The sequence below is a fragment of the Streptomyces sp. NPDC058576 genome, from assembly GCF_042718715.1.
Classification (GTDB): domain Bacteria; phylum Actinomycetota; class Actinomycetes; order Streptomycetales; family Streptomycetaceae; genus Streptomyces.
On record NZ_JBHXPF010000055.1, the window covers coordinates 1 to 47,958 of the forward strand.

General features: G+C 73.1%; 43 protein-coding genes. 9 read left to right on the forward strand and 34 right to left on the reverse strand.

Translation table 11 applies throughout. From position 1 onward, the window contains the following. Window positions 1-97 precede the first annotated feature (97 nt). The 4 genes from ACFWRV_RS28990 to ACFWRV_RS29005 all read right to left on the reverse strand — a co-directional run bounded on the left by ACFWRV_RS28990 (window position 98) and on the right by ACFWRV_RS29005 (window position 2,588). Complete coding sequence (locus ACFWRV_RS28990; protein ID WP_384338687.1) at window positions 98-1,183, reverse strand: prephenate dehydrogenase; 1,086 nt, start codon at window positions 1,181-1,183, stop codon at window positions 98-100. Further along, window positions 1,180-1,542 carry a chorismate mutase gene (gene aroH / locus ACFWRV_RS28995; RefSeq protein ID WP_384338688.1) on the reverse strand — a complete coding sequence of 121 codons (363 nt, stop codon included), beginning with the start codon at window positions 1,540-1,542 and terminating at the stop codon, window positions 1,180-1,182. Before aroH ends, ACFWRV_RS28990 begins: the two co-directional genes overlap by 4 nt. A 68-nt stretch (window positions 1,543-1,610) precedes the next feature. Next, the gene (locus tag ACFWRV_RS29000; protein WP_384338689.1) at window positions 1,611-2,213 is read right to left on the reverse strand and encodes a TetR/AcrR family transcriptional regulator; all 603 of its coding nucleotides are present in this window, start codon (window positions 2,211-2,213) and stop codon (window positions 1,611-1,613) included. 12 nt (window positions 2,214-2,225) lie between these two features. Further along, window positions 2,226-2,588, reverse strand: coding sequence for a DUF1304 domain-containing protein (locus ACFWRV_RS29005; protein WP_384338690.1), 363 nt, complete (start codon window positions 2,586-2,588; stop codon window positions 2,226-2,228). 145 nt (window positions 2,589-2,733) lie between these two features. Here ACFWRV_RS29005 and ACFWRV_RS29010 point away from each other — a divergent pair, with 145 nt between their 5' ends. Then, entirely contained in the window at window positions 2,734-3,192 is a 459-nt protein-coding gene (locus tag ACFWRV_RS29010; RefSeq protein WP_384338691.1) for a Rieske (2Fe-2S) protein, read from the forward strand. Window positions 3,193-3,248: 56 nt separating this feature from the next. Then, on the forward strand, window positions 3,249-3,959 hold the full coding sequence (locus ACFWRV_RS29015) for a DNA polymerase beta superfamily protein (protein ID WP_384338692.1): 711 nt from the start codon (window positions 3,249-3,251) through the stop codon (window positions 3,957-3,959). A gap of 118 nt (window positions 3,960-4,077) precedes the next feature. On the opposite strand, the gene ACFWRV_RS29020 is transcribed toward ACFWRV_RS29015, so the two are convergent. From ACFWRV_RS29020 to ACFWRV_RS29080, 13 genes are all read right to left on the reverse strand, one after another. Next, a complete protein-coding gene (locus ACFWRV_RS29020) occupies window positions 4,078-5,103 on the reverse strand; it encodes an ADP-ribosylglycohydrolase family protein (protein WP_384338693.1) in 1,026 nt (341 codons plus the stop codon). Next, complete coding sequence (locus ACFWRV_RS29025; protein ID WP_384338694.1) at window positions 5,100-5,864, reverse strand: NUDIX domain-containing protein; 765 nt, start codon at window positions 5,862-5,864, stop codon at window positions 5,100-5,102. Before ACFWRV_RS29025 ends, ACFWRV_RS29020 begins: the two co-directional genes overlap by 4 nt. Further along, window positions 5,861-6,940 carry an AAA family ATPase gene (locus ACFWRV_RS29030; protein ID WP_384338695.1) on the reverse strand — a complete coding sequence of 360 codons (1,080 nt, stop codon included), beginning with the start codon at window positions 6,938-6,940 and terminating at the stop codon, window positions 5,861-5,863. The genes ACFWRV_RS29025 and ACFWRV_RS29030 overlap by 4 nt, the downstream gene beginning before the upstream one ends. Next, window positions 6,937-7,593 (reverse strand): nicotinamide riboside transporter PnuC, encoded by a 657-nt coding sequence (gene pnuC, locus ACFWRV_RS29035; protein WP_384338696.1) that lies wholly within the window; start codon window positions 7,591-7,593, stop codon window positions 6,937-6,939. Before pnuC ends, ACFWRV_RS29030 begins: the two co-directional genes overlap by 4 nt. Before the next feature lie 122 nt (window positions 7,594-7,715). Continuing rightward, entirely contained in the window at window positions 7,716-9,050 is a 1,335-nt protein-coding gene (locus tag ACFWRV_RS29040) for a pseudouridine synthase (RefSeq protein ID WP_384338697.1), read from the reverse strand. Next, window positions 9,050-9,706, reverse strand: coding sequence for an SMC-Scp complex subunit ScpB (scpB, locus tag ACFWRV_RS29045; RefSeq protein WP_384338698.1), 657 nt, complete (start codon window positions 9,704-9,706; stop codon window positions 9,050-9,052). Before scpB ends, ACFWRV_RS29040 begins: the two co-directional genes overlap by 1 nt. Then, the gene (locus ACFWRV_RS29050) at window positions 9,703-10,773 is read right to left on the reverse strand and encodes a segregation and condensation protein A (protein ID WP_384338699.1); all 1,071 of its coding nucleotides are present in this window, start codon (window positions 10,771-10,773) and stop codon (window positions 9,703-9,705) included. Before ACFWRV_RS29050 ends, scpB begins: the two co-directional genes overlap by 4 nt. Before the next feature lie 128 nt (window positions 10,774-10,901). After that, window positions 10,902-11,468, reverse strand: coding sequence for a hypothetical protein (locus ACFWRV_RS29055; protein ID WP_384338733.1), 567 nt, complete (start codon window positions 11,466-11,468; stop codon window positions 10,902-10,904). After that, window positions 11,465-12,583, reverse strand: a complete 1,119-nt coding sequence (locus tag ACFWRV_RS29060) for a ParA family protein (protein ID WP_003970030.1) — start codon at window positions 12,581-12,583, stop codon at window positions 11,465-11,467. Before ACFWRV_RS29060 ends, ACFWRV_RS29055 begins: the two co-directional genes overlap by 4 nt. A gap of 368 nt (window positions 12,584-12,951) precedes the next feature. Continuing rightward, entirely contained in the window at window positions 12,952-14,067 is a 1,116-nt protein-coding gene (gene ald, locus ACFWRV_RS29065; protein ID WP_384338734.1) for an alanine dehydrogenase, read from the reverse strand. Window positions 14,068-14,211: 144 nt separating this feature from the next. Then, window positions 14,212-16,344 carry a tetratricopeptide repeat protein gene (locus ACFWRV_RS29070; RefSeq protein ID WP_384338700.1) on the reverse strand — a complete coding sequence of 711 codons (2,133 nt, stop codon included), beginning with the start codon at window positions 16,342-16,344 and terminating at the stop codon, window positions 14,212-14,214. Between the two features lie 212 nt (window positions 16,345-16,556). Further along, window positions 16,557-17,183 (reverse strand): NUDIX domain-containing protein, encoded by a 627-nt coding sequence (locus tag ACFWRV_RS29075; RefSeq protein WP_384338701.1) that lies wholly within the window; start codon window positions 17,181-17,183, stop codon window positions 16,557-16,559. 86 nt (window positions 17,184-17,269) lie between these two features. After that, window positions 17,270-18,937: a CTP synthase gene (locus ACFWRV_RS29080; RefSeq protein ID WP_384338702.1), complete on the reverse strand. Its 1,668-nt coding sequence runs from the start codon at window positions 18,935-18,937 to the stop codon at window positions 17,270-17,272. A 443-nt stretch (window positions 18,938-19,380) separates the two neighbouring features. On the opposite strand from ACFWRV_RS29080, the gene ACFWRV_RS29085 reads away from it, so the two are divergent. Next, a complete protein-coding gene (locus ACFWRV_RS29085) occupies window positions 19,381-21,183 on the forward strand; it encodes a glycoside hydrolase family 15 protein (RefSeq protein ID WP_384338736.1) in 1,803 nt (600 codons plus the stop codon). A 92-nt stretch (window positions 21,184-21,275) separates the two neighbouring features. Further along, on the forward strand, window positions 21,276-21,851 hold the full coding sequence (locus ACFWRV_RS29090) for a GNAT family N-acetyltransferase (RefSeq protein ID WP_384338703.1): 576 nt from the start codon (window positions 21,276-21,278) through the stop codon (window positions 21,849-21,851). 24 nt (window positions 21,852-21,875) lie between these two features. On the opposite strand, the gene ACFWRV_RS29095 is transcribed toward ACFWRV_RS29090, so the two are convergent. Next, a complete protein-coding gene (locus ACFWRV_RS29095) occupies window positions 21,876-22,682 on the reverse strand; it encodes an aminotransferase class IV family protein (protein WP_384338704.1) in 807 nt (268 codons plus the stop codon). Between the two features lie 60 nt (window positions 22,683-22,742). Between ACFWRV_RS29095 and ACFWRV_RS29100 the strand changes: the two genes are divergently transcribed. Continuing rightward, window positions 22,743-23,087, forward strand: a complete 345-nt coding sequence (locus ACFWRV_RS29100; protein ID WP_384338705.1) for a MerR family transcriptional regulator — start codon at window positions 22,743-22,745, stop codon at window positions 23,085-23,087. An 81-nt stretch (window positions 23,088-23,168) separates the two neighbouring features. Here the strand turns inward: ACFWRV_RS29100 and ACFWRV_RS29105 are convergent, their stop codons facing one another. From ACFWRV_RS29105 to ACFWRV_RS29145, 9 genes are all read right to left on the reverse strand, one after another. Further along, a complete protein-coding gene (locus ACFWRV_RS29105) occupies window positions 23,169-25,487 on the reverse strand; it encodes an arylsulfatase (RefSeq protein WP_384338706.1) in 2,319 nt (772 codons plus the stop codon). Then, entirely contained in the window at window positions 25,484-27,310 is a 1,827-nt protein-coding gene (locus ACFWRV_RS29110; RefSeq protein ID WP_384338707.1) for a sulfatase, read from the reverse strand. The genes ACFWRV_RS29105 and ACFWRV_RS29110 overlap by 4 nt, the downstream gene beginning before the upstream one ends. Next, complete coding sequence (locus ACFWRV_RS29115; RefSeq protein WP_384338737.1) at window positions 27,307-28,128, reverse strand: formylglycine-generating enzyme family protein; 822 nt, start codon at window positions 28,126-28,128, stop codon at window positions 27,307-27,309. The genes ACFWRV_RS29110 and ACFWRV_RS29115 overlap by 4 nt, the downstream gene beginning before the upstream one ends. Before the next feature lie 104 nt (window positions 28,129-28,232). Then, the gene (locus ACFWRV_RS29120) at window positions 28,233-30,122 is read right to left on the reverse strand and encodes a dipeptide ABC transporter ATP-binding protein (RefSeq protein ID WP_384338708.1); all 1,890 of its coding nucleotides are present in this window, start codon (window positions 30,120-30,122) and stop codon (window positions 28,233-28,235) included. Further along, a complete protein-coding gene (locus ACFWRV_RS29125; RefSeq protein ID WP_384338709.1) occupies window positions 30,119-31,060 on the reverse strand; it encodes an ABC transporter permease in 942 nt (313 codons plus the stop codon). Before ACFWRV_RS29125 ends, ACFWRV_RS29120 begins: the two co-directional genes overlap by 4 nt. Beyond that, on the reverse strand, window positions 31,057-32,001 hold the full coding sequence (locus tag ACFWRV_RS29130; protein WP_384338710.1) for an ABC transporter permease: 945 nt from the start codon (window positions 31,999-32,001) through the stop codon (window positions 31,057-31,059). The genes ACFWRV_RS29125 and ACFWRV_RS29130 overlap by 4 nt, the downstream gene beginning before the upstream one ends. A 1-nt stretch (window position 32,002) precedes the next feature. Then, the gene (locus ACFWRV_RS29135; RefSeq protein WP_384338712.1) at window positions 32,003-33,619 is read right to left on the reverse strand and encodes an ABC transporter substrate-binding protein; all 1,617 of its coding nucleotides are present in this window, start codon (window positions 33,617-33,619) and stop codon (window positions 32,003-32,005) included. Between the two features lie 291 nt (window positions 33,620-33,910). Next, a complete protein-coding gene (locus tag ACFWRV_RS29140) occupies window positions 33,911-33,982 on the reverse strand; it encodes a putative leader peptide (RefSeq protein ID WP_351768172.1) in 72 nt (23 codons plus the stop codon). A 101-nt stretch (window positions 33,983-34,083) separates the two neighbouring features. Further along, window positions 34,084-35,289: an ROK family protein gene (locus tag ACFWRV_RS29145; RefSeq protein ID WP_384338714.1), complete on the reverse strand. Its 1,206-nt coding sequence runs from the start codon at window positions 35,287-35,289 to the stop codon at window positions 34,084-34,086. A 526-nt stretch (window positions 35,290-35,815) separates the two neighbouring features. Between ACFWRV_RS29145 and ACFWRV_RS29150 the strand changes: the two genes are divergently transcribed. Continuing rightward, window positions 35,816-36,763 (forward strand): TauD/TfdA dioxygenase family protein, encoded by a 948-nt coding sequence (locus ACFWRV_RS29150; RefSeq protein WP_384338715.1) that lies wholly within the window; start codon window positions 35,816-35,818, stop codon window positions 36,761-36,763. A gap of 136 nt (window positions 36,764-36,899) precedes the next feature. After that, window positions 36,900-38,525: a PucR family transcriptional regulator gene (locus ACFWRV_RS29155; RefSeq protein WP_384338717.1), complete on the forward strand. Its 1,626-nt coding sequence runs from the start codon at window positions 36,900-36,902 to the stop codon at window positions 38,523-38,525. Window positions 38,526-38,589: 64 nt separating this feature from the next. On the opposite strand, the gene ACFWRV_RS29160 is transcribed toward ACFWRV_RS29155, so the two are convergent. The 5 genes from ACFWRV_RS29160 to ACFWRV_RS29180 form a co-directional block, all read right to left on the reverse strand. Next, window positions 38,590-39,687, reverse strand: coding sequence for a glycosyltransferase family 4 protein (locus ACFWRV_RS29160; RefSeq protein WP_384338719.1), 1,098 nt, complete (start codon window positions 39,685-39,687; stop codon window positions 38,590-38,592). Window positions 39,688-39,972: 285 nt separating this feature from the next. Continuing rightward, window positions 39,973-41,718 (reverse strand): DNA repair protein RecN, encoded by a 1,746-nt coding sequence (recN, locus tag ACFWRV_RS29165; RefSeq protein ID WP_384338721.1) that lies wholly within the window; start codon window positions 41,716-41,718, stop codon window positions 39,973-39,975. A gap of 106 nt (window positions 41,719-41,824) precedes the next feature. Beyond that, entirely contained in the window at window positions 41,825-42,730 is a 906-nt protein-coding gene (locus tag ACFWRV_RS29170; protein ID WP_384338739.1) for an NAD kinase, read from the reverse strand. Window positions 42,731-42,738: 8 nt separating this feature from the next. Continuing rightward, window positions 42,739-43,554, reverse strand: coding sequence for a TlyA family RNA methyltransferase (locus tag ACFWRV_RS29175; RefSeq protein WP_384338722.1), 816 nt, complete (start codon window positions 43,552-43,554; stop codon window positions 42,739-42,741). Between the two features lie 7 nt (window positions 43,555-43,561). Further along, a complete protein-coding gene (locus ACFWRV_RS29180; RefSeq protein ID WP_384338724.1) occupies window positions 43,562-43,918 on the reverse strand; it encodes a hypothetical protein in 357 nt (118 codons plus the stop codon). 42 nt (window positions 43,919-43,960) lie between these two features. Here ACFWRV_RS29180 and ACFWRV_RS29185 point away from each other — a divergent pair, with 42 nt between their 5' ends. Further along, window positions 43,961-44,308, forward strand: a complete 348-nt coding sequence (locus ACFWRV_RS29185) for an SCP2 sterol-binding domain-containing protein (RefSeq protein WP_384338725.1) — start codon at window positions 43,961-43,963, stop codon at window positions 44,306-44,308. A 162-nt stretch (window positions 44,309-44,470) separates the two neighbouring features. Here the strand turns inward: ACFWRV_RS29185 and ACFWRV_RS29190 are convergent, their stop codons facing one another. Then, window positions 44,471-45,271: an ABC transporter ATP-binding protein gene (locus tag ACFWRV_RS29190; RefSeq protein ID WP_384338741.1), complete on the reverse strand. Its 801-nt coding sequence runs from the start codon at window positions 45,269-45,271 to the stop codon at window positions 44,471-44,473. 176 nt (window positions 45,272-45,447) lie between these two features. Beyond that, window positions 45,448-46,479: an HAD-IIA family hydrolase gene (locus tag ACFWRV_RS29195; protein WP_384338727.1), complete on the reverse strand. Its 1,032-nt coding sequence runs from the start codon at window positions 46,477-46,479 to the stop codon at window positions 45,448-45,450. 72 nt (window positions 46,480-46,551) lie between these two features. Between ACFWRV_RS29195 and ACFWRV_RS29200 the strand changes: the two genes are divergently transcribed. Next, complete coding sequence (locus tag ACFWRV_RS29200; RefSeq protein WP_384338728.1) at window positions 46,552-47,832, forward strand: DUF1015 family protein; 1,281 nt, start codon at window positions 46,552-46,554, stop codon at window positions 47,830-47,832. Window positions 47,833-47,958: the final 126 nt, after the last annotated feature.

The window sequence follows — 47,958 nt, forward strand, 5'->3', positions numbered from 1 at the left end:
TGTTCCGCGGGGCCGGGCGGTCCCCCTCCCCCCGGCGGGGGGGGGCCCCCCGCCCCCCGGGGGGGGGGGGCGCCCCCCCCGCCCGGCGGCGTCGGGCTCAGCCGCGGATCGACCAGCCCCGTTCCTGGAGGGCCGCGCCGAGGGCCGGGGCGGCGCCGGGCTCGACCATGATCTGGACGAGGCCCGCCTGCTGGCCGGTGGCGTGCTCGATGCGGACGTCCTCGATGTTGACCCCGGCCCGGCCGGCGTCGGCGAAGATCGCGGCCAGCTCGCCCGGCTTGTCGCCGATGAGGACGGCCACGGTCTCGTAGGCGGTGGGGGCCGCGCCGTGCTTGCCGGGGACCCGCACGCGGCCCGCGTTGCCGCGGCGCAGGACGTCCTCGATGGCGTGGGTGCCCGCGCTCCGCTTGTCCGCGTCGGCGGAGCTGAGCCCGCGCAGCGCGGTCACGGTCTCCTCCAGGTCGGCGGCGACCCCGGCGAGGACGTCGGCGACCGGGCCGGGGTTGGCGGAGAGGATCTCCACCCACATCCGGGGGTCGGAGGCGGCGATCCGGGTGACGTCGCGGATGCCCTGGCCGCACAGCCGTACGGCGGTCTCGTCGGCCTCTTCCAGCCGGGCGGCGACCATCGAGGAGATCAGCTGCGGGGTGTGCGAGACGAGGGCGACGGCCCGGTCGTGGGCGTCGGCGTCCATGACGACGGGGACGGCCCGGCACAGGGCGACCAGCTCCAGCGCGAGGTTGAGCACCTCGGTGTCGGTGTCCCGGGTCGGGGTGAGGACCCAGGGGCGGCCCTCGAAGAGGTCGGCGGTCGCGGCGAGCGGACCGGAGCGCTCCTTGCCCGCCATCGGATGCGTACCGATGTACGGGGTGAGGTCGATGCCGAGCGCCTCCAGCTCGCGACGCGGCCCGCCCTTGACGCTGGCGACGTCCAGGTAGCCGCGGGCCACCCCGTCGCGCATGGCCCGGGCGAGGACGGCGGCGGTGTGCGCGGGCGGTACGGCGACGACGGCGAGGTCGACGGGACCGGCGGGCGGCTCGTCGGTCCCGGCGCCGAGCGCGGCGGCGGTGCGGGCCGACTCGGGGTCGTGGTCGACGAGATGCACGTGGATGCCGCGGCCGGCCAGCGCGAGGGCGGCGGAGGTGCCGACGAGCCCGGTTCCGATGACGAGGGCGGTTCTCACTGGGCGATGTCCTTGCGCAGGGCGGCGGTGGCGCCGAGGTAGACGTGGCTGATCTCGGCGCGCGAGAGGTAGGTCTCGACATGCACGAGGATACGGACGACCCGGGGCATCGCCCCGTCGATGGCCAGCTCCTGGGCGCAGATCAGAGGGACGTCGACGATCCCGAGGCCGCGCGCGGCGGCGGCCGGGAAGTCGCTGTGCAGGTCCGGGGTGGCGGTGAACCAGATGCTGATCAGGTCGTCGGCGACGAGCTCGTTGCGTTCCAGGACGGCGGTCAGCAGCTCACCGACCCGCTCGTCCATGTGCCCGGCCTCGTCGCTGTCCAGCTGGACGGCGCCCCGGACGGCTCGTACCGCCACGTCGTGCTCCTTGTTCGTTCACTTCCGCACTGCTCCCGATCACCCTAGAGGGGAGGCGCCGGGCCCGGTCACCGCGCTCTCTCCGTGAGACGGGCGGTGGCGTGGACCGCGAGGAGCATGCGCCAGATCCGGCCGGCGAGCTGGTCGGGGTCAGCGGTGACCCGCCCGTGCACCCAGTCGGCGAGGATCCCGGTGAAGATCCCGGCGACGGCGCTCGCGGTGAGGTCGTGTCCGGTGTCCGCCGGGCGGCGGGCGCGCAGCTCGTCGAGGCTGCGCCGGCGCAGCTCCCGGTGGAGCAGCTCACCGAGCGGCCCGCCGCCGCCCTCGCGCAGCAGGCTGCGGTAGACGGGGACCCGGGTGTGGACGGACGCGAGGAGGGCGGCGAGCGGGGCCGGGGGCGCGTCCGGGCCGGGCGGCGCGCCGTCCCAGGCGTGCAGGGCGTCGACCGCTTCGGTGACGACCTCGGCGCAGGCGTCCACCGCCAGGGCGTGCAGGTCGTCGTAGTGGAGGTAGAAGGTGGCACGCCCGACGCCGGCCCCGCGGACCACCTGCGCCACGCTGACCTGTTCGAGCGGCCGGTGCTCGCAGGCGGCGAGCAGGGCGGCCCGGAGCTTGGCCCGGGTGCGTGCGGTGCGCGGATCGGCGCTGCCGGCCGTGACTGCGGGTGTCATCGGCCCAGGATCTCAGCCCGCGAGCAGGACGGCTCCGAGGGCGAGTGCGGACGGCACCGCCTGGACGTAGAGGATCTTCCGGCTCACGGTGGCGGCCCCGTAGACCCCGGCGACGGTCAGGCAGCTCAGGAAGAAGACCTGCGCCTGGAAGGCGACGGGGTCGCCCGCGAGGAGGCCCCAGACCAGCCCGGCGGCCATGAACCCGTTGTAGAGGCCCTGGTTGGCGGCGAGGGTGGCGCTCTCGCGGGAGAAGGCGGGAGTCGTGCCGAAGGCCGCGCGGCCGCGGCCGGTGTCCCAGAGGAACATCTCCAGGACCAGGAAGTAGACGTGGATCAGCGCGACGAGCGCGACCAGGACCTGAGCTGCGATGTGCATGGTTGGCGGCCTCCCGGGAGCGATTTCCTGGACGACTGTACAGGAAATGCCTCACGGCCCGCCCGGTTGCTTCACCTGCGCGCTCCCCGGCACCACCATGGCCAGCACGGATCACCCCTCTCACGCCTCGACAACTGGAGAGCCCATGAACGCACGGCGAAGGACGGTTCTGACCGCGGGCGCGGCGGGCGCCGCCGCCCTGGTGACCGGCTGCGGATCGTCCGGCGACGAGAGCGGCGGAGAGGACGCGAGCGGTACGCCGACGGCGTCGGACCCGGCATCGCCCGGGACCTCCCCCGACGCCTCGCCCGGCGGCGGCGAGGAGCTCGCCGCGACCGGCGACATCCCGGTGGGCGGGGGCACGATCTTCAAGGAGCGGAAGGTGGTGGTGACCCAGCCGGAGGAGGGCGAGTTCAAGGCGTTCTCCGCCGTCTGCACCCATGCGAGCTGCCTCGTGTCGACGGTCAGCGACGGCACCATCAACTGCCCGTGCCACGGCAGCAAGTTCTCCATCACGGACGCGGCGGTCGAGGCCGGCCCGGCGACCCGCCCGCTGCCGGCCGAGCAGATCACCGTCTCGGGCGGGGCGATCCGGCTGGGCTGAGGGCGGGCCCGCATATGCGGGGCGCGGCGGTCCGCTTCCCCCGTACGCTCGCGGCCATGATCACTCCTGCCGAGGAAGCTCTCGTACGCGACCACACGGTCTACGCCTGTGTGATGGGCTCGCGCGCGTTCGGCCTGGCCACGGAGGACAGCGACACGGACCGGCGCGGGGTGTTCCTCGCGCCCACCCCGCTGTTCTGGCGCTTCGAGAAGCCGCCGACGCATGTCGAGGGCCCCGCGCCGGAGCAGTTCTCCTGGGAGCTGGAGCGCTTCTGCGAGCTGGCGCTGCGGGCCAACCCGAACGTGCTGGAGTGCCTGCACTCCCCGCTGGTGGAGTCCGTGGACGAGACCGGCCGCGAGCTGCTGGCGCTGCGCGGGGCGTTCCTGTCGCAGCTCGCGCACGGCACGTTCGTCCGGTACGCGCTGGGCCAGCGCAGAAAGCTGGAGGCGGACGTACGGGTGCACGGCGCGCCGCGCTGGAAGCACGCGATGCATCTGCTGCGGCTGCTGGCGAGCAGCCGGGACCTGCTGCGTACGGGCGAGCTGCGCATCGACGTCGGCGAGGCCCGCGAGGAGCTGCTGGCGGTGAAGCGGGGCGAGGTGCCCTGGCCGGAGGTGGAGGGCCGGATGAACCGCCTCGGCGAGGAGAACGACGAGGCGGCGACCCGCTCCCCGCTGCCGCCGGAGCCGGACCGGGCGGCCGTGGAGGACTTCCTCGTCCGGACCCGGCGGGCCTCGGCGGCGCGGGAGACGCCCCGGCCGCACTGACCGGTCAGCCCGGGAGTCCGGCCCGTACGGCGAGGTCGCCCGGGGCGAGCGCGGCCGGCTCCGTGTGGAGCGGGCTCGTGAGCACCACCAGCGGGTCGTCGGTGGTGGCTGTCCTGGCTCAAGCGTCCCAGAGCGCCGCGAGGGACAGCAGGTCGCTGCGGTACTCGATGCGCTCGGACCACTCCTTGGGCCAGGCCGCCGCGCCCAGGTGCGCCCCGGCCAGCGCTCCGGCCAGGCAGGCGATCGAGTCGGAGTCGCCCCGGGTGCAGGCGGCCCGGCGCAGGGCGGTGACGGGCTCCTCGGGGAAGAGCAGGAAGCAGTGCAGGGCGGTGGCGAGGGCTTCCTCGGCGATCCAGCCGTCGCCGGTGCGCTCGCACGGGTCGGTCTCCGGTGACGGGTCGCGCAGGGCGTCCTGGACGGTTCCCAGGGCCGCCAGGCACTCGTCCCAGCCGCGCTGGATGTACGCCCCCGGTGTGGCGTCGCCCGCGTACCGCCAGAGGTCACCGAGCCAGCGGGTGTGGTAGCGGCCCCGGTTCTCCACGGCGTAGCTGCGCAACTGCCCGATCAGGCCGAGGGGTTCGGCGCCCTGCGCGAGCAGGAACACCGCGCGGGCCAGCAGGTCGGAGGCGGCCAGGGCGGTGGGGTGGCCGTGGGTCAGGGCGGCCTGGAGCTGGGCGGCGCCGGCGCGCTGTTCCGCGCTGAGGCCGGGGACCAGGCCGACGGGGGCGACCCGCATGTTGGCGCCGCAGCCCTTGGAGTGCGTCTGGCTGGCCTCCTGCCAGACCCGGGTGTGTTCGAGGAGGCGGCAGGCGGTGAGGCAGGTGTTGCCGGGGGCGCGGTTGTTGTCCGGCGAGTGGTACCAGGCGACGAACTCGGCGCCGACCGGGCCCACCATCCGTTCGGGGGTGAGCAGTCCGCTGTCCATGGCGGTACGGATGCCCCGGCCCAGCGCGATCGTCATCTGGGTGTCGTCGGAGACGATCGCGGGCCGCAGGAGGGGCATGTGCCGCCAGGGGCCGAACTTGGCGAGGATGGCGGGCACGTCGTTGAACTCGGTCGGGAACCCGAGCGCGTCACCGAGCGCGAGCCCGGTCAGCACGCCGGTGGCGGCCTGCTTGGTGAGGGGCGGGGTGGCGAGGGTCATCGGTCTCGTCCTTCCGGTGCGGAGGGGGAAGCGTCGGCGCGCTGGGGGCGCAGGAGCGGCGGGTGCAGGGCGGTGGCGTCGCCCGCCCGGTAGAGGGCGGCCGGTTTGCCCCGGCCGCCGGTGCGGCGCGGCGGGCCGCCGACCGGCTGGACGAAGCCCGGCGCGCTCAGGACCTTCCGCCGGAAGTTGGGGCGGTCCAGCTCGACGCCCCAGACGGTCTCGTAGACCTGCTGGAGCTCGCCGAGGGTGAACTCCGCGGGGCAGAACGCGGTGGCCAGGCAGCTGTATTCGAGCTTGGCGCCGATCCGGTCGCGGGCGTCGGCGAGGATGCGGTCGTGGTCGAAGGCCAGCGATCCGACCGCGTCCGCGTCCCACCACCGGGCGTTCGCCGCGTCGCCGCCGCCGCGCGGTTCGGGCAGGTCCGGCAGGAGTGCGGCGTACGCGACGGAGACGACCCGCATCCTCGGGTCGCGGTCCGGGTCGGTGTAGGTGCGCAGCTGTTCGAGGTGGAGCGCGCCGACCGTGTCCTGGCCGAGGCCGGTCTCCTCGGCCAGTTCGCGGCGGGCGGCATCCCCGGCGGACTCGCGTGGCAAGAGGAAGCCGCCGGGCAGCGCCCACCGGCCCCGGTAGGGCTCCTGGCCGCGTTCGACGAGCAGCACGTGCAGCCGGGCCTCGCGGACGGTGAAGACCGCGAGGTCGACGGTGACCGCGAACGGGGCGTAGGCGTGCGGGTCGTAGCCCTCGGGGGCGGGGGTGCTCATCGTTTCTCCGGGAGGGGTGCGGCGAAGTCCCAGCCGGTGGCGAGGAGTCCGTCGACGGCGGCGACCGCGGCGGCGAGCCGCGCCTCGGGCGGTCCGGTCATCTCGATGAACCGCCGCCCGGTGCGGGTGAGTTCGGCGCGGAAGCGGTCGGTCATCCAGGGGCGCAGCTCCTCGCCGTCGCGCAGTCCGTCGTCCTCGAAGGCGACGCCCTCGTGGTCGGTGAGCAGCCACAGGTGGTGGCCGGTCCGGTCGGCGATCCGCTCGACGAGGGGGTTGCGGCCGCCGACGTACCGCTCGTGCCAGACGGTGGTGGCGAAGGAGTCGGTGTCGCAGAAGAGGACCGGTGATCCGGCGCGGGCGGCGGCCTCCTCGCGGTCGTTCTGGGCCTGGGCGACGACGGGGAAGTCGTCGGTGGTGAAGGTGACGTCCTCCCAGGCGGCCCCGGGCCACCGCCCGCGCAGGGATGCGAGCTTCTCCTCGCTGTACTCGCGCCCGTACTCGGCGACGTACCCCGTGCGCGCCCACACCCCGCCGCGTGCCCGGTAGTGGGCGGCGAGGGCCCGGGCGAGGGTGGTGGTGCCGGTGGACTCCGCGCCGAGGACGACGACCCTGCGGGCGAGGGCGGCCCGCACGGGCGGCTGGAGGAAGTCCCAGCAGCCGGCCGGGTCCTTGCGCACGGCGGTGCCGGAGACCGGGAAGAGGGTGCGGTCGGGGTCGACGAGCACGGAGTCCGCGCCGAAGCGACGGCCCAGCTCCTCCCCGTACGCCTCCGAGGTGAAGACCGCGTCGACCCGCTCGGGCACGGCCGCGGTGAAGACGGCCATGTGGGCGTCCCAGACGGCCGGGTCGGCCACGTCCATGTGCGTGTCGTCGACCGCGCCGACCACCGTGACGTCCGGATGCACCTCGCGCATCCAGGCGACCCGGTCCGCGAGCGGCACGGACTCCACGGAGGCGGCGCAGACCAGCACGGTCAGCCGTTCGCAGCGGTCCTGCGCGGTCCGCACGAGGTGGTGGTGGCCGGCGTGCGGCGGGTAGAACTTGCCGAGGACCAGGCCGTGTTCGTAAGCCTTCATGCCGTGGCCACCTCCACCGTACGGGCCTCGCGCGCGGTCAGGTCGCGGTGCCAGTTGCGCAGGCCGACCAGGCAGAGCGCGAGGAATCCGGCGTACAGCAGCGAGGTCAGGTAGAGCCCCTTGTGCGCGTACAGCGGGATGTAGACCACGTCGGCGGCGATCCACAGCCACCAGGACTCCAGGCGCTTGCGGCACTGCCCGTACGTCGCCATCAGCGACAGGGACGTCGTGGCCGCGTCCCAGAACGGGACGGTGGAGTCGGTGGCCCGGGACAGCAGCAGCGTGATCCCTGCGGTCCCCACCACCCCCGCCGCGAGCAGCCAGGCCCACTCGGTGCGGGTCGTCCTGCGCACCGGCAGGACCGAGAAGCCTGGTCCACCCCCGTGGGTCCAGGTCCACCAGCCGTACGCGGCGAGGGTGATGAAGACGATCTGGAGGCCGGCGTCGGCGTACAGACCGGCCTGGGTGAACAGCAGGATGAAGAAGAGGTTGTTGGCGATGCCGATCGGCCAGTTGGCGAGGTGCTGGCGGGCCACGAGCCAGACGCACAGCGCGCCGCTTCCGAAGCCGAGCACCTCGGTCCAGCTGACCGGGGTGTCCAGGATCGTCACGAGGGGCTGTTGCAGGGGATCGAGCAGGTCCGCGAGACTCACGCCCGCCTCCTTCTTTATGGTCACTCTGACTATAAAAGGTGGGCGGGGGTAGCGAAAGGCCCGCGGCCGGTTCTGTTCGAACTTTCCGAACAGAACCGGCCGCGGGCCCTGGGAGCGTGCTGCTAGAGACCGACCTCGCGCATCAGCATGCCGACCTCGGTATTGGTCAGGCGGCGCAGCCAGCCGGACTTCTGGTCGCCGAGCGGGATCGGCCCGAAGGACGTCCGCACGAGCCGCTCGACCGGGAAGCCGGCCTCGGCCAGCATCCGGCGCACGATGTGCTTGCGGCCCTCGTGGAGGGTCACCTCGACCAGGTAGTTCTTGCCGGTGTTCTCGACGACGCGGAAGTGGTCGGCGCGGGCGTAGCCGTCCTCCAGCTGGATGCCGTCCTTGAGCCGCTTGCCGAGGTCGCGCGGGAGCGGGCCCTGGATGGCGGCCAGGTAGGTCTTCTTCACGCCGTACTTGGGGTGCGTGAGGCGGTGGGCCAGCTCACCGTGGTTGGTGAGCATGATGATGCCCTCCGTCTCGGTGTCGAGCCGGCCGACGTGGAACAGCCGCGTCTCGCGGTTGGTCACGTAGTCGCCGAGGCACTGACGGCCGTCCGGGTCCTCCATCGAGGAGACGACTCCGGCGGGCTTGTTCAGAGCGAAGAAGAGGTAGGACTGCGCGGCGACGGTCAGACCGTCGACCTTGATCTCGTCCTGGTGCACGTCGACGCGCATGCCCTGCTCGACGACGATCTCGCCGTTGACCTCGACACGGGACTGCTCGATCAGCTCCTCGCACGCGCGGCGCGAGCCCATGCCGGCCCGGGCGAGGACCTTCTGCAGCCGCTCGCCCTCCTGCTCGGCGCCCGGGTGGGTCTTGGGGAGGCTGATCTCGGGCTTGTTCGCGTACCGGTCGCGGTTGCGCTGCTCGATCTTGGCGTCCAGCTCGCGCGGCCGGGACGGGGCCGCGCGACGGAAGCCGCCGCTGCGGCTGCCGCCCTGTGCGGGCTTCGGGCCGCCCTTGGCGCCGCCGCGGGCCGCCGAGCCGCGGCCCTTGCGGGGGCCGTCCTGCTCGGACCGGGCGCCGGGGGCGTCGTTGCCGACGTCGTAGCGGCGCTCCTCCGGGCGGGGACGGCGGGGGCGCTGCTCCTGCTCGTCGCGTCCGCCCTGGAAGCTCTTGCGCCCGTCCTGAGAGCCGGGACGGCCACCCTGGCCGCCGGGACGCCCGCCCGGGGCTCCGGGCCGCCCGCCCTGGCTGCCGCCGCGTCCGCCGCCGCCCTGGCCGCTGCCGCCGGAGCGTCCGCTCGGACCGCCGCCCTGGCCCTGGCGGAAGGACCCGCCGCCGCTGCGGCCGCCCTGGCCGCGTCCGCCGCCCTGACCTCCGGGGCGACCGCCCTGGCCGCCGCCCTGGCCACCGTTCCGGCCGCTGCCGCTGCCGCCGCTTCCGCTGTTCCTGCCACTGCTTCGCATCAAAATTCCGTCTTGTCGTCTGCGTGAGTATCCGGGGTGTCCGGTGCGTCCGGATCGAACGACGGCACACCCTCTAGCGTCTCAGCCTCGATCGCGTCCGCCTCCGGGAGGAAGGGCGCGAGCTCCGGGAGCTCGTCCAGGCCGCGCAGGCCCATTCGCTCCAGAAAGTAGTTCGTCGTCCTGTACAGGATCGCACCTGTTTCGGGTTCCGCGCCCGCCTCGGCCACCAGGCCCCTCTGGAGGAGGGTCCGCATGACCCCGTCGCAGTTCACTCCGCGTACCGCCGAGACCCTTGAGCGGCTCACCGGCTGCCGGTAGGCGACCACCGCCAGGGTCTCCAGCGCGGCCTGGGTGAGCCGGGCGTGCTGGCCGTCCAGGACGAAACCCTCCACGGCCGACGCGTACTCGGGGCGGGTATAGAAGCGCCAGCCGCCCGCGACGAGCCGCAGGTCGAAGCCCCGGCGCTGCACGGTGTACTCGTCGGCCAGCTCCCGCAGGGCGTCCGCCACGGCCCTGCGGGGCCGCTGGAGCACCTTGGCCAGGTGGTCGACGGTGGCGGGCTCGTCGACGACCATGAGGACCGCCTCCAGGGCGGGCTTCAGATCGAGCGAGGCGACCTCGCTCCCGTCGTTCTCCCGATCCGGCTGCTCGCTCATTCCCGTACGTCCTCCTCCTCGGGGGTCCCGTTCAGCTCCTGGTCGAACTCGTCCGTCACCACCGGCTCCGCGTCCTGGCCGCCGCACCAGGCCACCAGCAGGTCGCCCAGCGCCTCGTCCTGGTCGAGGGTGACGGCCTTCTCGCGGTACAGCTCCAGCAGGGCGAGGAACCGGGCGACCACGGTGAGGGTGTCCGGCGCGTCCTCGGTCAGCGTCGCGAAGCTCACCGCCGCCCCGGCCGCGCGCAGCCGCTCCACCACCAGGCCCGCCTGCTCCCGGACACTGGCCAGGGGGGCGTGGATGTGGTCCACGTAGACCTGGGGCTTCGGCTTCGGCTGCATCGCCTTCACGGCCAGCTTCGCGAACCCCTCGGGCCCGATGCTGATGACCACCTCGGGCAGCAGCGCGGCGTGGTGGTCCTCCAGGCCGACCGTACGGGGGTGGCGGCGGGCCTCCGACTCCAGGCGGCCCTGGAAGATCTCGGCGATCTGCTTGTACGCGCGGTACTGGAGCAGCCGCGCGAAGAGCAGGTCCCGCGCCTCCAGCAGCGCGAGGTCCGCCTCGTCCTCCACCTCGGCGGCGGGAAGCAGCCGGGCGGCCTTGAGGTCGAGCAGGGTGGCGGCGACGACGAGGAACTCGGTGGTCTGGTCGAGGTCCCAGTCGGGGCCCATGGCGCGGATGTACGCCATGAACTCGTCGGTGACCTTGGAGAGGGCCACCTCGGTCACGTCCAGCTTGTGCTTGGAGATCAGCTGGAGGAGGAGATCGAACGGGCCCTCGAAGTTCACCAGGCGGACGGTGAACCGCTTGTCGTCGCCCTCGGCCCGTTCCACGGGCTCCGGGTCGGCCGCTTCGGGCGCGGCTTCGGGCACCGACTCGGCCGCGGGCTCCCGTACGGCCTCCGGCCCGACCGCCGGTACGGGGACGGCTTCCGCCTCCGGGACGGGCTCCGGCTCCCGTGCGGGCTCCTGGAACGCCTCCCCCGCCTCCGCGGGCGGTGCCGCCAGGCCCGGGCCCCGCCCCAGGGCGCGGCGGCGCGGGGCGGTGGGGTCGTCGGGCGTGGGCATGGGGGTCCAGGGGTGGGGCGGCGGCGCGGACGGGGCCCCGCGGGTCGGCGGGACCAGGACCGGACGCCGCCCGGCAGGCGGGAAGGTGACGACAGGCCCTGCGAGGCAGGCTACCCGCGCCGTGCCGCTCAGCGGCCGCGCAGCCGCCGTACGAGGATGCTCGCGTCGCCCCGGGACTCCAGGTCGGCCAGGACCACCGCCACCGCCTCGCGGACGATCCGGCCGCGGTCCACGGCGAGGCCGTGTTCGCCGCGCAGGACGAGCCGGGCGTGTTCGAGGTCCATCAGCTCCTCGGCGGAGACGTAGACCGTGATCTTCTCGTCGTGGCGCTCCCGGCCGCTGGGGCGGCGGTTCGCGCCGCGTCCGCCGCCGCGCCTGCGCTGCTGCTGGACCGCCGGGGGCTGCTCGGCGGGGGCGGCGGAGGCGGCGGGACGCTCACCGGGGGCGGTCTTGGCGGACGCGGGACGTTCGCCCTCGCCGCCCCGGCCGCGCGCGTCGCCGCCGTCGGCGTCCGCCGCGGTGTGCTCCTCGCGTTCGGTGGACGGGGCCGGGCCGGAGGGGTCGCTCTCCCCGGCGGGCGCGGGCACCCGCGGCTCGCCGTTCGCCTTGCGCCGCCGCTCCGCGGGGGAGGACGGCTGGAGGCCCATCCCGCCTCCGGTGGTACGGAACAGTTCGTCGGCCCCCGGCAGACTCACTCGGCGTGACACCGGGCGAGCACCTCCCTGGCGAGCTGGCGATAGGCGGCTGCGCCGACCGAGTTGGAGGCGTAGGTGGTGATGGGCTCACCGGCGACCGTGGTCTCCGGGAAGCGGACCGTGCGCCCGATGACCGTGTGGTAGACGTGCTCGTCGAAGGCCTCGACGACGCGCGCGAGGACCTCGCGGCTGTGCACCGTGCGGGAGTCGTACATGGTGGCGAGGATGCCGTCGAGCTCCAGCTCCGGGTTGAGCCGCTCCTGGACCTTCTCGATGGTCTCGGTGAGCAGCGCCACCCCGCGCAGGGCGAAGAACTCGCACTCCAGCGGCACTATGACCTTGTGAGCGGCCGTCAGGGCGTTCACGGTGAGCAGGCCGAGGGAGGGCTGACAGTCGATCACGATGTAGTCGTAGTCGGCCATCAGCGGCTTCAGGGCGCGCTGGAGGGTGGACTCGCGGGCCACCTCGCTGACGAGCTGCACCTCGGCCGCGGAGAGGTCGATGTTGCTGGGCAGCAGGTCCATGTTCGGGACCGCCGTCTTGAGCAGGACGTCGTCGGCCGCCATGCCCCGCTCCATGAGCAGGTTGTAGACGGTGAGGTCCAGCTCCATCGGGTTGACCCCGAGGCCGACGGAGAGCGCGCCCTGCGGGTCGAAGTCGACGAGCAGGACCCGGCGTCCGTACTCCGCGAGCGCGGCGCCCAGGTTGATGGTCGACGTGGTCTTGCCGACGCCGCCCTTCTGGTTGCACATCGCGATGATCTTCGCGGGGCCGTGGTCGGTCAGGGGGCCCGGGATCGGGAAGTACGGCAGGGGCCGTCCGGTCGGGCCGATGCGCTCGCGGCGCTGGCGCGCGGCGTCGGGCGCGAGGGTGGCCGCGTACTCCGGATCGGGCTCGTACTCGGCGTCGGGGTCGTAGAAGTGCCCCTCGGGCACCTCGGCGAAGTCGGCGAAGCGGTCGGTGTCCCGGCTGCTCTCGTTGCCGGCCGTGGCGTTCACGTGTAGGCCGTCCATCATCTGGGGGGCTGTCGTCATGTGCTGTTGGGTGGCGAAGGTGCGGACCGCGACGGAGCCGACAGCTTCGAGCCCGATCGGGCTCAGACCCCGTGCAGGCATGCCTGGTTGACCACCCCCAGGAGTAATTGTCGACTCATTCACAAGTCGTCTTACCTCCTTGGATGTGACCAGGAAACTTATCGATAGGTCAGCGTGGCACCATGCCGACGATTGGCGACTCTATGGCGTGTCACCGGTCCGCAGCAACACAATCCGCCGGACCCGGCCCGATGTGTCGGCAATCGAACGCCTCGCTGTCAAGGGTGCACAGCGACCAAGCCGCACATTTCACCGCTGCACGAAACGGGTAAAGGGTTACGTTCGGCGCGAGTTGCGCAAGGGCCCCATGGGGCCCGATACACGTCCGGCCGGACCTTGCTCGGCAAGGTCCGGCCGGAGTCCCGATGTTGACGGAGGAGGTTGACCCGTCAGCCGAGGAGCGTGCTCAGCTCGACGTGCGGGAGACCGTGCGCCTCGGCCACCTCGCGGTAAACCACCTGGCCCTCATGGGTGTTGAGGCCCTTGGCGAGCGCGGCGTCGCGGCGCAGGGCGTCGGCCCAGCCGCGGTTGGCGAGCTCCACGATGTAGGGCATCGTCGCGTTGGTGAGCGCGTAGGTGGAGGTGTTCGGGACCGCGCCGGGCATGTTCGCGACGCAGTAGAAGACCGAGTTGTGGACCTGGAAGGTCGGCTCGGCGTGGGTCGTCGGACGCGAGTCCTCGAAGCAGCCACCCTGATCGATTGCAATGTCGACAAGTACACTTCCGGGCTTCATCTTGGCGACGAGCTCGTTGGTGACCAGCTTCGGGGCCTTGGCTCCGGGGATCAGCACGGCGCCCACGACGAGGTCGGCCTCGACGACGGCCTTCTCCAGTTCGAAGGCGTTGGAGACGACGGTCTGCACCTTGGTGCCGAAGATCCTGTCGGCCTCGCGGAGCTTGTTGATGTCGCGGTCGAGCAGCGTGACGTGGAAGCCGAGGCCCACGGCGATCTGGGTGGCGTTCCAGCCGGAGACGCCGCCGCCGATGACGACGGCCTTGCCGGCGTGGGTGCCGGGGACACCGCCGGGCAGCACGCCGCGGCCACCGACGGAGCGCATCAGGTGGTACGCGCCGACCTGCGGGGCGAGGCGGCCGGCGACCTCGGACATCGGGGCGAGCAGCGGGAGGGCGCGGTTCGCGGTCTCGACCGTCTCGTAGGCGATGGCGGTGGTGCCGGAGGCCAGCAGCGCGTCGGTGCACTCGCGGGAGGCGGCGAGGTGCAGGTAGGTGAAGAGCGTCTGGTCCTTGCGGAGGCGGTGGTACTCCTCGGCGACCGGCTCCTTGACCTTGAGCAGCAGGTCGGCCGCGGCCCAGACCTCGTCGGCGGTGGCCAGGATCTGCGCACCGGCGGCGACGTACTCCCCGTCCGGGATGGACGAGCCGACGCCGGCGTCGTGCTCGATGACGACCTGGTGGCCGTGGCGGACGAGCTCATGCACTCCGGCGGGGGTGATCGCCACCCGGAACTCGTTGTTCTTGACTTCGCGGGGGATGCCGACCTTCACGTCGATCACGGTCCTTGGCTCGGAGGGTTCATCCGGGCACAACGGTGCACACCCGGACATACACATCATAAATGGAGACGCCACGGAGGAACGCGGCAGAGCCAGTCTAATGAAGGACTTCGTGCTGTCTAGCCTTACAAAGCATTAACTTTCTGTCGAAGCACTACGGATTTCGTAGGCTGAGGCCTCCTCGCCCAGCAATCTATCGGCTGCGGCCCGGTGCAGCCTGGCCGCCGCGGGATCCCCGAGCCGGTCCAGCGTGTCCGCGAGCCGGAGCTCCAGCGCGGCCTGAAGCCGCACGTCACCGGCGCGCCGGGCCAGGTCGACCGCCTCCCGGCAGGTCTCCAACGAGTCGTGCGGCCGGCCCGCGTACTCCTGGACCCGGGCGCTCTCGCTGAGCGCCCGCGCCTGGGCCGGTACGTCGCCGAGCCTGCGGTGGCCCGCGGCGGCGGCGCGCCAGTTCCGCAGCGCCTCGCCGTAGCGTCCGGCGTACGTGTGGACCGCCGCGAGCCGCCCGTACAGCCGGGCCTCGTCCGCCCGCTCCCCCTGGGTCAGACGCTGGGCGAGCGCCCGGCCGTACCAGTCGGCGGCCCGGTGGTAGTCCCCCAGCTCCTCGTACGCGCCCCCGACGGATTCCATCGCGCGGCCGGTGGCGTACAGGTCCTTCGCGGCCTTTCCGGCGTCCAGCGCGGCCCGGTAGCGGTTCAGCGCCTCGCGGGTGCGGCCGGTGCGGGCGTCCAGGTCGGCGAGGTTCAGCAGGGCGGCCGCCTGTTCGCGGGGCAGCTGGCGGCGCAGCGCCACGTCCAGGACGAGGCCGTGCAGCGCGTACAGCTCGGGGGCCGCCATCTCCGTCCCCTGGTGCGCGGCCAGGGCCCGCACCAGGGCGGCCACCAGGCGCCGCGCCAGGGTGTCCAGCTCGCCGTCCGCCACGGCGAGCCGGGCCGAGGCGAGCAGCGCGGGCCGGCGGACCCGCAGCCACGCGCCCGCCTCCTCGGCGTTCGGGAAGCGCAGCGAGCGCGGCAGTCCGGCGAGCCTGCCGCGGGCGGCGGAGCCCTCCGGCTCGGTGGTCGCGCGGCAGGCCTGGAGCCTGCGGACGGTCCGCTCCAGCATCCGGGCGCGGGCGAGCTGGATCTCGGCCGGCCGGTCCCGGTCCTCCAGGAGGGCCCGCAGGAGCGGGGCGAGGCAGCCGGGCACCGCGTACTGGGGGTGGGCCGCGCCGTCCGTCCGCAGCAGCCCGAGCTTCACGAAGTCGTCGAGGGTGGAGCGGGCGGCGGAGACCGAGCAGCCGGCCAGCGCGGAGGCCGTGTGGGAGTCGGCGAGTCCGGCGGGGGCGAGGGCCAGCAGGCGCAGTATCCGGGCGGCGGTCTGCGGCAGGGAGTCGTGGACGAGCCGGAACGCGCGGGCCAGCGGGCGGGCGCCGGTGGGCTGCTGCTCGCCGGAGTCGGGCAGCTCGTGCAGTTGCCCCGCCACGTCGGCGACCGAGGCCATGGGGTGGGCGGCGAGCAGGCCGCCCACCAGGGCGAGCGCCGCGGGCTGTCCCCCGCACTCCTCGGCCAGCCGCTCCGCGGTGCGGGGGTCGACGGTGACGCGGACCTGCCCGATGGCGCGGGCGAGCTGCCGTACCGCCGCGCCCGCCTCCAGCCCGCCGAGCGTGCAGGGCCGCACGTCGGGGATGCCGGTCAGCGGCCCGGTCGCGGTGGCGAGGACCAGGCAGTCCGGGTTCTCCGGGAGCAGCGGGTCGACCTGTTCGGCGTCGGCCGCGTCGTCGAGGACGAGGACGAGGCGGCGTACCGCGAGGGCCTCGCGGACCAGCTCGGACAGCTCGTCCTGATCGGCGCCGGGCGGGACCGCCAGCCCGAGGAGGCCGAGGATCTCGCCGGCGGTGCGTTCGGTGGGGACCCGCTCGCCGCCGGGGTCGGTGAGGCCGACCCGGAGCACCCCGTCGGGGTAGTCGCCGGAGCCCGTACCGGCAACGGCCCACGGCAGGGCGCCCGTAGCGGTCGCGGCGGCCCCGGCGGCGTCGGTTCCGGTGAGCGCTCCGGCCAGCTCCTCGGCGAGCGCGCTGCGGCCGGAGCCGGGGCGGCCCGCGATGAGCAGGACCCGCGCGCGAGGCGCCTTGCGGCCGGCCAGGGTGTCCAGTCCCGCGCGCTCGATGTCCGCCCGCAGGTCCTTCAACTCCCTTTCGCGGCCGAAGAATCGGGGCGGGGCGGCGCCGGACGGCTCCTCGGTCCCCGGGGCCTTTGCCGGGCCGCTGGTGTCCACCGCCTGATCGGTCACGAGCCACGCTCCACTTCGCTGCACGCGGTGCCCGCCGGAACTCCGGTCGGGTGCGTTTCGAGCGTAGTTCAGCTGTGGGGACGATCACCGCGGAGCGAGGCGGAGGACGGGGGAACATCCCCCGATCGGATCAGCGTCTCTTCGTTTCTTCGTTTCTTCGTTTCTTCGTCTTTTGTGACCGATCGGGGGTCGGGCGGGGAACGGACCGGCCGTCAGGCCTCGAAGGGCCGGGCCGGCCAGGGCGCTTCGGCGGGGCGCAGCGAGTCGACGCCGTCGCCCGCGCGGACAGCGGTGAGCGCGAGCGCCCCGACGACCAGACAGTTGTTGTGCACGTCCCCCGCGATGGCCGAGCGGACCAGCTCGGCCAGCGGCACCCGGGCGTGTTCCATGTCGGCCTCCTCCTCGGAGACCGCGTACCGCTCGCCCTCCGCCTCGGAGAGATCACGGGCGAGGAAGATCCGCACGGCCTCGTCGCAGCCGCCGGGCGTGGGGTAGACGTCGGTCAGCACCCGCCAGTCCTCGGCCTTGACGTGCGCCTCCTCGTACAGCTCGCGCTGAGCGGCGTGCAGGGGGTTCTCGCCGGGGATGTCGAGCAGTCCGGCCGGGATCTCCCAGAGCCGGTGGCGTACCGGGTGGCGGTACTGGCGCAGCACGATGACGCGGTCCTCGTCGTCGATCGCGAGGACCGCGACGGAGCCCGGGTGGACCTGGTAGTCACGGCCGTGGACGGAGCCGTCGGGCATCACCACCTGGTCGGTGCGGACGCTGGTCTTGTTGCCGGTGAAGGGGGTCACCGTCGCGGTGACCTGCCACTCCTCGGGCGTGTCCTGGATACCCATGTGCCTACGTCCTCCCACGAACCAAAGGAAACCGGGGCACCGATCCGTACAGGATCCGTACCCCGGTCAACCGTAATGCCTCGGTGTTACGCGTCCGCGCCCTCCGCGGCGGCGACCTGGCGCGCGACGGCGGCCTTCACCAGACCCGCGAAGAGCGGGTGCGGGCGGGTCGGGCGCGAGCGCAGCTCCGGGTGCGCCTGGGTGGCGACCAGGTAGGGGTGGACCTCACGCGGGTACTCGACGTACTCGACGAGCTTGTTGTCCGGGGAGGTGCCGGAGAAGACCAGTCCGGCCTTCTTCTCCAGCTCGGACCGGTAGCCGTTGTTGACCTCGTAGCGGTGGCGGTGGCGCTCCTCCACGTACGGCTCACCGGCGTAGGCCTCGCGGACGAGGGAGCCCTCGGCGAGCTTGGCCGGGTAGAGACCGAGCCGCATGGTGCCGCCCAGGTCGCCCGCGCCCTCGACGAAGGCGAGCTGCTCCTCCATCGTCGAGATGACCGGGTGGGAGGTGGCGGCGTCGAACTCGGTGGAGTTGGCGTCGGGGATCTCGGCGAGCGAGCGGGCCGCCTCGATCACGATGCACTGGAGGCCGAGGCAGAGGCCCAGCAGCGGGACCTTGTTCTCACGGGCGTAGCGGATGGCGCCGACCTTGCCGTCGACACCGCGCTCGCCGAAGCCGCCCGGGATGCAGATCGCGTCCACGTCGCCGAGGTGCTCGGCGGCGCCGGCGGCGGTGCGGCAGTCGTCGGAGGTGACCCACTTGACCTTGACCCGGGCCTTGTTGGCGAAGCCGCCGGCACGGATCGCCTCGGTGACCGAGAGATAGGCGTCGGGCAGGTCGATGTACTTGCCCACCAGCGCGACGGTGACCTCGTGGTCGGGGTTGTGGACCCGGTCCAGCAGGTCGTCCCAGGTGGTCCAGTCGACGTCGCGGAACGGCAGGTCGAGCTTGCGCACGACGTAGGCGTCCAGGCCCTCGGTGTGCAGCACCTTGGGGATGTCGTAGATCGACTTGGCGTCGATCGCGGCCACCACGGCGGCCTCGTCGACGTCGCACATCAGCGAGATCTTGCGCTTGATGGCGGTGGGGACCTCGCGGTCGGCGCGCAGCACGATGGCGTCGGGCTGGATGCCGATGTTGCGCAGGGCGGCGACCGAGTGCTGGGTGGGCTTGGTCTTCAGCTCGCCGGAGGGGCCGATGTAGGGCAGCAGCGAGATGTGCACGACGAAGACGTTGTCCCGGCCGACCTCGTGGCGGACCTGGCGGACGGTCTCCAGGAACGGCAGCGACTCGATGTCGCCGACCGTGCCGCCGACCTCGGTGATGACGACGTCCACGTCGTCGGTGGCCATGCGGCGGATGCGGTGCTTGATCTCGTTGGTGATGTGCGGGATGACCTGGACGGTGTCGCCCAGGTACTCGCCGCGCCGCTCCTTGGCGATGACCTGGGAGTAGACCTGGCCGGTCGTCACGTTGGCGGAGCCGTCGAGGTCGACGTCGAGGAAGCGCTCGTAGTGGCCGATGTCCAGGTCGGTCTCGGCGCCGTCGTTGGTGACGAACACCTCACCGTGCTGGAAGGGGTTCATCGTGCCCGGATCGACGTTGAGGTAGGGGTCGAGCTTCTGCATGGTGACCCGCAGACCCCGCGCCTTGAGCAGGGCACCCAGGCTGGAGGCAGTCAGACCCTTGCCGAGGGAGGAGGCGACACCCCCGGTGACGAAGATGTGCTTGGTCGTCGTGGATGTGGGCTGCATAGCCAAAGGGGGCTCCCGTGGTCGCGAATCTGAGGTGCGTACCGGCCGCCGAACCGGAGATTCCGGGGGTGCCGTCGCTGCGGTTCGGGGGCCTCGTCCGCTGTCAGAGACGACCACCGGTCCACGGGCTACCAGGGTAACAGCGACGGCGGGAGGCTGCTTCCGGCCACACCCTGCACAGAGGCGTCACACCATCACCCCAGGCATTTCACGTCCCACCCGATCAGCTCAGAGATCTTGCGGGCACCGTCGCGCGGATCTTCGTGGTGCGTCGTATCCTGCTCAAACACTCGCTGCCGAGACGGCCGGGCGGCGGCACCACCCAGGCCGCCCACCGGTACAGGAACTCGTCGGATCTTCCCGGGTGAAAGACCCTACGACCCCCTTGACCCGCAGTAAGCGCCCTTTGACGGGGCGACATGGCCGTTCGACTGGAGACGCACGTGGCCGGGCGCATCGAGGATTACGCACTCATCGGAGACATGCAGACCGCTGCCCTGGTCTGCCGGGACGGCACAGCCGACTGGCTGTGCCTGCCCCGCTTCGACTCGCACGCCGTGTTCGCGGGGCTGCTGGGCACCGAGGAGCACGGCTTCTGGCGCCTGGGCCCCGCAAGAGCGGAAGGAACGGAACCAGCCTTCGCCGACCGGCGGCGTTATCGCGGCGACTCCCTCATCCTCGAATCGGAGTGGGACACGCCGCGCGGCACCGTACGGGTGACCGATTTCATGCCCCCGCGAGACGGCGCGCCGCAGCTCATCCGGATCGTGGAGGGCGTCAGCGGCCGGGTGCCGATGCGCTCGGAGCTGCGGATGCGTTTCAGCTACGGCCGGGTGACGCCGTGGGTGCACAAGGTCGACAACCGCACGGTCGCGGTCGCCGGGCCGGACTCCGTCTGGCTGGACACCGAGGCGGAGACCTACGGCCAGAATCTGACGACGTACTCCGACTTCACGGTGGCCCCCGGCGACCGGGTGGCGTTCACGATCAGCTGGCAGCCCTCGCACCACGAGCCGCCGGCCCTCCCGGAGCCGGAGAACTCGCTGGAGGCGACGGAGAACTTCTGGCGCGAATGGGTCGACCAGTGCACGTACCACGGGCCCTACCGGGAGGCGGTCGTCCGCTCCCTGATCACGCTCAAGGCCCTCACGTACGCGCCGACCGGCGGCATCGTCGCGGCCCCGACCACGTCGCTGCCCGAGGAGATCGGGGGCGTACGGAACTGGGACTACCGCTACACCTGGCTGCGGGACGCCGCGATCACCCTCTCCTCGCTGCTGCGCACCGGCTACCGGGAAGAGGCGCGTGCGTGGCGTGAGTGGCTGCTGCGGGCGGTGGCGGGCGACCCGGAGAACCTCCAGATCATGTACGGCATCGCCGGGGAGCGCGAGCTCGGCGAGGCGGAGCTGGACTGGCTGCCCGGGTACGAGAACTCCGGCCCGGTCCGCGTCGGCAACGGCGCCGCCAACCAGCTCCAGCTCGACGTCTACGGCGAGGTCACCGAGGCACTGCACCTGGCGCACATGACGGGTCTCACCCGCAACGACTACGCCATGGGCCTCCAGCTGAAGCTGATCGAGTATCTGGAGAAGCACTGGGAGGAGCCCGACGAGGGCATCTGGGAGGTGCGCGGGCCGCGCCGGCACTTCGTTCACTCGAAGGTGATGGCGTGGGTCGCGGTCGACCGGACGATCAAGCTGGTCGAGTCGGGGGACGTGGAGGGCCCTCTGGAGCGGTGGTACCAGCTGCGCGACGACATCCACCGGGACGTCCTGGAGCGCGGCTACGACAAGGAGCGCAACACCTTCACCCAGTCCTACGGGTCGAAGGAGCTGGACGCCTCCCTGCTGCTCATCCCGCAGATGGGCTTCCTGCCGCCGGACGACAAGCGGGTCATCGGCACGATCGAGGCGATCCAGCGGGAGCTGTCCACGGAGGACGGCTTCATCCTGCGCTATCCGACGGAGGGTGAGGACGCGGGCGTCGACGGTCTGGCGGGCGACGAGGGCGCGTTCCTGGCCTGCTCGTTCTGGATGGCGGACGATCTCGCGATGATCGGCCGGGTCGACGAGGCGCGGCAGCTGTTCGAGAAGCTGCTGTCGCTCCGCAACGACCTGGGGCTGCTGGCGGAGGAGTGGGACTCCAACCTCCAGCGCCAGGTGGGGAACTTCCCGCAGGCGTTCAGCCACGTTCCGCTGATCGACACGGCCCTGCGGCTGACGGCGAGCGGCGCGTACGTGGGCTGAGCTTTCACGGAGTCCCGGACCCCGCGTCCCCGTCCCTTCGGACAGGGCGCGGGGTCCGGTCGCGTTCGGGGCCGGCCGGTAGGCTGCCGCTCATGAATCCGGCCCCGACCAGCGGTGCGAGCACCGACCTCGTCGTCCTCGACGCCCGGCAGCCGGCCGCCGATCCGGAGTCGGCGGCCGCGTTCACGGCGTCGGCCCACCGGATCCTGGCGGATCTGGTCGCCGGCGGAGCCGCGCTGGGCTGGGTCGAGCCGCCTTCGCACGACGACGTGGCGGAACTCCTCGGCCGCGTCGTCTCCGAGGCGCGCGCCTCGGACGCCGCTCTGCGGGCCGCGTACCTCGGCCGCCGGCTGGTCGGACTCGGCTACTGGCGTCGCTACGCACGGCCGACGCACCGTCCGCACGCCGATCTGGAGAGGCTCGCGGTGGACGCCTCCGTCCAGGGCCGCGGCGTGGGCCGTGCGCTGGCCTCCGCGCTGATCGCCGACGCCGAGGAGGCCGGCATCGAGGTCCTCACCCTGGACGCCCGCGGCGACAACACCGGCGCGCTGGAGCTCTACCGGTCGCTCGGCTTCAGCGAATACGGCCGGCTGCCCGACTTCGTCGCCGTCGGCGAACGCCGCTACGACAAGGTGTTCCAGATGCTGGACCTGCGCCGGCCGGCCTGACCGCTGCCGGTTGCGGCCGACTGCTCAGAGCGCGGTGAGCGGCTCCGCCTCGTACGCCCGGTGGAGCGCCTGGAGGAGGCGGGGCGCGGCGGGCAGCGCGGCGGGGCCGATCCGGTGGACCGCCACGCCGGGCGTCCAGGAGTTCATGACGGCGGCTCCGGCGAGGGCGGGCAAGTCGTCCGGGGTGACGGCCGCGACCCGCTGTCGGATTCCGAGCGCGGTCAGCTGCCGGCGGACGATGCCCAGCGTCGTTCCGGTCAGGATCCGGGCCTCGGGCCACACCACTTCCTCGCCGTCCCAGAACACCAGGTTCCAGATGGTCGCCTCGCTGAAGCGGCCGTTCCGGTCCAGGAACGCGGCGTCGTCGAAGCCGTCGGCGACGGCCCGCCGGAGGAGGTGCGTCTTGGCGACCTCGCCGACGTGCTTGACGTGCGGCAGGAACCGCTCGTGCTCGACGGCGGCGAGGGCGAGCGGGCCGCCGGGGCCGGACGACGGCGGCCCGGTCCGCACGAGCAGCGCGAGGTCCCCGTCGGCCGCGGTGAACTCGCCGCTCGTCGCATAGACCGTGGCCGTCAGCGAGAGGTCGGCCGGTCCGTCGCGGAGTGCCGTACGCAGATGGGAGCGGACCAGGTCATCGGGCAGGGCCCGGCCGAACAGCTCGACCGACGCGGTCCGCAGCCGGGCCAGGTGGAGGTCGAGGCCCCGGACCCGGCCGCCGCGGATCTGCAGGGCGGTGAAGTGGGCGTGACCGGCGAAGGCGAGCGGTGCGAGGTCGTCGGTGGTCGCCGGCCGGCCGTCGAGGTGCGCGATGTGCGGGGAATCTTCGTTCATGGTCCGGACGTTAGGCCTTGACACCGGTGACAAGGTCAAGCCGGGAGGGGTGGGGGAAGCATGCTGATCGGGGAGCTGTCCCGGCGGACGGGCGTGAGCGCGCGGTCGTTGCGCTACTACGAGGCGCAGGGGCTGCTGGCGGCCCGGCGCGGGACGAACGGCTACCGCGCCTACGACGAGGACGCGATCCTGTCCGTGGCGAAGATCCGCGCGCTGCTGCGGGCCGGCCTGTCCACCGAGGTGATCCGTGAGGTGCTGCCGTGCGCCCGGGGCGAGCAGCCGGGGTTCGACTGGTGTGCGGAACTGCGGGAGATCCTGGACGGAGAACTGGCGGCGATGGACCAGCGGTTGGAGGAGCTGCGGGGCAGCCGGGGGGCGTTGGCGGGGTTGCTGGGCGAGCGGTGACGGGTGGGGGGCCGTCCGGCCCCGGGGGTCCCCGGGGCCCCTGGGTCCCGGGGCCCTGGATCCCGGGGCCGGACGGTCCGCTCACTCGAAGGCCGCCGCCGCCTCCTTGAGTACGGCGGCCACCGTTTCCGGCGCGTCGGGGCCCGGCTCGCCGGGCGTGTAGGTGACCGAGCGCAGGGCGCCCCCGTAGGGGAAGGTCCGGTGGCGCTCGAACAGGGGCCAGGAGACGGGGGACTTGCGGTCGATCCCGATGCTGATGCCCTGGAACGGCGCCATGCCGATGAGCTGGTGGACGCTGGGCGGGGTGGCCCTCACCTCTGAGTCCACGCTGACGGTGAACGACCAGCGCAGGCCCTTCTCCGCCTCGGCGGCGAGCACGACGACGTGGTCCCCCGGCGCGAGCGGGCCCGCGTCGGTCTCGTGCAGGACTCCGTACTCGTTGTACGCGAGGTGGAGCCGGCCGTCCTCCACGTACAGGCTGTAGCCGCCGCCCTGGTCGCCGTGGGAGACGAGCACCCCCTCCCCCGTCCCGTCGATGACGACGGTGATCTCGAAGGAGCGCAGCGACACCAGCCGGGAGGAGCGGTAGCGCTCCAGTTCCGGGGTGCCGGGCAGCAGGGTCAGCTGACGGGTCAGCCGTTGTTCGGCGGGGTTGCGGCGGGCGAGCGCGCCGCTGCCGTCGGGGAGCGGGAAGACCCCGTTGCGCCAGGCTGCCGCCTCCCAGGCCGCCGACAACTCGCTGACCACGTGCGGGCGTTCGGCGGCCAGGTCGTGGATCTCGGTGGGGTCGGTCCGGATGTCGTACAGCGCCCACTCGGAGTCGTCGTAGGGCGTGCCGGGTCGGTGGAGGGTGACGAGCTTGTGGCCGCCCCGGTAGTAGCTGCGGTTGCCGGTCATCTCGCAGTACTGCTCGGGGTGGGTGGAGGCGTGGTCCGGGTCGGCGAGTACGGGGGTGAAGCTGGTGCCGTCCGCTTCCTGGAGGGTGACGCCGCGGCGCTCGGCCGGGCGGTCGAGTCCGGCGAGCCGCAACAGGGTGGGGGCGATGTCGGTGACGTACTGGTACTGCGGGCGCACCCCGGGGGCCAGCTTCCCCTCGCGGGCGCCCTTCGGCCAGGACAGGACGAACGGGACGCGGACCCCGCCGGCGTACGTATGCCCCTTGTACAGCCGGAACGGGGTGTTGGAGGCCATGCCCCAGCCGCGCGGGTAGTGGACCAGGCTGCGCGGGCCGCCGATGAGTTCGGGGTCGCGGTCGACGTCGGGGGTCCAGTCGCCGGGCAGCGCGGGGTGGTGGACGAAGCGGCTGAAGTAGGAGCGGGTGCCTTCCGCGCCGCCTTCGCCGGTGCCGCCGTTGTCGGAGGTGAAGACGATGATGGTGTTGTCGAGTTCGCCGAGCGCTTCGAGGGTGTCGGTGAGCCGGGCCAGGTTCTGGTCGATGTTGTCGACGAGCGCCGCGTACACCTCCATGTAGCGGGCGTAGAGCCGCTGTTGCTCCGGGGTGAGGCTGTCCCAGGCCGGGACGTCGAGGCCGGCCTCGCTGTTGCGGTCGGGCAGTTCGGTGCCGGGCGGCAGAAGTCCGGCGGCGAGCTGGGCGGCGAAGCGGCGTGTGCGCAGGACGTCCCAGCCCTCGTCGTAGCGGCCCCGGTGGCGGGCGATGTCCTCGGGCTTGGCCTGGAGCGGGCCGTGGACGGCGTTGTGGGCCAGGTAGAGGAAGAACGGCTTGTCGGGGTCGTGGGCGCGCAGCGACTTGACCATGGAGATCGCCTGGTCGGTGATGTCGTCGGTGTAGTAGTAGTCGTCGGCGAAGTCGTCGATGTCCAGGGGGCTGTTGTCGCGGACGAGCTGGTGCGGGTGGAAGAGGCTGGTGAGGCCTTCGAGGACGCCGTAGTACCGGTCGAAGCCCTTGTTCAGCGGCCAGTTGTCCCGGTCGTCGGCGGCGTTGGAGGCGGAGTCGCGGACCAGGTGCCACTTGCCGACGGCGTACGTGGCGTAGCCGGTGTCGTGGAGCAGTTCGGCGAGGGTGGGGATGTCGTCGGCGATCTCCATGCCGTAACCGGGGAAGCCCGGGTCGGAGTTGGCGACCATGGCGTAGCCGACGCGGTGCGGGTTGAGGCCGGTGAGCAGGGCGGCGCGGGCCGGGGAGCAGAGCGGCATGGTGTGGTAGTTGGAGAGCCGTACGCCGTTCTCGGCGAGCCCGTCGAGCGTCGGCGTGGCGATCTCGGAGCCGAAGGGGCCGATGTCGCTGTAGCCCATGTCGTCGACGAGGACGACGACGATGTTGGGGGCTTTCGCGTCTGCGGTGGGGCGCGGCGGCCAGGAAGGCTCGGACTCGGCGAACGTGCGGCCGATCCGGCCGGGGAAGCCGTCGTAGGGGTCGCGTCGGGTGGGTTCGGTGGTCATCGGCGGGGCTCTCCGTCACGGCTCGGGTGGTGGTCGTCGGGCAGCGGGAAAAGTCGGGCCAGTTCCTCGGCCACGGCGGTGAGCTGGGCCCGTGCGGGGTGGCCGGTGAAGGCGGCGATCTGGAGGAGGGTGGAGCCGCCCCGGACGGTCAGCAGCTCGGTGTCGAGCAGCCCGGGCACGATCCGGCGGACGGCGTCGGCGGCGACGGGATCCGCGAGCAGTTCGGCCAGCGGGGTACGGAGGTTGACCGCGCCTTCGATGAACTCGTCCGAGCGGGCGGCGGTTTGGCGTCCGGCCTCGGCCCGGTCGCGCTGGGCGTCGACCAGCAGATGCGCCTCGGTGACCTCCTCGGGGGTGCGCGGGAGACCCAGGCGGGCGTACTGGTCGGCGGGGGCGTCGTTCTCCCGCAGCCCTTCCACCAGCAGCCGGAGCATGCGCAGTTCGACCGCGTCGTCGGTGATCGGCTGCTCCTGGTGCGGGTCGGCCGCCAGGTCGAAGAGGAGTGTGCCGAAGCGCTGCGGGCCCAGGAGCGGGGACGGGTGGGCCGGGATGCGCAGGGTGGGCACGCCCTTGGTGAAGGGGAACGGTTCGGCCAGGGTGAGGCCGGTCAGCTCCTCGGGGGTGAAGCGGCCGCGGATGCGGGTGGGCATCAGCGTGTGCTCGTACAGCGGCTGGTTGGTGCCGTCGTGGCAGGCCCGCATGTAGACGTACCGCCCGTCGGTGACGTTCACATGTCCGCCGAACATCCCGAACAGTGCCGCGCCCCTGCTCTGTTGGGCGTCGGCGGTCTCCCGAAGCGGGCGGCCCCGCATGTCCGGCGGGATCTCGGCCCCGAAGAAGTCCAGCAGGGTCGGCGCGAGGTCGACGGTCTGGACGAGAGCGCCGTCGCGGGTGCCGTCCCGGTCCGGGCGGCGCGGGTCGTGGACGAAGAGCGGGGTGTGGACCAGCTCGTTGTACCAAGGGGTGACGACCTTCGCCCACCAGCCCTTCTCGCCGAGCAGATACCCGTGGTCGGTGCAGACGATCAGCAGCGTGTCGTCCCACAGTCCGTGTCCGTCCATCGCGTCGAGGACCCGGCCGAGCGAGTGGTCGCACATCGAGAGCAGCGCCGCGTACTCGTAGCGGGCGTGGCTCTCCTGCTCCTCGGTCTCGGTGACCCGGTTGTAGTCGGGCCAGTCGAAGTGCGGGCCGTCGTAGTCGTGCGGGTAGAGGTCCTTGTAGTGGTCCTGTGTGAAGAAGGGTTCGTGGGGGTCGAAGGTCTCGATCTGGACGAACCAGTCGTCCTCGGTGTGGTTGGTGCGCAGGAACTCCAGTCCGGCGTCGAAGGTGAGGGTCTGCGGCTGCTTGGCCTCGGTGTCCAGGTGTTGCCGGTTGACCCAGTCCTGCCGCCAGAGGTCGCTCCGGGCGGCGCGCAGGTTCGCCGGGATCTCCGGGTCGGCGACCTGGCCCTTCCAGGGGTCGCCCTCCTGGCCCCGGAAGAACTCCCAGGAGTTGTACCGGCCGTGGTAGGTGGCCCCGCCGTCCTCCCAGTAGTGCTGGTGGTCGCTGACGAGGTGGGTGTAGACGCCGCGCCGCTTCAGGATCTCAGGCATCGAGTCGTCGAACGGCTCCAGCGGTCCCCAGCCCCGGTGCAGGAAGTTGTGGCGCCCGGTGTGCAGTTCGCGGCGGGCCGGCATGCACGGCATGGAGCCCGCGTGGCACTGGTCGTAGGTGACCGTACGGTCCGCCAGGCGGGCGAAGTTGGGGGCGTGGATCCAGTCGGCCCCGTACGGCGGGAGCAGGTGCCGGTTGAGGCTGTCGAACATCACCATGACGGCCTTCACGGGGTGTTCCGTCCCTTCGGGGCCAGGTCTCGGGCGCGGCGGAAGCCGCCGTGTCCGGTCGAGGAGTCGGGGGTGTTGTGCGATCGGGCCGCGACCCGGTAGCGGTTGCAGTACGAGGCGTGGCACAGGTACGAGCCGCCCCGGATGACGCGTGTCCCGGGTCCGAAGGCGTCCGCGCACCACTCCCAGACGTTGCCGGAAGTGTTGTGGAGCCCGTGGCCGTTGGGTTCGTACGCGGTGACGGGCACGGTGCCGGTGCGGCCCCCGGGGCGCTCCGAGCGGTGCGGGAAACGGCCGCGCCAGATGTTGCACATCTCCCGGCCGTCGGGGGTGAGGTCGTCGCCCCACGGATAGCGCGCCCCGTCCAGGCCGCCGCGTGCCGCGTACTCCCACTCGGCCTCGGTGGGCAGCCGGGTCCCGGTCCAGTCGCAGTAGGCCAGGGCGTCGTCGTACGAGACGTGGACGACCGGGTGGTCGGCCCGGTCGGCGAGGCCGGAGCCCGGTCCTTCCGGGGCGTCCCAGGTCGCGCCCGCGACCCCGAACCACCAGGGCGCGCCGGGCACCCGCCCCAGGAGGTGGCGCTCGGCGGCCTTCGGGTGGACCAGCAGGTGGAAGACGTAGCTGCTGCCGTGGCGTTCGGCGTCGGTGCGGTAGCCGGTGGCGGCCGCGAAGGCCGCCCAGTCGGCGTTGGTGACGGCGGTCGTGTCGATGGCGAAGGGGGCCACGGTGACGTCCCGTACGGGCCCCTCCCGGTCGGCGAGGTACCCCTCGCCGAAGGCGTCGCCCATCCGGAAGGTCCCGCCGGGCAGTTCGGCCATCTCGCCGGGCGCGGCGGCGGCCGACCGGCGTACCGCCGGGAGGGGCAGGACGGCCGTCGCGCGCGCCGATCCCGTACCGGCGCGTCCCGGAGCGCAGCAGGCGTTCACGCGAGCACCTCGGTCTTCCCGATCGCGGGCTGTACGGGTACGGGCTCGGGTGCTGCCGCCAACAGGGCCCGGGTGTACGGGTCCTGGGGGTGTTCGCAGATCTCGTCGGCGCTGCCGGTCTCCACGATCCGGCCCCGGTGCATGACCGCGATGCGGTGACTGACCTGGCGGACGACGGCGAGGTCGTGGGCGATGAAGACCAGGGCCAGGCCCAGGTCCCGCTGGAGGTCGGTGAGCAGGCCGACGATCTGGGCCTGCACGGACACGTCGAGCGCGGAGACGGGTTCGTCGCAGATGAGGACGGACGGGTCGGGGGCGAGCGCCCGGGCGATGCCGATGCGCTGACGCTGGCCGCCGGAGAACGAGCGCGGGTGCCGGTCGGCGACGGCCGGGTCGAGTCCGGCGAGGGTGAGCAGCTCGGCCACCCGGGCCGCCCGCTCGTCCCGGTCGCCGAGGCCGAAGGCGATGAGCGGCTCGGCCACGATCTGCCCCACGGTCATACGGGGGTTGAGGGAGGCGTAGGGGTCCTGGAACACCATCTGGACCTGCCGGCGCACCGTGTGCAGCTCGCGCCGCGAGGGCCGGGTGACGTCCTCGCCGCGCAGTCGCAGCGTGCCCCCGTCCGAGGGGTGGGCGTGCGCGAGGACCCGGGCCAGGGTCGACTTCCCCGAGCCGGACTCCCCCACGATCCCCAGGGTCTCCCCCTCGGCCAGGGTCAGCGACACCCCGTCCAGCGCGGTGAACCCCCTCCCCCGGACCCCGCGCCGCCGGTAGGTCTTGACCAGCCCGTCCGCCGCCAGCACCACGGGCCCGGGCGCGGGCCGGTCGATGCGGGCGGGCGGCGCGGGCGCGGGCAGCGGATCGGTGCGCCCGGCGGCGGGCAGGCAGGCGGCCCGTACGCCGCCGGGCAGCTCGACGAGCGGCGGCGTCCCCGTACGGCAGCGGTCCTCGACGAGCGTGCACCGCTCCGCGAAGGCGCAGCCGTCGCCGAGCAGCGCGAGGTCGGGCGGGGTGCCGGGGATGCCGGTGAGCCGGGTGCCGGAGGGCGAGGAGAGCCGGGGCACGGCGGCGAGGAGGCCCGCGGTGTACGGGTGGCGGGGGCGGGCGAGCACCTCGGCGGTGGGCCCGTCCTCCACGGCGGTGCCGCCGTACATGACGAGGACACGTGCGCAGGAGCGGGCGACGACGCCCATGTTGTGGGTGATGAGGACGAGCGCGGTGCCGGTGTCCCGGTTGAGGTCGGCGAGGAGGCTGAGGATCTGCTCCTGGACGGTGGCGTCCAGCGCGGTGGTCGGTTCGTCGGCCAGCAGGATGTCCGGTTCGCCGGCCAGGGCCATCGCGATGAGGATGCGCTGGCGCTGCCCGCCGGAGAACTGGTGCGGGTGGTCGTCGATACGCCGGTGGGGTTCGGGGATGCCGACCCGGTCCAGCAGGTCGACCGCGCGGGCCCGGCGGGCGGCGCGGGCACCCTTGCCCCTCTGTCGGCCGCCGTGGGCTCGCAGCACCTCGTCCAGGTGGCGGCCGACGCTCAGCACCGGGTTCAGGGCCGTCATCGGGTCCTGGAAGATCATGCCGATGCGCGCGCCGCGCACCGCCCGCAGCTCCTCGTCGGTGGCGGCGGCGAGGTCCTGGCCGTCCAGGAGGACGGAGCCGGTGGCGATGCGGCCGGTGCCGGGGAGCATCCGGGTCAGGGCGAGCGCGGTGGTGGACTTGCCCGAGCCGGACTCGCCGACGACGGCGAGGGTCTCGCCCCGGCGGAGGGTGAAGGAGAGGCCGCGCACGGCGTGCAGGGGCGAGCCGTCGGGGCCGGTGAAGTCGACGCCGAGGTCGCGGACTTCGAGCAGGTGGCGGGGCGGCCGCGAGGAGGCGGAGTCCGGTGCGGTCATCGGCGTGTCTCCCGGTTGAGCGCCTCGGCGATGAGCGAGAGTCCGAGGACGAGCGCGGTCACGGTGATCAGCGGCCCGGCGGCGAAGTGCGGGGCCTGGTCGAGGTAGGGCATCGACTGGCTCAGGACGGAGCCGAGCGTCGGCTCCGGCGGCCGGACGCCCACGCCGAGGAAGCTCATCGCGCCCTCGATGAAGACGGCGACGGTCAGCGACACGGCGATCTGGACGATCAGCGGGTCGGCGGCGTTGGGCAGGATGTGCCGGACGAGCACCCGGGGGCCCGAACTGCCCCCGACCCGGGCTGCGGTGACGTACTCCCGCTCCCGCTGGACGAGGATCCCGCCGCGCAGCAGCCGCCCGAACGCGGGGATCTCGGCGAGCGCGATGACCAGGACGACGGGCAGCCGGCCCGGCCCGAGGATCGCGGTGACGGCGAGCGCGAGGATCAGGCCGGGGAAGGCCAGGATGAGGTCGAAGACCCGCTGGACGAGCGTGTCGGCGACCGGGTGGGCCGCCGCGGCCAGGGCGGACAGGCAGCCGAGCACCGCGCCGACGGGGACGGCGATCGCGATGATCCCGAGGTCGGCGCGGATGCCGTACAGCACCCGGCTGAGCAGGTCGCGCCCGAGGTCGTCGGTGCCGAGTGGATGCCCGGGGGTGCCGAGGGCGGCGAGGCTCTGGCCGCTCTGGTCGGTGGGCCCGTGCCCGGCCAGCAGCGGGGCGAGCAGACCGGCGAGGACGACCACGCCGACGAGGACCAGGCCCGTCCGGGCGCGGGCGGTGGCGAGGGCGGCGCGGTAGGGGTGGCGGGGGCGGCGGGCGGCCGTGGGCCGGGCCGGTTTCCGCGGGCCGTCGGGCAGCGCCTCCTTCCGCGGGCTGTCGGGCAGGGCCTCCGGGGAGGCCGGGGCGAGGTCGGGGGTCGAGGTCATGGCGGTCACTCCCACCTGATCCGGGGGTCGAGCCAGGCGTAGACGAGGTCGGTGAGCAGTTGGACGACGACGAAGACGGCGACCAGGAGGAGCAGCAGGTCCTGGACGACGGGGTAGTCGCGGCGCTGGAGGCCCTGTTCGGCGAGCTGGCCGAGGCCCGGCCAGGCGAAGATCGCCTCGACCAGAACGGCTCCGCCGAGCAGGTGTCCGGTCTGCATGCCGAGGAGGGTGACGACGGGCGGGAGGGCGTTCGGCAGCGCGTGCCGCCACAGCAGCCGGCGCGGGGCGACTCCGGCGGCGGTGGCGGTGCGGATGTAGTCCTCGGCCAGCGCCCGCTCGATCCCGTCCTTGAGGTAGCGGCCGAGGACGGCGGCGCTGGGCAGCGCGAGGCAGAGCGCGGGCAGCAGCAGGTACTGGGCGGCGAGGTCGGGGGCGTCGAGGAAGGCCACCCGGCCACCCGGCGGCAGCACGCCGAGGACCACGGCGAACAGCACGACGAGGAGCACTCCGCTGACGAACGGCGGCACGGCGAGCGCGGCGGTCGTGGTGACGCGGATCGCGCTGCGGATCCAGCGGCTGCGGGAGGTGGCCCCGAGGATGCCGAAGGCAGCACCGAGCACGATGACGAACAGCAGCGCGGCCACGGTCAGTTCGGCGGTCGCGCCGAGCCCGTCGCCGATCAGGTCGGAGACCTGGCCGCCGATCGCGTACGAGGGCCCGAGGTCGCCGGTGAGCAGGGAGCCGATCCAGTGCGCGTACTGGGTCATCAGGGGCGCGTCGAGGCCGAGCCGGTCGCGGATCGCGGCGACGGTGGCCGGGGAGGCGTCCGGCCCGGCGAGGGAGGTCGCGGGGTCGCCGGGGACGAGCCGCAGGATGGTGAAGACGAGGAAGGAGGCGGCGAACAGGACGAGGAGGGCGGAGGGCAGCCGCCTCAGCAGGTAGCTGCGCATGTCACACCAGGTAGGCGTCGTCGAGGTTGAGATAGGAGAACTTGTTCTGGGTGACGCCGCGCAGCCGGTCGGCGCTGACCTCGACCTGGCCGCGTACGACGAGGTCGATGATGAACGCCTCCTCCAGCAGGATGCCGGAGATCTTCTCGTGCAGGGCGTTGGCCGCCGCCGCGCTCGGCTCCGGCTTCGTCCAGGCCTCCCGGACGACCTTCGTGTACGCCGCCGAGCGGTACTTGGAGGTGTTCTTGGCCTCGTTGAACGGATACGCGCTCACCGCGAGCGTGGACGGCTGGACCTGGGCGAACCCGTGGCCCATGGACCACAGCGCGGGCATCTGCTGCGAGATCAGCTTCTTCTGCGCGTTGGCCCCGTCGGTCGGCTCCAGCGTGACGTGCACGCCGATCTGCTCGAGGTCGTACTGGATGGACTCGGCGATGGCCGTCTCGCCGGGCAACGCGATGTGCAGCAGCGGGAGTTCGAGCCTGCGGTGACCGGCGGACCGCAGCAGCTCGCGCGCCTTGCCGGGGCTGTGGGTGTAGTGGGTGCGGTGGGACTCACCGAAGGCGGGCGAGGACTTGGGCCACGGGGCGGCCGAGGCGATTCCGTAGCCGCCGAGCGTCTGGGCGAGGAGCCGCTCGCGGTCGACGGCCCAGGCGAGGGCCTGGCGGACCGTCCGGTCGTTCAGCGGGGCGACGGTGGTGTTGACGCCGAGGTAGACCGCGCCCGCTCCGGTGTCGTAGTCGACGATCTTCAGCCGGGGGTCGCTCTTGACGACGCCCAGGCTCTTGCCGGGCACGTGGAAGGAGAGCTGGGACTGGCCGGAGCGCAGGGACGAGATCAGCGCGTCGGCCTGGGGTATGACGCGCAGTTCGACACCGTCGAGGTAGGGACGGTCCGGCTGCCAGTACCGGTCGTTGCGGGTCAGGGTCAGGCCGGAGCCGGGGCTCCACTTCTTCAGCCGGAACGGCCCGGTTCCGATGAGCTTCTTTCCGCTGACGGCGTCCTCGACGGTCTTCTCATCCGTGATGATCATGAATTCGAAGAGGTCGAAGAGGTTGTTCACCGGGTGGGCGAGCTTCAGGACCAGCTCGTGGTCACCGCGCTTCTCGAAACCGGTGATCGCGGCGGCCGTGCTGCGCAACTGGGCCGCCCGGACCGGGTTCTGGAGGTTCTTCACGGCGAAGATCACGTCGTCGGCGGTGAAGGCCCGGCCGTCGTGGAAGGTCACGTCGTCGCGGAGTCGCAGCGTGATGCCGCGCCCGTCCTTCGCGTACGTCCAGGAGGTGGCGAGCTCCGGCCGGGGGGTGAGGTCGTCGTCGTAGCGGGTCAGGGTGTTGTAGATCAGCCGCTGCTGGAGGGACTGGCCGCTCTGGGCGAAGAGCAGGGCGGGGGTGAAGTCGGCGTTGACGGCGACGCTGAGGATGCCGCCGCGCCGGGGTGCGCCGCCGGACTCCTTCGGGTCGGACGAGGCCTCGGAGACCGCCGAGCGGCAGCCCGCCAGACCCAGTCCGAGCAGCAGGGAGCCGCCGCCCGCGGCGCGCAGGGCGGTGCGCCGGGAGGGCCCGGCGGGCGGGGGCGGAAGCGGGGACGGGGGCGAGGTGGGGTACAGCTCGGTCATCGGAAGCCTGCCTGTGAGTAATTAATTCCGCTGCGGGAGCAATTGAGTGACGGCGGGGCGCGGGGGTACGGCGACAGCGACGGTGTCGAGCGCCGGCAGCGCCGGCGGTCGGAGCGAGGGTGAGGACGAGGACGAAGGCCCAGGGCGTACGGGGGTGACGCGGAGCGGCACGGAGGTCGGACCGCCGACGGACGTACGGGAAGCTCTCGGATCTCAGCGAACGTCAGGACGCGAGCGCGAGGTCACACGTGCGCGGGGACCCGGAGGCGCGGAGGGCGCGGGGATCCGGTGTCAGATGCGGACGGCACAGACCGCGCTGGCCTGTCGACAGAGGTCGACGTGCCTGCGGGAGATGAGGCGCATGTCCGGGTTCACGGGAGCAATATGACAGTGGCTTCGGCGAGAGGTCAACCCGGTCTGTCCGGATCCTGGTACGAAATCCCGTCCTGATCCGTTACGCACGCCTACCGTTCGAACGCGGTCAAAGGGCTCCTGAACAGCGGATTCAGCAGAATCGTGCCTCCGGCGACGGGCAGGACGGTCATCCCGGCATGCGGACTCACGATCCGCTCGGGGTCCCCGCAGACATGGGACAGATCGACCGCGGCGCCCCGGATCTCCTCCAGGTACTCGGGGTTGAGCAGGCTGGAGTGCTCGGTGACCACGACCAGGTCGGGGTTGAGGACGTCGAGCAGCAGAGCGGTGGCCCGGCCCACCGCGCGGGCCCGCTCGCGCAGCAGCCGGTCCGCCCGCCGGTCACCGGCCGCCGCCGCGTCCACCAGCAGGAACACATCGGGCTCCGGCACGATCCCGCGCCGCACGGCGGTCCGGCCGACGGCCACGTTGGAGGCCGTCGCCTCCAGGCAGCCGGTGCGCCCGCAGGGGCAGGCGACCGTCGAGTCGGGCACGGGCAGATGGGCGACGTCCCCGGCTCCGGAACCCGGGCCCTGGTGAACCACCCCGGCGATGCCCAGGGCCGCGTCGACGACGTTGCCGATGAAGAGGTGGACCAGGCTGCGGCGCGCCGCCGAGTGCCCGAAGAGGATCTCGGACTGGGCGATGGCGCGGGCGTGGTTGTCGATGCGGACGTCGATTCCGCCCAGGCCGCGGGAGAGTTCGGCGGCGAGCGGCCGTTGGTGCCAGCCCAGCGCGTCGTGCCGTACCGCCGTGCCGAGCGCCGGATCGACCCAGCCGCCGAGCGCCGCGCCGACCCCCAGCAGCCGGCGGCCCCGGACGGAGTCGGCGAGGAACTCCCGCAGTCCGCCGACGACTCGGCCCGACAGATCACCGGGAGCGATCCCGTCGTGCGGGAAGGTGCGGCGGGCCAGCAGCCGTCCGCGCAGGTCCAGCAGGCCGAACGTCGATCCGGGCACCCCGATGTGGACTCCGCCCGCCACCGGCCCTCCGCCCTCCCCGGTGTTCAGGTCGACCGGGATCTGGGGTCTGCCGACGCCGCTGCTCTCCACCAGCTCGGGCAACTCCCGTACCAGGCCGAGGCGGACCAGGTCGGTGCACTGACGCGACACGGCGGCCGGGCTGAGCCCGGAGAGGGCGGCGATCGACCGGCGGGCGACGGGTCCCCGGTCGAGCACCGTACGCAGGACGGTCGCGGCGTTGGCCTCGCGGCGGCCGTCGCCGGCGGTCCGGAGGAGCTGGGGAGCGGCGGTCATGGGGGCCTTCCTTCGGTCCTGCGCCACGGGGACGCTCGCATACGTTACGGCGGCGTGAAATCGCGCGGGACCCGCGCCCGGTGACCGGGCGGATCGGCGAACCCGTCCGAAACCGTGGAGATAACTGCTGGTCAGAGGTGTTCCCGCGGTGTGGGATCGGACGGGTCCCCGCCCCCGCGCAAGCGCCGATTCAACCACCGCCGATGCCGGTCCGGGACCCGGGCGGGTGCTTGACGCCCGCCGTGGGGCGCTGGAATTCTCCGGGGCATGTTGGCGACGGCCGTTCCCGAAGCGCGGCCCGCCCACACCGGCCGCACCGCAGCAGCGGTGGCGTGTCCGCGCCGCTGTACCGCCGGCTGACCTGCCGCACAGCACCACGCGCCTCTCCCCTCCCCCGCCTTCTGCCGTCCACGGCCTCCGGCCGCCCCTGCCGCCCCGGCACAGCCCGCCGTACCCCTTCACGACCGAATTAATTCCGCTCCAAGACTAATCCATGGATGGTCTTGGCTCCCGAAAGGAATCCGCCATGTCCTCGGCAACCACCTCCCCCGCCGCCTCCACCGTCACCGTCCGGAAAGTCGGCGGCCGCCTCGGCGCCGTCATCTCCGGAGTGCGGCTCGGCGGCGACCTCGACGCCGCGACCGTCGCGGAGATCCGGTCCGCCCTGCTGGCCAACAAGGTCGTCTTCTTCCGTGGCCAGGACCACCTGGACGAGGAGAGCCACGAAGCGTTCGGCCGGCTGCTCGGCGCTCCGGTCGCGCACCCCACCGTCCCGTCCGCCGACGGCCGTTACTCCCTCGGCATCGACTCCGACCACGGCGGCCGGGCCAACCAGTGGCACACCGACGTCACCTTCGTACCCGCCTACCCGGCGTTCTCCATCCTGCGGGCCGTGATCGTCCCGCCCTACGGCGGCAACACCCTGTGGGCCAACACCGCCACCGCGTACGAAGGTCTCCCCGAGCCGCTGCGCGCCCTCGCCGACTCCCTGCGCGCGGTCCACTCCAACGACTACGACTACGCGGCGCTGCGTCCGCAGGCCCTGCCGGAGGCGCTGAAGCAGTACAAGGAGGTGTTCACCTCGACGAAGTTCCTCACCGAGCACCCGGTGGTGCGGGTCCACCCGGAGACCGGCGAGCGGGTCCTGCTGCTGGGCAACTTCGTGCAGCGGATCGCCGGGCTGACCGGCAAGGACTCCCGCACGTTGCTGGATCTGTTCCAGTCGCACATCGAGCGCCCGGAGAACACCGTGCGCTGGCAGTGGCAGGTCGGCGACGTCGCGATCTGGGACAACCGCGCCACCCAGCACTACGGTGTCGACGACTCCGACGCCCACGAGCGCAAGCTGCGCCGCGTCACGGTCGACGGAGACGTGCCGGTGGGCGTCGACGGCCGCTCCTCCACGCTGATCTCCCCCGAGGAGGTCCCCGACCCGTCCTTCGGCATCGCGTCCGGAGCCTCCACAGCCGGCTGAGCACGGCCTCCGGCTCGCTGAGCACGGTCTTCGCGCCTCCCCTGCCATGCGCACCCCGGGCCCCGGGCGGTAGCGTCCTGAACAGGACGACCGCCCGGGGTACGGGCGTGGAACAAGGGGAAAGCGGGCCGGGTACGTGGAGAGCCACAGCGGAATCACCGTGCAGCGGGCGCTGGAACTGCCGGGGCTGCGCGCCGGGCTCCCGGAGGTGGTGGCCGGCGCCGACCGGCTGAACCGCACGGTGCGCTGGGTGCACGCGGGCGAGGTCCCGAACATCGCATCCCTGCTCAAGGGCGGCGAGCTGCTCCTGACCACGGGCCTGGGCCTCGGCGCCCGCCCCGCGGAACAGCGCGCCTTCGTCCGCCGCCTCGCCGACCGGGGCATCGCGGCCCTGGTGGTGGAGCTGGGCCCGCGCTTCGGCCGGTTGCCCGCCTCCATCGTGGACGCCGCCCGCGCGGCCGGGCTCCCCCTGGTCCAGCTGCACCGCGAGGTGCCGTTCGTCGCGGTGACCGAGGAGGTGCACACCGAGATCGTCAACGGGCACTACGCGCTGCTCCAGCAGGCGGAGGAGGTGCACCGGCGTGCCACCCGGGCGCTGCTCGACGGGGGCGGGGTGCCGCAGGTCCTCGGAATCCTCGCCGACTTCACCGCCAACCCGGTCTTCCTGGAGACGCCCGACGGGCAGCTGCTGTACGCGGCGTCCACCGGCACGGGCCCGGTGGGCGCGGACCCGCTCCAGGTCTGGGAGGGCATGCGCGGCGACCGGGCGGCCCGGGAGAGCCCGCCGACCGGTGCGCTGCTGGTGGACGTGCCCGGCGGCGGGCCCGAGACCGGTTCGGTACGGGCGAGGCTGGTGCTGCTGGCGGTGTCCGGGCCGCTGGCGACCGTGCACCGGATGGCGGCGGAGCGGGCGGCGGGACTCCTCGCGGTGGTGCTGATGCAGGCCCGGCAGGAGGAGGAGCTGGCCGCCCGGGGCCGGGGGGACTTCCTGACCGACCTGGCGGAGGGCCGGATCACCCCGGAGGACGCCCCCGCCCAGGCCCGGGTGCTCGGCTTCCGCCCCGGCGAGACGCCGCTGCTCCCGGTCGTCATGCGGCTGGCCCCCGAGCTGTCCCCGTCGGGCAACTGGGCGTTGCTGGCCCGTGCGGTGCTGGAGGAGCTGGCCTCGGTCGGCGTGCCGGTGCTGCTCGGCGTACGGCCGGTGGAGGGGCGGGTTCCGCTGCTGCTGGGGCTGCGTTCGGAGGGTGAGCGCACGGCGGTCGCGGACCGGGTGGCGGCGGCGCTGCGGGCGGGGGTGGAGCGGGCCGGTCTCGACCGGGCCGGATCACAGCCGCCGGTGGTCGTGGTCGGCGTCGCGGGCGGCTGGGCGGCGGCGGGCGGGGGGCTGCGGCACGCGTCGGAGACGGCGACGGCCGCCCAGGGCCTGGACGACCGGCCCTGGTACGACGCCCGGCGACTCGACATCGACCTGCTGCTGTGGCGGCTGCGGGACCATCCGGATCTGGCGGCGTTCGTGAACCGGGCGATCGGTCCGCTGCGCGAGCACGACCGCACCTCGCGCCCGCCGTTGCTGCCGACGCTCCAGGCGTATCTGGAGCACGCGGGCCGCAAGGCGGAGACCGCCCGCGAGCTGCACCTCAACCGCCAGACGCTCTACAACCGGCTGGCCCGGATCGGCGAGCTGCTGGGCACGGACCTGGACGACCCGCAGACGGTGCTGGCACTGAGCCTGGCGCTGCGGGCCCGCCGCCACGCGCCCTGACCGGCGGGCGGGCGGGACTCAGCGGCCGGTACCCGCCCCGCCCTGCCCCGGCTTCCCGGTCCGCTCAGCGACCGCGCCCCACGGCCAGCGGCTGCGTCAACTCGTCGTAGACGCTGAGCACATGGGCGATGGTGTCGTCCTCGGTCGGCCACCCCGCCGCCTGCACCCGCCCGGCCTCCGCGAGCCGGGCCCGCGCCGCCGGGTCCCCCAGCAGCCCCATGACCGTACGGGCGAGGGCTTCGGCGTCGCCGTACGGCACCAGCTCGGCGGCCCCGCCGACCAGTTCGGGCACACCGCCGACCGCGGTGGCGACGAGCGGCACCCCGGCCCGCAGCGCCTCCTGCGCCGGCCGGGTGCGACCCTCCCACCGGCTCGGCAGCAGGACCAGATCGGCGGCGGCGACCAACTCCCCCGTACTCTCCCGGGGTCCGATGAGGACGACGGGCAACTCCTCGTCCCTGATCCGTCGTCGCAGGGCGTCCCGGTCGCGTCCCTCCCCCGCGATGACGAGCAGCGGCACGGGGTCCAGCCGACGCCAGGCGCGGGCCGCGTCCAGCAGGGTGTCGAAGCCGTGCTGCGGCCCGAGACTGCCGACGGCCATCAGCAACGGCCGCTCCACCGCACCCAGTTCGGCCCGCACCTTGCCCTTGTCGGCGGCGCCGGGCGGGCGCGCGGGCGGGGCGGCGACGGGAGCGAGCCGGGCGTCGCGGGCACCGCGCTCGCGGGCCCGGTCCACCAGGTCGAAGGAGGGGGCGAGGACCACGGCCGCCGCCCGTGCGGCACGCCTCTCCAGCAGGTGCAGGATCTGGCGGCGGGCGCCCTCGGCGTACCGCCGGGTGTGCCAGGTCATCACCAGGGGCACGGTGCGGCCGCTCAGCGCGAGGGCGGTGCGGGCGGCCGCGTGGAGCCCGTGGGCGTGCACGACGTCCGCACCCGCGCAGGCGGCCCGCAGCGCGGCGACGGCGGCCGGGTCGCTGCGCCGGGGCACCGGCAGGAAACGGGCTCCGGTCGCCGTGAAGTCGTGGGCGCGATCCACCGCGGACGGGGCGCAGACGGTCACCCGCACCCCGCGCGCCACCAGCCCGGCGGCCAGCGAACCGACGTGCGCGCTGCTGCCCGCACAGCCGCCGCCCAGGACTTGGACCGTACGCAGTTGTGACACGTTGATTGGCTCCCCGGGGCTCCGGAGTCGGCGGTAAGGACAGCGCCAAGGATGCCAGTCCGTACGCACGTTCCGGCACCGCCGTAACGTTGCTGCCGCCCGCACGGCGACAACCGACCACGTCGCGCCACTCTCAAGGGTGAATATCGATGCACAGGGTTGCCGCCATCCGCCCGCCATCCGCCCGGCGGAAGCGCTTGGTGGAAGCACCCGCCGGGAGCGCGTACGGGCGGGGGATTCCCCGCCCGTACCACACCACCCGGCACGTTCGGCCGCCGCCGGCGCTCACCCGTCGGCGCGCGCCGTGGCCAGCAGCTCCTCGGCGTGGGCGCGGGCCGTCTCGGAGTCCTCCTGGCCCGCCAGCATCCGGGACAGCTCCCGGACCCGGTCCTCGCCCTCCAGGACGGTGACCCCGCTCCGGGTCACCGAGCCGTCCACGGTCTTCTCGACCAGCAGCTGCCGGTCGGCGAAGGCCGCCACCTGCGGCAGGTGGGTCACGACGACGACCTGGGCGGACTTGGCGAGCTTGGCGAGGCGTCGGCCGACCTCGACCGCCGCCTTGCCGCCGACGCCCGCGTCGACCTCGTCGAAGAGATAGGTCGGTACGGGGTCGGAGCCCGCGAAGACGACCTCGACCGCGAGCATCACCCGGGACAGCTCACCGCCCGACGCGCCCTTGGCGATCGGCCGGGGCTGGGCGCCCGGGTGCGGGGCGAGCAGCAGCTCGACCTCGTCCGCGCCGGACGGGCCGTAGACGACGCTGCGCCCGCCGATGTCGATTCCGGACGCCTCGTCCGCCGCCTCGGTCTGCCGGATGGCGAAGGAGACCCGGGCGTGCGGCATGGCGAGCGAGGCCAGCTCCTCGGTCACCGCATCGGCGAACCGGGCCGCGGCCTCCGTACGGGCGTCGCTCAACGCCTGTCCGAGAACGGAGAGTTCGGCCCGCAGACCGTCGCGCTCGGCGGTCAGTTCGCCGATCCGCTCGTCGTCGCCCTCCAGCTCGGTGAGCCGGCCCGCGCCCTCCTGGGCCCAGGCCAGCACGGCCGTGATGTCCTCCCCGTACTTGCGGGTGAGGGTGGTCAGCGCGGCCCGGCGCTCCTCCACGGCGGCCAGCCGCAGCGGGTCGGCCTCCAGCTGGTCGGCGTACCCGGCCAGCTCGCCGGAGACGTCGGCGATCAGGATGGAGATCTCCCCGATCCGGTCCGCCAGCGCGGCCAGCGCCGGGTCATGGGCCCGGACCCCGTCCAGGGCCTGGCCGGCGGCGGCGACCACGGTGGTGGCGTCGACGCTCTCCGGGTCCTCGGGGTTCCCCGCCAGCGCGGTGTGCGCGAGGGAGGCGGCGGAGGCGAGGGCCTCGGCGTGCCCGAGCCGCTCCGCCTCGGCGGCCAGCTCGACGTCCTCCCCCGGCAACGGCTCGACGGCGGCGACCTCGTTCAGCCCGAAGCGCAGCAGATCCGCCTCCTGGGCCCGCTCCCGGGCCCGGGTGACCAGCTCCTCCAGCTCGGCGGCGACGGCCCGCAGCCGCCGGTAGGCCGCCGCGTACTTGGCATGCGGGACCTCCACGCCGTCCCCGGCGTACCGGTCCAGGGCCCCCCGCTGCCGCGCGGGCTTGAGCAGTCCCTGCTGGTCGGTCTGGCCGTGCACGGCGACGAGCTCGTCCGCCAGCTCGGTGAGGACGCCCACCGGCACGGATCTGCCGCCGAGGTGGGCCCGTGAGCGTCCTTCGGCCGAAACGGTACGGCTGATGAGCAGCGCACCGTCGTCGAGCTCCGCACCGGCCTCCTCGGCCCGCAGCGCCGCCGCGTCGCCGTCGGACACCGTGATCCGGCCCTCGACGACCGCGGCCTTGGCCCCGACCCGTACGAGAGCGGGGTCCGCGCGTCCGCCGAGCAGCAGCCCGAGGCTCGTGACGACCATGGTCTTGCCCGCGCCGGTCTCACCCGTCACCGCGGTGAAACCGGGTGACAGCTCCACCACCGCGTCGTCGATGACTCCGAGCGACCGTATCCGCATCTCCTCCAACACGGACATGACCTTACGAGGTCCCGGGCCGGACGCGCGACGGCCCCCGCTCCCGGATTCACTCTCCCGAGGATTCCTGAGGGTTACGGGGGCCGTCGGGCGGCCTCGGTGAACGTCAGTGCGGCAGGCCCCGCCATCCCGACACGGGCAGCGCGAACTTCGCCACCAGCCGGTCGGTGAACGAGGCCTGGTGCAGCCGCGCCAGCCGTACGGGCACCGCACCGCGCCGCACCTCGACCCGGGCGCCGGAGGGCAGCTCCACGGTCCGCCGGCCGTCGCACCACAGCACCCCGTGCGGGGTGTGCGGCTGGACCTCGACGGCGAGCACGGACGTGGGCGAGGTCACCAGCGGCTTGGCGAACAGGGCATGGGCGCTGATCGGGACCATCAGCAGCGCCTCGACCTCGGGCCAGACGACGGGCCCGCCCGCCGAGAAGGCGTACGCGGTCGAACCGGTCGGGGTCGCGCAGACGATCCCGTCGCAGCCGAACCCGGTGACCGGACGCCCGTCGATCTCCAGGACGACTTCGAGCATCCGCTCGGGCGACACCTTCTGCACGGCCGCCTCGTTGAGCGCCCAGTCGGTGTGCACGACGTCGCCGTTGCTGTGCACGAGGACGTCGATCGTCATGCGCTCCTCGACCTCGTAGTCGCGGGTGACGACCCGGGAGACCACCTTGTCGAGGTCGTCGCGCTCGGCCTCGGCGAGGAAGCCGACGCGTCCGAGGTTGACGCCGAGCATCGGCACCCCGGAGGCGCGGGAGAACTCCGCGCCGCGCAGCAGCGTGCCGTCACCGCCGAGGACGATCAGCAGTTCGCAGCCGTCCACGGCGGCGGGTGAGGTGTCGGTGACCGTCTCCACGGCGTCCGGGAGCGGCAGATCGGCGGCCTCGGTCGCCAGGACCCGTACGCCGAGCCCGTTGCGCAGCAGGCCCTGCACGACGAGTTCGGCGCTGCGGATCGCGGCCGGGCGGCCGGTGTGCGCCAACAGGAAGACTGTTCGTGCCGTATCGGTCGTCACATTCGTCGTCAACGAGGCCCCTCCGCCACTGCACGGTCGACATCCGCGGGATCCAGCTCAGGTGCGCCGGCCCGCAGCCACAGAAAGTACTCGACATTGCCCGAAGGCCCGGGCAGCGGACTGGCCGTCACGGCGCGGACACCGAGCCCGAGCGCCCAGGCCCGCCGCGCCACTTCCCGTACCGCTTCGGCGCGCAGCTCCGGGCTCCGGACCACTCCACCGCTGCCGAGCCGCTCCTTGCCCACCTCGAACTGCGGCTTGACCATGAGGACCAGGTCCGCCTCGGGCCCGGCGCACCGGGCGAGGGCGGGGAGCACGAGGCCCAGCGGGATGAAGGACAGATCCCCCACCACGAGGCCGACCGCCTCCCCGTCGATGTCCTCCAAGGTCAACTCCCGCACGTTGGTACGGTCCTTGACGACGACCCGCTCATCGGACTGCAGCGACCAGGCCAGCTGCCCGTAGCCCACGTCCACGGCGACGACCTGCCGGGCCCCGGCCCGCAGCAGCACATCGGTGAACCCGCCGGTGGAGGCCCCGGCGTCCAGCGCCCGCCGCCCCTCGACGGCAAGACCGAGCGGCAGGAAGGCGGCGAGCGCCCCGGCCAGCTTGTGCCCGCCGCGCGAGACGTAGTCCGGGTCGTCGTCGTCCTGGGTGACGACGATCGCGGCGGCCGTCTCGACCTGGGTGGCGGGTTTGGTCGCGGTGGTGCGGCCGACGGTGACGCGCCCCGCGGCGATCAGCTGGCTCGCGTGCTCGCGCGAGCGGGCGAGCTTGCGGCGTACCAGCTCGGCGTCGAGGCGGCGACGTGCCACTCCTGCCACGTTCGGTTCAGCTCCTGTTGTCGTGACGCGTGTCGGGACGCGTGTCCTGCGTGCGGTGCGAAGGCGTGGGTACGGGACCGGGTGCGGCGGCCGGACGGGCGTCCAGCGAGGTCAGCTCGGACCGCAGCCCACGGTGTACATCCTCGTACACCTCGATGTGCCCGTCCGCCGGGAGGTGGTCCGCGTCGGCCAGACGCTCCAGCCGGGCGTCCACCGCCGCGTGACCGGTCGGGGTGCGCACGACCCCGAGGGGCGCGGGCTCGGCGGGCTCGAAGGAGATCGCCCCGGCGGCCGGCTCCTCGCCCACCGGCTCATCGGGCGTGCTCACGGGCGGTGTCCCCGCCTCCGGCGTCCAGTCGCTCATGCCGAAACGCTACATCGACAGGCCGGTGTACCGTCGAGCACGATGGCGACCATGGCGGAGTGCCGCAGCGCACTGAGAAGACTTTCCGACAACCTCGCAGCCGCCGAGGGCGATGTGCGCAGCACCGCTGCCCTCGACCGCTCGCTGAGCTGTCACATCAAGGACCTCGACGTCACGTTCACCGGCCGGCTGGCCGATGGCCGGATCCAGGTGCGGGACACGGTCGAGGGGCCGCCCCGGGAGAAGGCCGAGATCAGGCTCGCGATGACGGGCGACGATCTGGTGGCGCTGGTGGACGGCGACCTGAACTTCGCGAAGGCGTGGGCCTCGGGCCGCGTACGCCTGGAGGCGGGCTTCAGGGACCTGCTGAAACTGAGATCCCTGCTGTAGCGGTCAAGGCCGTACGGGCGGTGCCATCGAGGACGTACCGGCGGCGCCGTCAAGCCCGTCCACCCGCACATCAGGGACGTACGGGCACCGAATCAAGCCCGTCTGGCGATGAAGGACAAAGCGCCCACCGGGACGCACCCCGGGCACCACACGCACGGAGCCTCAGGCGGCGACCTTCCTCGCCTTGCGGGCCGCCGGCACGACCAGCGGCGTCCCCGTCTCCGGATCGTCGATCACCTGGCACCGCATCCCGAACACCCGCTCCACCAGCTCCGCGTCGACGACGTCCGAAGGCGCCCCCTCCGCGACGATCGCCCCGTCCCGCATCGCGATGAGATGCGTGGCGTACCGCGCCGCGTGGTTCAGGTCGTGGAGCACGGCGACCAGCGTGCGGCCCTGCGTCTCGTGCAGCTCCGCGCACAGGTCGAGGACGTCGATCTGGTGCTGGATGTCGAGGTACGTCGTCGGCTCGTCGAGCAGCAGCAGCGGCGTCTGCTGGGCCAGCGCCATGGCGATCCAGACCCGCTGACGCTGACCGCCGGACAGTTCGTCGACATAGCGATCGGCCAGCCCGGCGACACCGGTGGACTCCATCGACTCGTCGACCACCCGCGCGTCCTGCGGCGACCACTGCCGCAGCAGCCCCTGGTGGGGGTACCGGCCGCGGGCGACGAGGTCGGCGACGGTGATCCCGTCGGGGGCTATGGAGGACTGCGGCAGCAGCCCCAGCGTCCGGGCGACCTTCTTGGCGGGCAGCTGGTGGATGGTCCGGCCGTCCAGCAGCACCTGACCCCGGCTCGGCTTCAGCATCCGGGCGAGGGCCCGCAGCAGGGTCGACTTGCCGCAGGCGTTGGGCCCGACGATCACGGTGAAGGAGTTGTCGGGAATCTCCACCGAGAGGTCCTCGGTGATGACCCGCTGGTCGTAGCCGAGGGTCACCGATTCCGCGGTGAGGCGCTGCATGGTCGTACTCCCGGAGTCGGTGAGGTGGAGCGGTACGGCGCGGGGCGCGGGCAGACCACCGAGCAGCACCAAGTTAGGTTAACCTATCTTCCTCTGCACGCCACGGGTCCCGGCAGCCGCCCCACACCCTCAACACCGTCGCGGGCACGGGGCGTCGGGCGACGCCGGGGACCTGTTCAGAGCTGGAGCCCGGCGAGGGCCTTCCCCGTCTCCAGCTCGCACACACCGGCACCGGCGAAGGTCCAGGCCGCCGCGCAGAGCGCCCGCAGCCCGTCGAGCGCGTCGCCCTCCCCCTCCAGGGCCAGCGCGTCTGCCCGCACGGCGGCCGTCCAGCCCCCGCACCGGTACGCCTCACCGGCCGGCGTCACCTCGGGCTGCCCGGTCAGCAGCCCCCGCAGGTCCCGGTCGACATAGGTCGGCCGGTGCTCCGGCGGGGCGGTGAGGAGCTGCGCCGCGTCGGTCACCCCGGTCAGCACCAGCAGCGAGTCCACACCCCCGTTGAACGCCCCCTCGATGTCCGTGTCCAGCCGGTCCCCGACGACGATCGGCCGCTTCGCCCCGGTCCGCAGCACGGTCTCGCGGTGCATCGGCGGCAGCGGCTTCCCCGCCACCTGCGGCTCGGCCCCGGTGGCGATCCGTACGACCTCGACCGCGGCCCCATTGCCGGGTGCGATGCCCCGGGCGCTCGGGATGGTCAGGTCGGTGTTGGACGCGAACCACGGCAGCCCGCGCCGGATCGCGTAACTCGCCTCGGCGAACCGCCCCCACGCCATGTCCGGCCCGCCGTACCCCTGGACCACCGCCGCCGGGTCGTCGTCCGCCGACTCCACCGGCTCAAGACCGCGCTCGCGCAGCGCGACCCGCAGCCCTTCGCCGCCGATGGCCAGCACCCGTGCTCCTGGAGGCAGTTGCCCCGCCGCGAGCCGGGCGACAGCCTGGGCGGAGGTGATCACATCGGCCGGTTCCGCGGGTACCCCGAGCTCCGTCAGGTGCTCCGCCACCGCGTCCGGCGTCCGCAGGGCGTTGTTGGTGACGTACGCGAGGTGCATGCCCCCGGCCCGCGCGGCGGCCAGCGAGTCCACGGCGTGCACGATGGCCTCCCCGCCCGCGTACACCACGCCGTCGAGGTCGAGGAGAGCCGTGTCGTACGCCTCGCTCAGCGGCGTGCTGCTCCCCGACGGCCGGATCCTGTCCTGCTGGTGGCTCATATGAGTCGCTCCTCTTTGCTCTGCATCTGCCCCGATCATCGCGTATGCCCCCTGCCCACATACGATGCCCTGATGAAGACTTCAGGTCCCGTCGACCAGGGGCTGCGGCTGATCCCGTTCCGCGGACTGCGTTACGTCCCCGAGCGGGTCGGCAGCCTTGCCGCCGTGACCTCGCCCCCGTACGACGTGGTCGTCCGGCCCGACGGGCTGCACCACCTGGAGTCCGCGGATCCGCACAACATCGTGCGCCTCATCCTCCCCCAGGCCGACACCGCCCGGGACCGGCACCGGCAGGCGGCGGCCACGCTGGACCGCTGGCTGGCCGAGGAGGTCATCGCTCCCGACCCGGACCCGGTGCTGTACGTCTACGAGCAGCGCAACGACGAGATCCTCCAGCGGGGCCTGATCGGCGCCCTGGCCCTCTCCCCAGCCGACGAGGGCATCGTGCTGCCCCACGAGGACGTCATGGACGACGTCGTCGCGGACCGCGCGGAGCTGATGCGTACGACGAGGGCCCATCTGGAACCGCTGCTGCTGACCTACCGCGGCGACGAGGGCGCGCCGGCCGGGGCGGCGGCGGTGATCGAGCGCACGGTTCCGCGGGAGCCGCTGCTCGCGACCACGACGGAGGACGGCTTCCGGCACCGGCTCTGGGCCGTGACGGACCCGTCGGACCGGCGCGAGATCGAGACAGACCTCGCCCGCCATCAGGCGCTCATCGCGGACGGCCACCACCGCTGGGCCACCTACCTCCGGCTCCAGCGGGAACAGACCGCGCCGGGACCGTGGGACTACGGCCTGGTCCTCCTCGTGGACACGGCCCGTCACCCGCTGCAGGTTCGCGCCATCCACCGACTCCTGCGCGGCCTGCCGGTCTCCCGGGCCCTGGAGGCGCTGACCGGCCTCTTCCGCGTCCAGCGGGTCGAAGGGCCGCTGCCCCGGGCCCTCGACGCGCTGGACGCGGCGGCGGCCGCCGGCAACGCGTTCCTCCTCGCCGGCGACGGGGACTTCCACCTGGTGGACCGTCCCGACCCGGCACTGCTGGCCCGCACCGTCCGGGCGGACCGCCCCGACGCCTGGCGCACCCTGGACGCGACGGTCCTGCACTCCGCGCTGCTCGACGACGTGTGGCGGATCCCCGACGCGCCCGAGCACATCGGCTACATCCACGACACCGCGGCAGCCGTCGAACAGGCGGAACGCCTCGACGGAACGGCGATCCTGATGCACCCCGTACGCGAGGAGGTCGTCCGGGACCTGGCCCGCCAGGGCGTCACGATGCCCCGCAAGTCGACGTCGTTCGGCCCGAAGCCGGCCACGGGCCTGGTCATGCGGAGCCTCGCCCTCGACTGATCCGCCCTCCGGCACGGAATACGGCAGGGAACGCGAAAGAGGGGCGGGGGGGCGGGGGGGGGGGCGCCCGCACGCCCCGGTGTAGGCGGTGCCTTCCGGCCTGCGGTCGGTCATGAGAGCTTCCTT

What these genes read in the sequence shown, in the direction of transcription:
- ACFWRV_RS29000 (WP_384338689.1), bottom strand. Translation starts at nt 2,213, where the DNA reads ATGACACCCGCAGTCACGGCCGGCAGCGCCGATCCGCGCACCGCACGC.
- ACFWRV_RS29005 (WP_384338690.1), bottom strand. Translation starts at nt 2,588, where the DNA reads ATGCACATCGCAGCTCAGGTCCTGGTCGCGCTCGTCGCGCTGATCCAC.
- ACFWRV_RS29010 (WP_384338691.1), top strand. Translation starts at nt 2,734, where the DNA reads ATGAACGCACGGCGAAGGACGGTTCTGACCGCGGGCGCGGCGGGCGCC.
- ACFWRV_RS29015 (WP_384338692.1), top strand. Translation starts at nt 3,249, where the DNA reads ATGATCACTCCTGCCGAGGAAGCTCTCGTACGCGACCACACGGTCTAC.
- ACFWRV_RS29020 (WP_384338693.1), bottom strand. Translation starts at nt 5,103, where the DNA reads ATGACCCTCGCCACCCCGCCCCTCACCAAGCAGGCCGCCACCGGCGTG.
- ACFWRV_RS29025 (WP_384338694.1), bottom strand. Translation starts at nt 5,864, where the DNA reads ATGAGCACCCCCGCCCCCGAGGGCTACGACCCGCACGCCTACGCCCCG.
- ACFWRV_RS29030 (WP_384338695.1), bottom strand. Translation starts at nt 6,940, where the DNA reads ATGAAGGCTTACGAACACGGCCTGGTCCTCGGCAAGTTCTACCCGCCG.
- ACFWRV_RS29040 (WP_384338697.1), bottom strand. Translation starts at nt 9,050, where the DNA reads ATGCGAAGCAGTGGCAGGAACAGCGGAAGCGGCGGCAGCGGCAGCGGC.
- scpB (WP_384338698.1), bottom strand. Translation starts at nt 9,706, where the DNA reads ATGAGCGAGCAGCCGGATCGGGAGAACGACGGGAGCGAGGTCGCCTCG.
- ACFWRV_RS29050 (WP_384338699.1), bottom strand. Translation starts at nt 10,773, where the DNA reads ATGCCCACGCCCGACGACCCCACCGCCCCGCGCCGCCGCGCCCTGGGG.
- ACFWRV_RS29060 (WP_003970030.1), bottom strand. Translation starts at nt 12,583, where the DNA reads ATGCCTGCACGGGGTCTGAGCCCGATCGGGCTCGAAGCTGTCGGCTCC.
- ACFWRV_RS29075 (WP_384338701.1), bottom strand. Translation starts at nt 17,183, where the DNA reads ATGGGTATCCAGGACACGCCCGAGGAGTGGCAGGTCACCGCGACGGTG.
- ACFWRV_RS29080 (WP_384338702.1), bottom strand. Translation starts at nt 18,937, where the DNA reads ATGCAGCCCACATCCACGACGACCAAGCACATCTTCGTCACCGGGGGT.
- ACFWRV_RS29090 (WP_384338703.1), top strand. Translation starts at nt 21,276, where the DNA reads ATGAATCCGGCCCCGACCAGCGGTGCGAGCACCGACCTCGTCGTCCTC.
- ACFWRV_RS29095 (WP_384338704.1), bottom strand. Translation starts at nt 22,682, where the DNA reads ATGAACGAAGATTCCCCGCACATCGCGCACCTCGACGGCCGGCCGGCG.
- ACFWRV_RS29100 (WP_384338705.1), top strand. Translation starts at nt 22,743, where the DNA reads ATGCTGATCGGGGAGCTGTCCCGGCGGACGGGCGTGAGCGCGCGGTCG.
- ACFWRV_RS29105 (WP_384338706.1), bottom strand. Translation starts at nt 25,487, where the DNA reads ATGACCACCGAACCCACCCGACGCGACCCCTACGACGGCTTCCCCGGC.
- ACFWRV_RS29115 (WP_384338737.1), bottom strand. Translation starts at nt 28,128, where the DNA reads ATGGCCGAACTGCCCGGCGGGACCTTCCGGATGGGCGACGCCTTCGGC.
- ACFWRV_RS29120 (WP_384338708.1), bottom strand. Translation starts at nt 30,122, where the DNA reads ATGACCGCACCGGACTCCGCCTCCTCGCGGCCGCCCCGCCACCTGCTC.
- ACFWRV_RS29130 (WP_384338710.1), bottom strand. Translation starts at nt 32,001, where the DNA reads ATGCGCAGCTACCTGCTGAGGCGGCTGCCCTCCGCCCTCCTCGTCCTG.
- ACFWRV_RS29135 (WP_384338712.1), bottom strand. Translation starts at nt 33,619, where the DNA reads ATGACCGAGCTGTACCCCACCTCGCCCCCGTCCCCGCTTCCGCCCCCG.
- ACFWRV_RS29145 (WP_384338714.1), bottom strand. Translation starts at nt 35,289, where the DNA reads ATGACCGCCGCTCCCCAGCTCCTCCGGACCGCCGGCGACGGCCGCCGC.
- ACFWRV_RS29150 (WP_384338715.1), top strand. Translation starts at nt 35,816, where the DNA reads ATGTCCTCGGCAACCACCTCCCCCGCCGCCTCCACCGTCACCGTCCGG.
- recN (WP_384338721.1), bottom strand. Translation starts at nt 41,718, where the DNA reads ATGTCCGTGTTGGAGGAGATGCGGATACGGTCGCTCGGAGTCATCGAC.
- ACFWRV_RS29180 (WP_384338724.1), bottom strand. Translation starts at nt 43,918, where the DNA reads ATGAGCGACTGGACGCCGGAGGCGGGGACACCGCCCGTGAGCACGCCC.
- ACFWRV_RS29185 (WP_384338725.1), top strand. Translation starts at nt 43,961, where the DNA reads ATGGCGACCATGGCGGAGTGCCGCAGCGCACTGAGAAGACTTTCCGAC.
- ACFWRV_RS29190 (WP_384338741.1), bottom strand. Translation starts at nt 45,271, where the DNA reads ATGCAGCGCCTCACCGCGGAATCGGTGACCCTCGGCTACGACCAGCGG.
- ACFWRV_RS29195 (WP_384338727.1), bottom strand. Translation starts at nt 46,479, where the DNA reads ATGAGCCACCAGCAGGACAGGATCCGGCCGTCGGGGAGCAGCACGCCG.
- ACFWRV_RS29200 (WP_384338728.1), top strand. Translation starts at nt 46,552, where the DNA reads ATGAAGACTTCAGGTCCCGTCGACCAGGGGCTGCGGCTGATCCCGTTC.